The organism is Streptomyces sp. NPDC003697 (assembly GCF_053587115.1).
Genome location: NZ_JBSFNN010000039.1, coordinates 1 through 56,037 on the forward strand (window position 1 = coordinate 1; position 56,037 = coordinate 56,037).

Genomic DNA, 56,037 nt, shown 5'->3' on the forward strand with positions numbered 1-56,037 from the left:
CGCGGTCCAGCAGCTCGTCGGCCGTGACCCCGTCCAGACAGATGGCGAACGTGTGGCCGAACTTCGCCTCGTAGGCGGCGTGGGCGGCGCTCAGGCCGCGGGCCGCGCCGGGCCGCTTCGTTTCCGCGGGTGCGCGCGGGCGACGGAGCCGTGGTCGGTTCCCGGGAGCTGAGGCGGTGGGGCACCGCGCACCGACGCGGTGGGACCCCGCGGACGAACGCGGTGAGCCCGCGTGGACGAACCCGGTCAGTCCCCGAGGAAGAACCGGTGCTGGTCCGCGAGCTGTTCGTACTCCTCCAGGCGGGCCTGGGTCCGCTCCGGGTCGGCGTCCGTCATCGCCTGCAGCAGCGCCGCGCACATCACGCCGGACGCGGCGTAGGAGTCGAAGACCAGCCGTGAGCCGGTCCCGGTCGCGAAGGTGACGTCGGCCTCGTCGGCCACCGGGCCCAGCGCCAGATCAGTGATCAGTGCCACCTTCAGCCCGGCGCCCCGGGCGACCCGGACGGCTGTGAGGGTCTCCTGGGCGTGCCGGGGCATCGAGAACGCCAGCACCCAGGTGCCGCCCGCCTCGCGGGACTGCAGCAGCGCGTCGTAGGCCACGCTGCCCCCACGCGTCACCAGGCGTACGTCGGGGTGGATGCGCCGTGCCGCGTACGCGAAGTACTCGGCGAGCGACGCCGAGATCCGCAGCCCGAGAACGGTCAGCGGCGTCGACCGTGATAGCTGCCGGCCGGTGGAGATGACCCGGTCGGGGTCGGCGACGTCGCGGCGCAGGTTCTCCAGGTTGGCGATCTCGGCGTCGATCGCGGCCTGCAACTCGTTGCTCCGGTCCTCGTCGGCCGCGCCCGGCCCGACGGCGAGGGTGCGCAGCGCGATCGACTGGAGCCTCTCGCGCAGCGCCGGGTATCCGCTGAAGCCGACCGCGGCGGCGAAGCGCGTCACCGACGGCTGACTCACCCCGACCCGCTCCGCGAGGTCGGTGATCGACAGGAAGGCCGCCTCGGCGATGTTCTCGATCAGGTACTGGGCGATACGGCGCTGCCCGGGGGAGAGGTGGGGACCGTCGAAGAGGGCGCGCAGCTGGGACGTCGGAGCGGCCTCCGTCTCGGGCACCGATTTCCCCGAGGTGATCGCGGATGCCTGTGCGCGAGCCTGCTGCGGCGATGGCACCGAAGCGCCTCTTTTGTCTCCCACAGGAGTTCAACATAGCCCACGCACCATCGTGACCAGGGCCTGCGTCGGGCGCCCGGACCGCGGACCCGGGCGCGCCGGGCCTTCTCCGCACGACGGGAGGGATATGCGCGCGCCCCACGGGAACCCGCCCCGGGTAAGACCGCACACCACAGACGAGGAGCAGGTCCGTCATGACGGTCCCCGAGGAGAACCGGCCGAAGACCGACACCACCGACGAGGTGCTGGAGAAGCGGGAGGAGAACCAGTCGCAGGACTCGGGTGCCACCGGCCGCACCCTGCGTGAGGCCTTGGAGGAGGCGCAGGTGCGCCCCGAGGACTACGAGGAGGGATGACCGGACAGGCGGCCGGCACGCCCCGGCCTCCCACCCCCACGGTCCCGGCAGACGACCCCCGATCCTTCGGCAGGTGAAGCCCGAATGAGCGCACTCAGCGCGCTGGAACAGGCCCTGGAGAACCGGTGGGAAGCGCTGTGGGCGCGGATCGCCGGCAAGGGACCGGTCGAGCTCCTCGACGCGTTGCGGCAGGAGTGCGACGCCCACGCGGTCGTGTGCAGCCAGGACCGCGTCATCGTGCCCAACGCCTACGACGTCGAGCTGGCCGACCGCGTCCACGACGAGCTGATGCACCACGGCGGTCGGGTGGGCCAGGTGCTCACCGACAGCCTGGCCCGGCACGCCGAGCGGAACGGCTACGAGTGGGCCGGCCCGCTCACGGTGCACATCACCCGCGCGCACGACGTGCCCAACGGGCGCTACCGCATAGCGAGCCACGTCATGCGGCACGTCAGTGCCGAGGCGTTCCGGTCCGAGCCCGGGGCGCCGTCGGCGTGACGGCGTCCCGGGCGCGGACCGGAACGGTATGGACGGCGTGACGGCCGAGCCGGCGGACCGTGGCCGGAGGGCGCCGGCGGGCCGTGGGCCCAAAGGTTCGTGACGGCCGTCGGGCCGTGGCCCGGAGTGGGGTCACCGCCGGCGGGCCGTGGGCCCAAGCGGGCTGCCCAATGCGAAGGTGACGCGGTGTCAGCGCCGGTAGAGCGTGATCGAATGCCCGACGTCGTCCACGGGACGGCTGCCGGCGAGCAGCGCGGCCAGCCGCCCCCGCGCCTTGGCGGCCGCAGAGTCGGACACCACCAGCAGGCCGCGCACCCGCTCCGGGGGCACCCGGCGCGGGTCGGACGCGCGGATGCCGTAGAACGCGGGCACACCGCTGCCCTTGTAGACAAGCCAGACCCGCTCGCCCGGGTAGCGTGTGCGCAACCGCTCGGCGAGCCGCCCCAGATCCTGGCCCCAGTCGACGTTGGAGTCGTGCAGCCACAGATGCGTCCGCGACGGCCCGCCGAACGCCTCGTTGGCGTACGGCAGGTAGTAGGGGAACGTCCGCAGCGAACTGACGGCGGCGAACGCCACCAGCACGAGCGCCGCCGCTCCCGTCCACCGCCCGCGCACCGCGGTCACCGCGCCCGCGGCCACCGCCAGGAACATGGGCACGAACACGGCGTAGCGGGTGCCGAGGTCCCGCGACGAGTGCGTCGCCGCGGCCAGCAGCACCGCCGGGGGAAGCAGCACGTACGGCGCCGCCGGCCGCAGCCGCCGCACGGCCGCCGTCGCGACGGCGCCCGCCGTGCCGAGGGCGAGCAGGCCGAGCGGGGTCTTTACCAGCAGCGCGGCCGGCAGGTAGTACCAGCGCGACCCGGTGTACACGTCCCCGAAGAGGTAGCCCTGCCACGGCAGGCTCTCCAGGCCGAACTGGATCCGCATCCCGTCCCGGTAGGCCTCCGGCACCGGCAGCACATCGACCAGCAGGCCGCGTGTCCCGTGCACGGCCGGCACCGGCGTCGCCGGCGCCCACCGCAGTGCCGGGTCGACCACCAGGTAGGCGGCCCACACGACGGCGAACGCGACCGCCACCGAGACGGCGGCCCACCCGGCACCCACCGCGAGCGCCCTGGCCCGGGCGCCGCGCCCGGACGGGCGCCGGAACGACCACACGGAGCCGGCCGCGAGCAACGCCAGCACGGGCAGCCCCGGCAGCGTGCTCATCTTGGTCGCCAGCGCCGCCCCGAGCGCGGCGCCGGCGAGCGGAAGGTACAGCCGGGGCCGCCGGCGCGCCCGCCACAGCAGCCACGCGGACGTGACCACGAACCCGGCCGCCGGCACGTCGAGGGTGGCCAGTGACCCGTGCGCCACGACATCGGGGGAGCAGGCGTACAGCGTCAGCGCCACCAGAGCGCCCGCCCGGCCCACGAGGTCACGGGCGAACGCGAACACCACCAGCCCGAACAGCAGCGTCAGCACGATCACCGGGAGCCGCGCCCAGAGCATCAGCCGCCACGGGTCGTTGCCGGACTCGTACAGCAGATGCCGCCCGAGCCGGCCCTGGTCGCCGGTGAAGGACCGGTCGACGTGCGGATCGGCGACCACGACCCCGAGGAGGACGGCCAGCTTCCCCAGCGGCGGATGCTCCGGGTTGCAGGCCAGGCTGCGCTCGCGCAGGCAGACGGCCGCCGTGCCCACGTAGACCGGCTCGTCGATGGTCGGGGTCTGCTCGGTCGCCGCGGTGACCGCCGCGACGGCCAGCTGGGCGAGCAGCACGGCCACGGCGAGCGGCACCAGCCACCGCCGGTGGCGTCGCAGCCGGGCGTACGCGCGTGCCGCCGCGCCCCCGGCTCCGTCCGGCACGCGGGATGCGCCTGTGCCGCCGGGCTCGGCGGCCGTGACCGTCAGCTGTTCTGGCGCCATCATCCGCCCCGCGGCGCCGCCGGGGGGACGGGCCGGTCCGGCAGCCGTGTCACGGGGCACCGTCCGCACCGGCTCCCGCCGCCAGGGGCGTCACCGCTTCACCGGTCGTACCGGCGGACCGTCCGCCGTACACACCGGTACGTCCCGCGGCCGCCCGCGGTTCACCCCGGCCCGGCCTGACCGCGCCCGGGCGGCGCGGAGTTCCGCGATGCGCACGGCTGCGGCACCGCGCTCGCCGGGACGACCAGGTCCGCCCGGTCACGCGTGGCCGCCACCAGGTCCGCGTTGCGCTGGTCGTTGCCCAGGACCCAGGCGACCGCGGCGTCATGGTCCTTGCCGAACCGCTCGTGGCGGTCCACCAGCCGGCGGACCCGTTCCGCCTCGTCCACCTCGCAGAACCACACCTCGTCCAGCTGCGGCGGCACACGGGACCAGGCGCCGGTGTCCAGCAGCAGGTAGTTCCCCTCCGTCACGACCAGCCGGACCGATGCCGGGACCGGTATCGCGCCGGCGATCGGCTGCTCCAGGACGCGTTCGAACCCGGGCGCGTACACCGCCTCGCCGTCCGGCCGCTCGGCCTCTTCCTTCAGCCGTCGCAGCAGGGCCGCGTACCCGGCGGCGTCGAAGGTGTCGGGCGCGCCCTTGCGGTCCCGGCGGCCGAGCCGGTCCAGTTCGGCGTCGGCGAGGTGGAAGCCGTCCATCGGGACCTGGGCTGCCCACGGGCCGTCCGCCGTGTCGAGCGCCCGCACCAGGTGCTCGGCGAGCGTCGACTTGCCCGAGCCGGGGCTGCCCGCGATGCCGAGCACCGCGCGGCGCCCGCCCCGGGTCAGAGAACGGGCACGGACGAGGAGGTCGTCGAAGGTCACCGGCACACGCGCCAGTGTGCCACCGGTCCGCCGTCAGGACGACGCGCACCGGCGCCGCGAGACGGGCACGGCAGCCACGCCCCGGCGAGGCGGCCCGTACCCCGCCGCCGGCTGCCCGCCGCGGCGCACCGACGCCGCGCACCGGCGGTGGGGTGGGCACGAGAGCGGCAGCCTCCGGCTGCCGGCGGACGCCTCCACAGCACCCCCTCCGCAGTCAGCCCTCGAAGGACTTGCGGAGCTGACCACTAAGGTCGTGGCATGGGGAGCAAGGGCCGCGATCGTGCCGGAGATGTCTGTGGCGTCGTGGCCACGCATCTGCCCGCCTACCGGATCGAGTCCGTGATCCACCTGGGGGAGGGTGAGGACAACACCGCCTATGAGGTCAATGGCGAGCTGATCCTACGATTCACCAAGGAACCCGATGCGCAAGTCCGGGCAGCGAAGGTGAACGACGAGGCCAGGTTGCTTGCCGCTGTCGCGAGCATCTCACCGGTGCCCATCCCCGAGCCGGCCTTCACGGTCGCCGAGCAGGGCTGCCTGGCCTACTTCAAACTTCCCGGTCTGCCGCTGATCGACCTGCCTTTGCCACGACGATCGATCCACGGCGCCTCGATCGCCGCCGTGCTCGGCGAACTGCTCACCGCACTGCACGGCGTTCCGCCCGACCGCATGGCGGAGTTGGTGGACACCGATGACCTCCCGAAGGAACTATGGCTGCGTGAGGCCGCGGAGACCTACGCCGCTTTGGCCCCAAGGGTGCCCAAAGCGCACCGCCCGGCCGTGGAGGCGTTCCTCGACACGCCACCGCCGGCCGACGGACACACACTGGTGTTCTCCCACAACGACCTGGGAATCGAGCACGTTCTCATCGACCCGGTCACCTGCGCAGTAACCGGCGTCATCGACTGGAGCGATGCCGCGATCGTCGATCCGGCCCATGACTTCGGCCTCCTCTACCGCGACCTGGGTCCCGACGCCGCCCGCCTGGCCCTGCACAACTACCCAGCCGACCCCCGTGAGATCGGTGCCCGAGCCGCCTTCTACGCCAGGTGCAGCGTCTTGGAGGACATGGCCTACGGAATCGAAACGGGGCACCACAAGTACCTCGGCAAGAGCCTTGCCGCCCTGAAATGGCTGTTCCCGACGCAGTCAGAGTGAGCAACCGCCATGTGACGTCGCGCGATCGCCCTGATGGGCATCTGCTCCGCCCGGTGCAGCGCAGGTCATTCACCGGCACTGGGTGATGGTGGACGTGTGATGCGACGGGTGTCATGATCACGATGTGGTCGGTCGTGGCCTCGGTGCGCAGGGGAGAAACCGTGAAGCTGTACCTCGCTGTGCCTCTTGTCCTGTTGGCGCTGCTCATCGCCGCCTCCGGTGTTGCGGCGGTTACCCGTGGTTGGGTGCTTCCCATGAACCGGCGCCATGTTCGCGCCCCGCGGATCTATGGCTGGGGACAGCTGGTGGTGGCCTTCGCGCTCTGCTGGCAGCTGGTCTTCGGGCTGATGGACAGCGATTCCGGCGCTCGGCCGTCGGGAACGCTGGTCGGCGCCGCGATTCTCCTTGCCGGCCTCATCGTCATGATGGTCGGTCAGCTCACCCGTGGCAACGGGAAGGGCGCCGGCACATCGTGACTTCCCTTCGAGGAACCCGTGAGGCCGAAGGCACTCCTGCAGGAGATGGACGGTCCTGCGGGCCAGCGTGACCGGTAGGGCGGTGTCCCCGCTGGCAGCGCCCGTCCGCTGGTTGAGCACCGACAGTCGTTCTATGGTCGGTGATGAGGCTGTGTCGGCTGATCAAGCTGTGACGGCTGTCGGCACGCATCTCCATGAAGGTGCTGGTCTCGCAATCATCCCCGTCAACGGCTGACTCGGGCAGGGCCGAGGCACCCACGGGAGGGGCGCGGTGCGCCACCTCCCGCGGATGGCTGAAAAGCGTGTTGGCCCAGGGCAGGGGGTGTCGATGAACGTCCCGGTTACAGGCCGCAGGAGCCGCGGTCGAGGTGGAAGTAGCGGGCGTTGGCCCAGCGGCACAGCCGGATGCCGACGGCGACGCCGACGATGGTGACCAAGGCGGGGAGGTATCCGCCGGCGACCTGGACGATCGGGATGGCCGGGCACCCGCCGGAGATCGCCCAGCCCGTGCCGAACAGCACAGCGCCCGGGATCACGCCGGCGTGGATGCGCCCTGGGGTGCGGCGGATCCGCAGCAGAGCGAACGCGCACACGATGATCACGACGGCGCCGGCGAAGGAGAGCAGCATACGCAGGTCCTGGAAGGTGAACATGCGGTTCAGCTCGGTGTAGTCGCCGAAGCCGATGTTGGAGACGGTGAAGCCGAGCGCCAGCCCGGTGATGACGTTGGCCAGCAGAATCGCGCCCCGAGTACGCATCAGATCACCTTCCACAGCAAGAACGACACCCCGACGGCGGTACCGAAGAACACCGCGGTCGCAACGAGACTGACCGGGCGCAGGCGACCGCAGCCGTTGAGTCCGTGACCGGAACTGCATCCGCCGGCCAGCCGAGTGCCGAAGCCGACAAGCACCCCTCCGACGAACAGCAGGACGAGCATCGTGATCGGATCGGCGGTGACCAGGCTCCGAAAGCCCGGCCCCATGTCGAAGCGGAGGTGGAACCGGCCGGAGGTCAGCGCGGCGATCAGTCCGCCGACGAATATCGACACCAGCAGCGCAGCCTGGGTGACCAACGGGGCTGGACCCGGGCCGGCGACCGGGGTGTCCTCACTCACCGTCGGCTCGGCATCCGCTGCGAGCGGCTGTGACATCCCGTACGCCCCCGGCGGCGCTGCGGGCGCGCCAGGTCCGGTGCCGAAGTGCTCCGCCGTAGCCACGGCAAGGGCTTGCGCCAGAGCACGCTCGTCGGTGAACTCCTCGTCCATCCTCTCCAGGCGCCGCTCCCTGCGCCAGTGCAGCACGCGGTCCCACGCGGACGACACCCCGAAGGACCGGTCCGTGGTGAGGGCGTAGTTGATGGTGATCAAGGCGAGCCCAACAGCGCCGCCCCACCAGGGCCAGTAGCCGCTCATGCGGGGCCTCCCATCCATTCGGTGAATCGAGCCCACAAGCCGCGCTTCGGGCGGTTCCCTTGCCGTGCACGCCGGGACGGGCGGTCCTGCGGCTGGGGAAACTGCGGGGACGGTGACGGCCGGTGGACCGAGGCGGAGATCGGCGCAGACGCGGGCCCGAGCCGGCTCCCGGGTTCTGGCGCCGCGGCCGCAGGTCCTGACGGCTGGGGTGGCCGAGCCGGTTCGGGCTGCGACCAGGACGCACTCTCAGACGACCACGCTTGGCGCTGGGGCGGCGGGGTCTGCCCGGGCCCCTGCCTCGGGTCGACGGCGGCGGACCGGCCCGTGTCGGTGGACGCGTCCTCGAGGTGTCGCGCGCGGGCTCCGTTGGGCAGGAGACTGATCGGCACACGCTCCCCGGTGAGCGACATCTCGTAGCGCGCGCAACCGAGCCAGTGATCCTCGCTGTCGCAGTAGTAGTCGCGCCACCCTTGCAAGCTTGATCTGAGCAAGGGGAAAAGGGGGCAGCCTACGGCGTGCGAGCAACTCACGTTGCTCCCTTCTGTCCGGGCACACACCACCCAGTGGACTGAGCGGTTGCCCGTTCTCGGTTTCATGCCCTCACCGCACCAGGCCGACGATCCCGAAACGACGCGGTGACGGCCTGTCAATGCGGAACGCCTCCTCCATTTTTTCGGCCGGGCGTGATCGAACCACTGTGCCGGTGCCCCGAGCAACCTCAGGGAGATCTGTGACCGTGACCGTTCGACTGGCTGGGTGAGATATGTCATGCGGCACCCAGGTCCTCCTGTCCCTGATAGCTGGATAAGGGCGCCAAAAGGCGCGGCATGTCCGGAGGTTGACGCGCTCACGGCCGGACCTGTTGCCGGCAGACGCCAGCATCGCGTGGAGACCGTGCCCATCCGAAGGTCCATTGTGGTGAAAATGTGAAATTCGACTGTGACGAAACTGTTGGTATTACTGGGCCGTACATCAGAGCCGGCGTCAACGGAGGAAACCATGTGCCAACGTGCTGTCTGCGGGTCATGCCGGAAGGCGACCTACGAGGGCTGCGGAAGACACGTGGAGCAAGTGCTCGCCGGCGTGCCAACACGCCGGCGATGCACGTGCGAGCCGACGCCGCGCACGAGTGCACGCACACCGGAGCCGACAGCTCCGACGAGGCCGGAACCGGTCCGGCCGCACACCAAGGACGGCTGGCGCACCCGGCTCATCGCTTGGATGAAAAGCCCAGCATGACGTCACACTTGATCCATGGTGACCTTCCGCGTCCGTCTGGTCGGGGATCAGACCGAGGTTGCGGAATGGGCGTTAGGAGGGCCCGGCGCGGGGTTACTCCGTGGGTATGGCGAATCTGCATCCAGGAAAAGACGCCGGCCGCGATGGCGAGGTGCCTGCACCGGAGGAGGCCGGTCCGGGCCCGGAGGTCGAACGGCGGGCACCGGATGCCCCGACCAAGTTGCCCAAGCGGTCGTGGAGCGAAGTCCTCAAGGGCACGCTGAAGGAGTTCAAGGACGACGAACTGTCCGACCGCGCGGCGGCCTTGACGTACTACGGGGTGCTGTCGCTGTTCCCGGCACTGCTGGCGCTGGTCTCCCTGCTCGGCATCGCCGGGAAGTCGGCCACCGACACGGTGCTGAACAACCTCAGACAGTTCGCCCCCGGCTCCGCCCGCACCATCATCACTGGGGCCGTGGAGCAGTTGCAGGGGAACGCCGGTGTCGGGTCGGTCATGGCCCTCGTCGGTCTGGCCCTGGCGATCTGGTCGGCGTCCGGCTACGTGGCGGCGTTCATCCGCGCCTCCAACGCCGTCTACGACATGCCCGAGGGCCGTCCGGTGTGGAAGGTACTGCCGGTGCGGGTCGGGGTCACGGTCGTGCTGATGGTGCTGGCCGTGATCAGCGCGCTGATCGTGGTTTTCACCGGCTCCCTGGCCCGCCGGGCCGGGCAGGCTCTGGGGGTGGGGGACACGGCGCTGACGGCGTGGTCGATTGCCAAGTGGCCGGTCCTCGTCGTCCTGGTCACCGTGATGATCGCGATCCTGTACTGGGCGAGCCCCAACGCGAAGGTGAAGGGGTTCAGGTGGGTCACCCCGGGCAGTTTTCTGGCCCTGGTGATGTGGATGATCGCCTCCGCCGGCTTCGCGTTCTACGTCGCCAACTTCGCTTCGTACAACAAGACCTACGGCACGATGGCCGGCGTGATCGTCTTCCTCGTCTGGTTGTGGATCTCCAACCTGGTGATCCTGCTGGGCCTGGAGTTCGACGCGGAGACGGTGCGGCAGCGGGCCATCGCCGGCGGGCATCCGCCCGAGGCCGAGCCGTACACCCAGCCCCGCGACACACGAAAGTGGGACGAGGAGGACCGGCGCCGCCTGGACGAGACCTGACCGCGCGGCCAGGGCTTGATCGCCGGGGTCTGTCGACGAGCGTGGCTGAGTCGGCATGGGTGACGGGTGGCAGGGCATGCGAGGTGGTGAACGGAGTGGGCTGACCGCGCTTCCGGTGCCGCTCGTCGACGTCAAGAGCCTCTTAGGGGTGAGAAGGTGAAGGGCTTCCGCAGCTTCATCCTGCGCGGCAACGTGGTCGACCTGGCAGTCGGCATCGTCATCGGGGCAGCCTTTACCGCCGTGGTGAACGGCTTCGTCGGCGCCTTCCTGACCCCACTCGTCGGGCTGGCCACCGGCGCCGCCGGCGACATGAGCCGCAAGACCTTCACCGTAGGCGCCACCAAGTTCCCCTACGGGGCCTTCCTCAACGCGGCGATCAGTTTCCTCCTCCTCGCCAGCGCCCTGTACTTCCTGGTCGTGCTCCCGATCAACAAGCTCCACGAACGGCTCGCCCCGCACCACGACGTCCAGGCCCCCAAACGGGACTGCCCCGAATGCCTCAGCCCCGTACCCGCCCAGGCCCGACGCTGCGCCTCCTGCACCGTCTCCCTGCCCGCCGTACCCGCTCAGGCCGGGGAGACGACCCAGCGCGCCGGGTGACCCGACCTCCAAGGCCCGGCCTGGGCTACGGGGTATCAGCCGAGCCGGGCCATGGGCCGTGCCCGGCACCGACCCCCACGCCGGCGGGGCGCCCACGCGGTCGGGTGACTCGAAACCCGGGATCGGGGAACCGGAAGAGATGCCCTGCCCCACAAGGGGAGGGCCGGGTCTCCGGACGCCCGACTCCCGCACCGGAGGAAGGACCATGATGGCGCACGAAGACGACGGTGGGCAGGTCGTGCCGAACACCCCGGGCATGCGCTCCGACGGCGACGGGGTCACACGCCGCCGTCCGCTGCGGGAGCGGCACGTCGAGGAGACGGTCGAGGTCGCGGTGCCGGTCCGCACGGCCTACAACCAGTGGACGCAGTTCAAGACGTTCCCGCGCTTCTCGACCGTGGTGCGCGACGTCGAGCAGATCAGGCCTACCGTCACCGCGTGGACCATCGGCTACGGCCCCCTGCGTCACCGTTTCGCGGTCGAGATCGTGGAACAGGACCCTGACGCCTACCTGGCCTGGCGTGGCCTGGAGCAGCACCCCACCCACCAGGGCGAGGTCGAGTTCAGGCCGACGGAGTCCGGTGGCACCACGATCACGGTCCGGATGCTCCTCCAACCGCAGGGGGCCGCGAAGGTCCTCACCCGCTCGTCCAGGGTCGTCGGGCTGACCGTGCGACTGGTGCGCAGCGAACTGGTGAGCTTCAAGCACTTCATCGAAGGGCTCGGTCAGGAGGGCGGTGCCTGGCGCGGCACCATCCGCAACGGCCGGGTTCAGCACGACACCCCGGAACCGCCCAGGAGCCGTGTCGCCCAGTGGCCCGTCGGCTGACCCGCGTACCGCACACGGCAAGAGAAAGGCCAAGCGATGCAAAACCCGCCCGGTGAGGAGCCGGAGACCTCCCTCTCCGTGACACCGCCGAAGAAGTGGGCGGCCGGAGTTCCCGCCGTCGCGCACGCGCTGGAGTACTCCCTGGAGCAGACCTCCCCGCGCAAGACCGGGGTCGACCTGCTGACCATGAACCAGGTGGGCGGGGTCGACTGCCCCGGCTGCGCGTGGGCGGACCCCGCTCCGGGCCGGCGCCATCGCAATGAGTACTGCGAGAACGGCGCCAAGCACATCAACGACGACGCCACGACGCGCCGGATCACCGCCGACTTCTTCCGCGAGCACAGCGTGTCCGATCTGGCCGCCCGCTCCGACATGTGGCTCAACCAGCAGGGCCGGCTCACCGAGCCGATGATCAAACGGCCGGGCTCGGACCACTACGAGCCCATCGGCTGGAACGACGCCCTGGGCGTCCTGGCGCAGGAACTGAAGGGGCTGGACTCGCCCGACGAGGCGGTCTTCTACACCTCCGGCCGGGCCAGCAACGAGGCCGCCTTCGTCTTCCAGCTCTTCGCCCGCGCCTACGGCACCAATAACCTGCCCGACTGCAGCAACATGTGCCACGAGTCCAGCGGCTTCGCCCTGAACGAGACGCTGGGCGTCGGCAAGGGCACCGTGAGTCTCGACGACCTCCACCACGCGGACCTGATCTTCCTGGTGGGGCAGAACCCGGGCAGCAATCACCCGCGGCAGCTTTCGGCCCTGGAGGAGGCCAAACGCAACGGCGGCCGCATCGTGGCGGTGAACCCGTTGCCGGAGGCGGGCCTGCGACGCTTCAAGAACCCGCAGAAGCCGCGTGGAGTAGTGGGGCGGGGCACCCAGATCGCCGACCGCTTCCTGCACATCAAGCCGGGCGGAGACCTCGCCCTGTTCCAGGCACTGAACCGGCTGTTGCTGGAGGCGGAGGACGCGCGTCCCGGCACCGTCCTGGACCACGACTTCATCAAGGCCCACACCTCCGGTTTCGAGGAGTTCGCCCGGCACGCCCGCACCGTCGACTGGGACGACGTGCGTGCGGCGACGGGACTGACCCGCGAGGAGATCGAGGAGGTCCGCGACGAGGTCCTGCGGAGCGAACGCGTCATCGTGTGCTGGGCGATGGGCATCACCCAGCACAAGCACGGCGTACCCACCATCCGGGAGATCGTCAACTTCCTGATGCTGCGCGGCAATCTGGGGCGCGCCGGCACCGGCGCCTGCCCGGTGCGCGGCCACAGCAACGTCCAGGGCGACCGCACCATGGGCATCTGGGAGCAGATGCCGGACACCTTCCTGGACGCCCTTCAGGAGGAGTTCGGCTTCGATCCGCCGCGCGCGCACGGCTTGGACTCGGTGAACTCGATCAAGGCGATGCTGGAGGGCCGCGTCAAGGTCTTCCTCGCCCTGGCCGGGAACTTCGTGCGCGCAGCGCCCGACAGCGAGGTCACCGAGAAGGCGATGCGTTCGTGCCGGCTGACCGCCCACATCTCCACCAAGCTCAACCGCTCGCACACCGTCTGCGGTGACACCGCTCTGATCCTGCCGACGCTGGGGCGCACCGAGCGTGATGTCCAGGCCGACGGCGAGCAGTTCGTCACCGTCGAGAACTCCATGAGCCAGGTGCACACCTCCCAGGGACGACTCGAACCGGCCTCGCGGGTGCTGCTGAGCGAGGTCGCCATCCTGTGCCGGCTCGCCCGGCTGAGCCTCGGCGGCGAGGGGGACATCCCCTGGCTCAAGTTCGAGGGCGACTACAACACCATCCGCGACAGCATCTCCCGGATCGTGCCGGGCTTCCACGACTTCAACGCCCGGGTGACCCGGCCGGGCGGCTTCCAGCTACCCAACCCGGTCAACGAGGGCGTGTTCAGGACCGAGACCGGCAAGGCCCGGTTCACCTGCAACGAGCGGGTGGTCCCCCGGGCCCCCGAGGGTCACCTGCTGCTGCAGACCCTGCGCTCGCACGACCAGTGGAACACCGTCCCGTACACCAACAACGACCGCTACCGCGGCATCCACGGCAGCCGCCACGTGATCCTCGTCAACCCGGCCGACCTGTCCGAACTCGGCCTCGCTCAGGGCGATCGCGTGGACCTGGTGAGCGTCTGGGAGGACGGCACCGAGCGCCGGGCCGAGAACTTCCAGGTCGTGTCCTACCCCGCGGCCAAGGGTTCGGCCGCCGCCTACTACCCGGAGACGAACGTCCTGGTGCCGCTCGACAGCGTCGCGGACGTAAGCAACCAGCCCACGTCCAAGGGCATCGTCGTCCGCCTCGAACCCATGGGCGACCGATCCCGGCCGGCACCCGTCTGACCGAAACCGACGACGCCGCGGGCCCCGCTGACAGCAGCGGGGCCCCGCCGTCCGTCTGGTCTTCTGAGTCAGGAGGGCCGGCGATCGCAGCTCGCTCTGATCGACGACACATCGACAGCGTGGCTGCCTTCGCGACCGGCGAGCCGACGACCCCCGGCCGGGCTCAACCGTCCCACTTCTCGACGCGCCACGCGCCGCGCACCTGGTCCAGGCCCGCGACGTCGTCCGCGCCTGCACCGCCGCCAAGCACTCCGGGCGCGAGCAGGAAGCAGCACCTCCTGGGCTGCTTCCCCGTCCCGGCCCGCGCCCCGGCCACCAGCGGCCCGGCCGCCGCCTCGTCGTCGGGGATCGCGGACAGCCCGCATCCATGTGCCGGACGGCGTCGGAAAGTACGCTCCGTGTGGCACTCGACACCCTCTCAACGCCGCGCCGCGGGGAAAGGTGCCCTGTATGACGAAGCTCGGTCTGCCCGAAGACATCCAAGCCTGCCTCTTCGACCTCGACGGTGTCGTCACGAAGACGGCCGTCGTGCACGCGGCCGCCTGGAAGGAGGCCTTCGACGCGTTCCTGCGTGAGCGGGACGGCGCGGACTTCCGGCCCTTCGACCAGGTCGACGACTACGACGAGTACGTCGACGGGCGGCCCCGCGCCGACGGCGTCCGTGCCTTCCTCGCTTCCCGCGGCATCGAACTGTCCGAGGGCACCCCCGACGACCCGCCGGACGCCCGGACCGTCCGCGGCCTCGGCAACCGCAAGAACGAACTGGTACTGCACAAGCTCCGCACCGAGGGCGTGGAGGCCTACCAGGGCACGCTGCGCTACCTCCACGCGGTCCGGGCCGCCGGCCTGCGCACCGCGATCGTCTCCTCCAGCGCCAACACGCGTGAGGTGCTGCGCTCGATCGACGCGGAGCGCCTGTTCGACGTCCGCGTCGACGGCGTGGTCGCCGCCGAGCGGAAGCTTCCGGGCAAGCCGCACCCCGACACGTTCCTCGCCGCCGCCCGCGACCTCGGCGTCGACGCCGCGCACGCCGCCGTGTTCGAGGACGCGCTGGCCGGCATGGACGCGGGACGCGCGGGCGGCTTCGGCTACGTCGTCGGCGTCGACCGCGTCGGCCAGGCCGACGCGCTGTACGCGCACGGCGCGAGCGTCGTCGTCAAGGACCTGGCCGAGCTGGGGGGTGACACGTGATCACGCAGCGCTCGTACGCCGTCGAGCCCTGGACGGTGCGCGAGACCGAGCTCAACCTGGACGTCCTGGCCCAGAGCGAGTCCGTGTTCGCGCTGTCCAACGGGCACGTCGGCTGGCGCGGCAACCTCGACGAGGGTGAACCGCACGGCCTGCCCGGCAGCTACCTCAACGGCGTGCACGAGGTGCACCCCCTGCCGTACGCGGAGGCCGGCTACGGCTACCCGGAGTCGGGCCAGACGGTCATCGACGTCACCAACGGCAAGATCCTGCGCCTGCTCGTCGACGACGAGCCGTTCGACCTGCGCTACGGCCGCCTCGTCTCCCACGAGCGCGTCCTCGATCTGCGCCGGGGAGTGCTGGAGCGGACCTGCGAGTGGGTCTCGCCGGCCGGTTCGGCGATCCGCCTGCGCTCCACCCGGCTGGTCTCCCTGACCCAGCGGTCGATCGCCGCCGTGGCCTTCGAGGTGGAGGCCCTCGACAGCCGGACGCGTGTGGTGATCCAGTCGGAGCTCGTCGCCAACGAGCAGCTGCCGGACCCCGACGGCGACCCGCGCGCCGCGAGGGCGCTGCAGGCCCCGCTGGAGCCGGAGGAGCACTTCTCCGCGGACAGCCGGCTGCGTCTGGTCCACCGCACCCGCAACAGCGGCCTGCGCGTCGCGGTGGCCGCCGACCACGTCGTCTCCGGCCCCGAGCGGACGGCGGTCGCCGACGAGAGCCACCCCGACATGGCCCGGCTCACCGTCACCTCCGTCCTCGACCCGGGACAGCGGCTGCGGGTGGAGAAACTCGTCTCGCACGGCTGGTCGGGTGTGCGCTCCCTGCCGGCGATAAGGGACCAGGCCGACGCGGCGCTGGCGGCGGCCGCGCTCAGCGGCTTCAGCGGCCTGGCGCACGAACAGGAGGAGTACCTGCGCGACTTCTGGGCGCGCGCCGACGTCGAGGTGGACGGCGACGAGGAGATCCAGCAGGCCGTCCGCTTCGCCCTGTTCCACGTCCTGCAGGCCGGGGCCCGCGCCGAGCAGCGGGCGATCCCCGCCAAGGGGCTGACCGGCTCCGGCTACGACGGTCACGCCTTCTGGGACACAGAGATGTTCGTGCTGCCCGTGCTGACGTACACCGCGCCGGGCGCCGTCGCCGAGGCGCTGCGCTGGCGGCGGAACACCCTGCCCGCCGCCCGGGAGCGGGCCGCCCAGCTCGGACTGCGGGGCGCCGCGTTCCCCTGGCGGACCATCGAGGGCCAGGAGGGGTCGGCGTACTGGCCCGCGGGGACGGCCGCGTTCCACGTCAACGCCGACATCGCGCACGCCGTGGTGCGGTACGTCTCGGCGACCGGCGACAGCGACTTCGAACGCGACACCGGCGTGGAACTGCTGGTGGAGACCGCCCGTCTGTGGCGGTCGCTGGGCCACCACGACCACCACGGCGCCTTCCACATCGACGGCGTCACCGGTCCCGACGAGTACAGCGCGATCGCCGACGACAACACCTACACCAACCTCATGGCGCGGGCGAACCTGCTGGCCGCCGCCGACGTCGTCGAACGCCACCCGAAGGAGGCGGAGCAGCTCGGCGTCGACGACGAGGAGAGCGCCGCGTGGCGGGACGCCGCCGAGGCCATGCACGTGCCGTACAACGCCACCCTCGGCGTGCACGAGCAGAGCGCGGGCTTCACCCGCTACCAGTCCTGGGACTTCGCGGCCACCCGTCCCGACCAGTACCCGCTGCTGCTGCACTTCCCCTACTTCGACCTGTACCGCAAGCAGGTAGTCAAGCAGGCGGACCTGGTCCTCGCCATGTACGCCTGCGGCAGCCACTTCGACGACGAACAGGTCGCCCGCAACTTCGCGTACTACGAGCCGCTGACGGTCCGGGACTCGTCCCTGTCGGCGTGCGTCCAGGCTGTGATCGCCGCCCAGGCGGGCCATCTGCGCCTGGCCTACGACTACGCGGCCGAGGCGGCCCTGATGGATCTGGAGGACCTGGAGCACAACACCCGCGACGGCCTGCACATCGCGTCGCTGGCGGGGACCTGGGTGGCCCTCGTCGCGGGTTTCGGCGGCACCCGCCGGGCCGGCGACACGCTGGCGTTCGCGCCGCGGCTGCCGGAGAAGTTCCGGCGTCTGGTGTTCAGCCTGCAGTTCCGCGGCCGTCGGCTGTGCGTGGAGATCGGCCGGCACAGTGCGACGTACTCGCTGCTGTCCGGTGAGGCGCTGACGCTGCATCACCACGGCGACCCGATCACGGTGCGGCCGGGCAACCCCGCGACCTGCCCGGTGCCGCCCCTGACGGCCCGTCCCACGCCCGAGCAGCCTCCGCACCGGCGTCCGAACGCCCGCGGGCGCGACGGCGACGACGGCGAGGGGTGACGCGGGGGGCGGTCGTCGCGCCGGCGCCGTGGCGGCCGTCCACCCCCGCGTGTCCTCGCCACCTGGCCGGACCGGGCCGGCCCGCCGTAGCCCGGTGCCCCCGTGCACGGCGCGGGCCGTGGCCCCGTTGTCAGGCCGCGCCGCCGGTGAGCAGGTCGCGCAGCGCCCGCCCCTCCTCGGGGCTGAGCCCCGTGACGAACTGCCGCAGGGCGGCGATCGCGTCGGGGCCCCGGTCCAGAGCGGCGTGCATCGCCTCCGCGGTCAGCTCCGCCGCGCTCTTGGCGGGCCGGTAGGCGCCGCGCCGCCCGCCGGCGTCGCGCAGCACCAGACCCTTGTCGTGCAGCCGCTTGAGAATGGTGTGCACGGTGTTGTACGCCAGGTCGCCGCCGAGAGCCGTCTGGATCTCCGCCGGGGTCAGGGGCCGTTGGGCCGACCAGAGCGCCCCGAGGACCGCGCCTTCCAGCTCCCCCGCGTTGCGCCGTCCCGTCCCGCCGTGAGGCCCCCTGCCAGCCATGCCCTCAACCTTACAGCGCGTAGGGGTGACAGGCCCCCGGGGGTATCGCTGCCGGACAAAGCGTACCGGCCGGGTTAGTTTGTCGTTGTTCGTCCTATAGGTCCCGACCGACGTCGTGCCGCCGTTTTTGGCGTTCGCCGTCCTGCCCGCGCCGTCCCCGTGCCGCTCCGTACGCCGCTCCAGGCTCCGGGGCGGCGGGTGGCGCGGGCCCGTGAGATGGAGGGGTGAGGGAGCCCGGATGCCCGACACCGCGCACGCCGTACGGGCCGGAATGCGGCGCTCCTGGCCGCCGGGCCCCTCCCGCGGCGGTCCCCGCTTCGGCGGCCAGGGCCTCCTGGCGGCCGTGGCCGCCGCCTTCACCGTGGCCCAGCTCCTCCTCGTCCGGCCCGGCATGGGCCTCGGCTGGGACGAGACCGTCTACGTCAGCCAGGTCAGCTCCCACGCACCGGCGGCCTTCTTCAGCGCCCCCCGCTCCCGCGGTGTCCCGCTGCTCGTGGCGCCGATCGCCTCCTGGTCGTCGTCCACCGTGCTGCTGCGCGTCTACCTGGCGCTGCTGTCCGGCCTCGCCCTGTACGTGGCCCTGCGGGTGTGGCGGGGGATGTTCCCGCCGCGCGTGCTCGCGCTCGCCGGCGCCCTGTTCACCACCCTCTGGGTGACGCTGTTCTACGGCCCGCAGGCGATGCCCAACTACTGGGTGGCCGTGGGCGCGCTGGTCTGCGCGGGCTGCTTCCTGCGCGCCCGCGCGGACCGTGCCGACCGGGCGGCGCCGTGGGGCCTGGCAGCCGGCGCCGCGCTGATGGCGTGGATGCGGCCCACGGACGCGGTGTGGGTGGCGCTCCCGCTGCTGCCCCTCGCCCTGCGGGGCCGCCACTGGCGGCCCCTGGCCGCGCTGCTCGCCGGTCTGGCCGCGGGAGCCGCCGAGTGGGTGATCGAGGCCTACGCCGCGTACGGCGGCCTGCTGCGGCGGCTGTCCGACGGCTCCGCGATCCAGGGCGGCCTCGGCTGGTACTTCGCCGTCGACGACCAGCTGCGCAGTCTCAGCGGCCGGACCCTGTGCCGTCCGTGCACCGGCGCGATGCCGCATCCGGTGGTCACCGCCTGGTGGTACGTCCTGCCGCTGCTCGCCCTGCTGGGGCTCGCGCTCGCCGTGCGCGCCCGGCGGGGCACGCCCACCCTGGTGGCGCTGGGCTGCGCCGCCACGGCCGCGTTCCCCTACCTCTTCCTGATCGGGTACGCGGCGCCGCGCTTCCTGCTGCCCTCCTACGCCCTGCTGGCGATCCCCGTCGCCGACGTCCTCGTCCGGCTCCTGACGGTCCGGGGCCGCGTCCGGCGGCCGGCGGTGGCCGCCCTGGTCGTGCTGGGGCTCGCCGGGCATCTCGCCGTCCAGTTCGCGGTCCTCACCCACACGGTGCAGCGCACGACCGCCGACCGCCGCGGCTGGGACCGCACCGCCGCCGCGCTGCACCGCCTCGGCGTCCGCCCGCCCTGCCTGCTCACCGGGCAGAACGCCGTCCCGATCGCCTTCTACACCGGCTGCGCCTCCGTCGCGACCGGCGGCCCGAACGCCAACACCACCCGGGCCGCCGTCGAACGGACCGCGCGGCGGATGCCGGTCGCCGTGCTCACCACCGCCGACGGCCGGCCGCCCGAGTACGCCCGCGCCTGGCCCTCCCGGCGCGTCGGCCCGCTGCGGCTGTACGTCGCGCCCGCCGCCGGCGCCGGGCCGGCGGCCGCCCGCACGACCCCGGTCAGGTCCGCACTCCCGCCTCCCGGCGCCACCGCACCAACTGCCTGACCGGGTCCCCGGTGTACGACCACGGCGTCCTCGTGGCCCGGCGGCCCAGCATCCGCAGCAGCGGCCCGGCGACGTCCAGGGCGCCCGCGAGACAGGCCGCGTGCGCCAGGTAGTTGACGTCGCGCAGTTCCTCCGGTGCCACGACGGCGTCCCTGCGCGGCACGATCCACCGCTCCCAGGTGCGCCTCACGTCGCTGACCGCCCCGTCGTGGTCCCACTGCTGCCCGCAGCCCACGGCGGAGCGCTGCCCCCGCGCGCCCTCCAGGACGTACCGGAACTCCTCCACCCGCGCGTACTGCACCACCACCGGCAGGGGGCAGCCGGGCGGCGCCGCCCCGGCCGCGTCGCGGGCGAAGTCGTACATCAGGCCGTGGGTGCCGTGCCAGCGTGAGGAGTAGTAGTGCAGCACCTGCAGATGGCCCTCGACGCTGTGCGGGTCGCGCCGGTGCAACTCGTCCCACCAGCGGGCCAGTTCCCGGCGCCGCACGCCCGTCGGATACAGCCGGGCCACGGAGATCAGCGAGATCCACGGCGTGGGGTCCTCCGGCCAGGCCTCCGTGGCCCGCAGGCAGGCCCGCACCGCCGTGTCCAGCCGGGACTGCTCGATCGGCACCCCCCGGCCCGCGGCGATGGCCAGGTGGAAGGTGCGGGCCGTCTCGGTCGCCGCCCGCAGCACCAGCGCGTCCGCGCTGTGCGGCTCGGCGGCCAGCCAGGACTCCACGGTCGAACTGCCCGTGCACGCCTGCGCCAGCAGCCGGATCCGGTGGCCCCGCACCGGCCAGTCGGCGCCGGTGTCCCGCAGCAGGTCCCGCAGGCCCTGCCAGCGGCCGATGACGATGTCCTGGCGGGCGCGGGTGAGCGCCTCGTCCCCGTAGTCGGGGTCGAAGTCGGTGGTGCGGCTCTGGCGTGCCATCGGCCTCGTCCTCAGAAGTCGGTGGGAAGGCCCTCGTACGCGCGGGACCGCTCGCCCGCGCGGGCGCCGGGGATGTAGTCGGCCCGGATCGTGCGGCTGGCGTCCAGCTTCGCCGGCCGGTAGTAGTCGCTGCCCCGCCGCCAGTACCACAGCATCGGCACCAGACCGGCGGCCAGGCCCCCGATGCCGATCGCGATCGCGGCGGGCTCCAGCTCGCCCAGCGACTCGACGAAGACCCAGAACATGAACAGCGCCCCCACCAGCGGCCACAGACCGCCGAACACGAAGTGGGCCACCGACCTCAGCAGCATCCTGCGGTAGGCGACCACCACCGCCAGGCCCGTCAGACCGTAGTAGACGGAGATCTGCAGGCCGATCGCCGAGATGGCGTCCGCCAGGATCTCGCCCACCGTGCCCAGCGCGTTGGACGCGATGAACATGGCCAGCGCCACCGCGCCGACCACGGCCACGGCCACCCAGGGGGTGTTCCAGGTGCGGTGCACCCGGCCCAGCGCGGACGGCATCGTACGGTCGCGGCCCATGGCGAACAGCGAGCGGGTGACCTGGATCAGCGTGGTCTCCAGGGTGGCGATCGTGGACAGCATCACCGAGACGACGAGCAGCCTGCCGCCCCAGCCCGGCCAGAGCTCCTCGCCGAGCACCGCGAGGACGTTGGCCTCGTTCTCGTGGATCTGTCGCGAGGACAGCACGACGTTCACCGCGATGGTGAACACCTCGAACAGCAGGAAGACGACGCCCAGGCCGATCAGTCCCGCGAGTCCCGTCGTCCGGCGGCTGTCGCGGGTCTCCTCGCTGAGGTTGCTGGTGACGTCCCAGCCCCAGTAGTAGAAGGCGGCGATGAGGGCGCCGGAGGCGAACCCGGACACCCCGTCGAAATGGCCGAAGCCCAGCCACGACCAGTCGAAGGCCCGGGCGTCGCCGGTGTGCAGGACGGCGAGGACGGCGAACAGGGCGAGCACGGCGAACTCCACCCCCGACATGACGAGTTGCGCCCGCACGGTCAGCCGGGCTCCGCCCAGCACCACCAGCAGCATCAGCACGAACCATCCCGCGCCGACCACCGTCGACAGGGCCGTGTTCTCGGCGAGTCCGGCGTCGAACAGGGCCAGTGTCATCGACCCGGCGGGCAGCGAACCGGCCACCATGAAGATGGTCGCCGACACGACGAGGGCCCAGCCGCTGAGGAAGCCGAGGAACGGGTGGAGCGTGCGGCCCACCCACGAGTAGCTGGCACCCGCGTTCACGTCGATCCGGCTGAGGTAGCCGAACGCCAGCGCGATGCCCAGCATCGGTATCAGGCAGTACAGCAGGGCCGCCGGACTGGCCAGGCCCACCGACCCGACCAGGACCGCCGTGGTCGCCGCCAGCGAGTACGCCGGGGCACTGCCCGCCACGGCCATCACCACGGTGTCGAAGGTTCCGAGGGCGCCTGCCTGCAGCCCTCTGCCCCTGCTGTTGCTCATCGATGCGCTGCTTTCCGTCGTGCACGACGCGGGGCGGCCTGGCCCGGACGCGTGGGGAGCCGGCACGGATCCGCCCGAGGGAGGCCTCGGAAGGGGCCGGAGAGAACGGGGGGTGGTGCGGGCATCGCCCACCGCTGCGGCAGCCGGATGATCACACCGTGTGTGGAGGTGATGATAGCGGCGCACCTGCGGCCTTCAAGCCGGGCGGAGCGCCCGCCGGCGGCAGTTGGAGCGGTGCCGGCCGTTTCATCCCGTTGATCACCGTCGGCGACCTGGTTGGTTAGGACCGCCGTACCGGGAAACGCGGATCACGACACCTCTGAGACGAGCCGATGCCAGGGAGGCACTCGTGAGCACCGATCCGATGGCCGACGATGCGTACCAGCCGACCGGGGACAACGAGGAGCAGGAGGACGCCGCGCCGCTGGACCTGTCGGACGCGCTGGAGGAACCGACGTACGACGAGATCCTCGACCAGGGCTACTCCCCGCCCGAGAAGCCCGTCGGTGTCGGCAAGCACGGCGTCACGGCCGCCGAGCAGCACGACGGCGAGACCCTCGACCAGCGGCTCGCCCAGGAGACGCCCGACGTGGGCGAGGAGGTCGGTGACGGGGTCGGCGACCTGCCCGGCGGCGAGGGCGAGCCGGTGGACCCGGAGGCGGGCGCCCGCCGCGCCGGCCGTCTGGTGGCCCCCGACCAGGGCGCGCACACCGACACCACCAAGGAGGAAGTGGCCCACGACGTGGGTATCGACGCGGGCGCGGCCGGAGCGGAGGAGGCCGCCGTGCACGTCGTCGAGGACGACAGCGAGCTGCCCGACGAACCGCTCGCCTGGGACGCCCGGCGCCCGTGACCCGGGCCCGCACGGCCCGCGGAGGCGTCCGGCGCCGGGCACGCCGCCGGCGGCGGGGAACCGGAGCGCCGCTTCCGGTTCCCCGCCGGCGGAGCGGCGACGGAACCCTCGGGTCAGGGCAGCAGCTTCTCGATCGCGATCGGCCCCTCCGTGGCCAGCTTGCGCTGGGCCCACTCGAGGTTCTTCGGGGTGATGTCCCTGCCCCCGGCCAGCACGATGTCCTCGGCCGAGACATCGGTGCCGGTACGGACGTGGAGCACATTGTCCGGGGTGACGAACTCCCCGGACGAACGGGATGACTCGGGCTGTGACGGCGACATGTCTCCTCCTCGAGTCCGCGTCTCCTCCCAGCCGGCCGCCGCACCGGCGCCCGTGCCGCGCGAGACGGGACTCCCTCCCACGATCGCGTGCCCGGCCGCGCCCCGCATCCGGAGGGCGGCGGCACCGGCTGCGGCTCTACGCTGGAAGCAGTCCGTGCGTCTGCGGACAGGGAGGCTGCTGCGATGGCCGACACCTTCAGCCGGCAGGGCGCGCCCGCGGCGCCGCGCTACGTGCCGATCTCCGAACACGGACTGATCGGCGACCTGCGCACCGTCGCGCTCGTCGGCACCAACGGCACCATCGATTGGTACTGCTGCCCCCGTTTCGACGCCCCCAGCGTCTTCGCGTCCATCCTCGACGCGGACCGGGGCGGCTGCTTCGAGCTCGCCGCCGCCGACGGCGCCCGGACCAAGCAGTTCTACTTCCCCGACACCAACGTGCTGATCACCAGGTTCTTCACCGAGGACGGCGTAGGCGAGGTGCAGGACTTCATGCCGGTGACCGCGGACGCGGCCGAGGCCGACCGACACCGGCTCATCCGGCGCGTCGTGTGCGTCCGCGGCACACTGCCCTTCAGGGCCCGGGTGGCCCCCCGCTTCGACTACGGCAGGGACTCGCACACCGTCCGTGCGACGGACGGCCTGACCCTGTTCGAGTCCGCCGGGCTGTCGCTCGCGCTGAACGCCACCGTGCCCCTGACCGTGGACGGCCCCGACGCCCGGGCGGACTTCAAGCTGGCCGAGGGCGAGTCGGCCGTGTTCGCCCTGGACCAGGTCGGCGGCGTCGTAAGTCCACGCCGGTGCGCCCACGTAGAGGCCGAGGAGCAGTTCGCCGCCACGGTCGCCTACTGGCGGCGCTGGCTCGCCGCCTCCCGCTACCGGGGCCGCTGGCGGGAGATGGTCCACCGCTCCGCCCTGACCCTGAAGCTGCTGACCTACGCGCCCACCGGCGCCATCGTCGCCGCGCCCACCACGAGCCTGCCCGAACGGCTCGGTGGCGAGCGCAACTGGGACTACCGCTACGTCTGGGTCCGCGACGCCGCGTTCGCCGTGTACGCACTGCTGCGGCTCGGCTTCAGCGGCGAGGCCGAGGCCTTCATGCACTTCCTCACCAGGCACATCAGCCCCGGCGACGGCTCGGGCAAGGGCCCGCTGCAGGTCATCTACGGCATCGACGGCCGTACCGACCTGCCCGAAGGCGAACTCCGCCATCTCGAGGGGCACCACGGATCGGCCCCGGTCCGGGTCGGCAACGCGGCCGCCGACCAGCTCCAGCTCGACATCTACGGCGCCCTCGTCGACTCGGTCTACCTCTACGACAAGTGGGCCCAGCCCATCTCCAGCGGTCAGTGGGACGACGTGTGCGCGCTGGTGGACTGGGTCTGCGACCACTGGGACCAACCCGACGAGGGCGTGTGGGAGACCCGCGGCGGCCGCCGCGCCTTCCTCTACTCCCGCCTCATGTGCTGGGTGGCCATCGAACGCGCCATCCGACTGGCCAACCGCCGCGGCCTGCCCGCCGACCTGCTGCGCTGGCGGCAGTGCCGGGACGCCGTCTACCGCCGCATCATGGACCGCGGCTGGTCCGCGAAGCGGCAGGCCTTCGTCCAGTACGAGGGCGGCGACGTGCTGGACGCCGCCGTGCTGATGATGCCACTGGCGAAGTTCATCGCGCCGAGCGACCCCAAGTGGCTGTCCACCCTGGACGCCCTGTCCGAGGAACTGGTCTCCGACTCCCTCGTCTACCGCTACGACCCCGAGGCCACCCCGGACGGCCTGCGCGGCGACGAGGGGACGTTCTCCATCTGCTCCTTCTGGTACGTCGAGGCGCTCACCCGCGCCGGCCGCCTGGAGGAGGCCCGGCTGGCGTTCGAGAAGATGCTGACCTACGCCAACCACCTCGGCCTGTACGCCGAGGAGATCGGCCGCACCGGGGAGCAGCAGGGCAACTTCCCCCAGGCCTTCACCCACCTGTCGCTGATCAGCGCCGCCTACAACCTCGACCGCGTCCTCGGCTGACCCGGGCCGGCGCCCGCACCGTTCGCGCAGGTGGCGCGGTGTGTTGGCCACGCCACGCAGGGGTACCCGGAGCCGACCCAGGACGAAGGTCGAAGACCACGGTCGAAGACCCAGGAGGAGGAGGTCCGCATGACGAGCGGTACCGAGACCGGCCACGTCACCGGCACGCCCGACAAGGACTACAACCTCATCTGGTACGTCGAGGCGTGCCTGAGCAACGCACTGCGGCTCGAGCAGTACATCCAGGACGCCGAGCGCGACGGGGACAACGAGCTCGTGGAGCTGTTCCGCAAGGCGCAGTCGGACAGCCGCAAGGGCGCCGAAGTGGGCAAGCAGCTGCTGCGCTCGCGGCTGAACGGCGGCTGACGGCGCGCCGGGAAGCCGGCCCGGGCCCGAGAGGGCACCACACCCGGGCCGGCTTCCTCGTGGGCGCGCACACCGCGGCGGACGGCGCGGGGATCAGCCGATGTGGTAGGAGTCCCCGTACACCTTCCAGTCCAGCGGCGGGTCGAGGTCCAGGTTGCCCTTGCGCAGGAACACCCGCTGGGCGGTGTCCACCCTGCTGGTGTCGCTGTGGGCCTCCTCCTGCCTCATCGCCCACACCCGCGCGTCGAGGAACGCGTTCAGGTACGTCACCTCGTCGCCGCCCTGGGCCGGCGGCTTCGCGCTGCGCAGGGCGCGCCGGCGGATGTTCGTGAAGCTCGTCGGGTCGTCGCCGTCGCCGTGCATGACGATGGCGTCGTAGTACGCGAACTGGCCGAGCGCCCGCAGCCCGTCCGTCCTGCCCTGCCGTACGGCGGGGCCGAAGTACACGCGGTCGCGCTCGTCGTTCTGCGCCTGCTGGAAGACCCTGTCGCGGGCGGCCGTGCGCCAGTCCCGCGGGTAGTCCGGGTCCAGTCCGTCGTGGGAGTCGGTGCCGTCGACCCGGCGCAGGGCCGGCAGGTACCGGGCGAGCACGTTGCCGGGTGCGCGGTCGGTGTAGAGCTCGACGAGGTCCAGCATGTCGCCGGTGCCCGAGCAGAAGCCGATGATGCCGGCGGTGTAACCGCGGCCGTCGCGGATGTCCTCGATGTACCCGTACTGGGCCTTCCAGTCGAGCGAGGAGTTCTCCGCGCTCGACACGAGCTGCATGGCGATCTCCTTCTTCGCCGGGTCGTCGAGACCCGCGGCGGCCGCGGGCGCCGCCGCGGCGTGCGGCGCGGGCAGGAGGGGGACCGCCGCCACGCAGGCGCCGATCAGCGCGAGGACCGCACGGCGGGAGGCCGGGGCGGTGGAGGTGGGGGATGCGGCGGACGGGGACGCGGAGTCGCGGTGCGAAGGGTGCACGGGGTCTCCAAGGGGAGTGGGGGGTGGCAGGCGGTCCGGCCGGCACTCCGGACCGGATCTGGTAGGAAGGTTTCCTATCAGAGCGACGGGCGGAGAGGGACCCCGCCGACGGTGAATTCGTAGAGACGTACGAAGCACGCAAGGGTGCGCGGCCGGGCAGGGGGCGGGCGGTCGGGGCTGCCCACGTGCCGGGGGCGCGGTCAGGGCAGGGGCTGTTCGGCCCAGATCACCTTGCCCGTGGGCGTGTAGCGCGTGCCCCAGCGCTCGGCGAGCTGCGCGACCAGGAACAGTCCGCGCCCGCCCTCGTCCGTGCCGGCCGCGTGCCGCAGGTGCGGCGAGGTGCTGCTGCCGTCGAACACCTCGCAGATCAGCGCGCGGTCACGCAGCATCCGCACCCCGATGGGCTCGCTGCCGTACCGGATCGCGTTGGTCACCAGCTCGCTGAGGATGAGTTCCGTGGTGAACGCCAGCTCGTCCAGGCGCCACTCCGCAAGCTGCCGGGTCACCGACGCGCGCACCTCACCGACCGCCACAGGGTCCGCCGGCACCCGCCACTCGGCGACCCGGTCCGCCCCGAGAGCCCGGGTGCGTGCCACGATCAGGGCGATGTCGTCGCTCGGCCGCTCCGTCAGCCGGGTGTCGACCACCGCGCGGCACGTCTCCTCCGGTGACTCGCCCGCCGCCGCCAGGGCCGCCCGCAGGTCCTCCAGCCCGGCGTCGATGTCGCGCCGCCGGTCCTCGATGAGCCCGTCCGTGTACAGCACCAGCCGGCTGCCCTCGTCCAGGACGAGGTCGGCCGCCTCGAACGGGGGCCCCCCGACGCCGAGCGGGGGACCGGCGGGCACGTCCGGGAAGGTCACGCCGCCGTCGGGGCGGACCAGGGCGGGCGGCGGATGGCCGGCGCGGGCGACGGAGCAGTGCCGGGACACCGGGTCGTACACGGCGTACACGCAGGTCGCCCCCGCCACCGGAACACTCCCGCCGTCCGGTGTCTCGTGCTGGTCGATCCGGCCGACGAGTTCGTCGAGCAGCCCGAGCAGCTCCTCGGGGGGAAGGTCCAGGGCCGCGAAGTTGTGGACCGCCGTCCTCAGGCGTCCCATGGTGGCCGCGGCGTGCAGCCCGTGGCCGACCACGTCTCCCACGACCAGCGCCACGCGCGTACCGGACAGCGGCAGCACGTCGAACCAGTCACCGCCCACACCCGCCTGCGCGGGCAGGTAGCGGTAGGCGATGTCCAGGGCGCTCTGCTCCGGCAGGCTGCGCGGCAGCAGGCTGCGCTGGAGGGTCACGGCCATGCTGTGCTCGCGGGTGTAGCGACGCGCGTTGTCGATCGACACCGCGGCCCGGGCGACCAGCTCCTCCGCCAGGGCCACCTCCTCGGCGTCGAACGGCTCGGCCTTCTGCGCGCGCCAGAAGGTGACCAGGCCCAGTATCCGGGCGCCGGCCCGCACCGGCACGGTGATCAGCGAGTGGATGCCGTAGTCCACGATCCTCCGCGCGCGGGCGGGGTCCTGGGCGTGCCAGCCGGGGGCCTCGTCCAGACGCGGTTCGAGGACCCGCCGGCCGGTGCGCAGGGCGCGCCCCTGTGGGGAGGAGGCCACGAAGTGGAGCTGCGCGCCGACCGGGTACATCGGGGCGTCGTCGCGGATCCCGGCCGCCGCCGAGCGGCGCAGGGCCGAACCGGCCTCGGGATCCTCGCCCCTCAGCACGGGGTCGTACAGGTCGACGGTGACGAAGTCGGCGAACCGGGGCACAGCCGTCTGGGCCAGCTCCTCGGCGGTCCGGGTCACGTCCAGGGTCGTGCCGACGCCGACCCCCGCGTCGTAGAGCAGGGTGAGGCGTTCCCGCGCCACCTCTGCCCGGCCGGACAGCGCACGCAGCTCGGTGGAGTCGCGCAGGGTGGCGACGCTGCCGGAGGGCCGGCCCTCGATGTCCGTGGGCCGCTGGTTGATCGCGAGCAGCCGGTCGCCGACCAGGTGCACCTCGTCCGTGGCCATCCGTCCGGAGGCCAGCAGATCCGCGGGCTCGGGATCGAGACCCAGGTCGAGCACCTTGCGCCGTTCGGCGTCCTCGGGCAGGTCGAGCAGTCGGTGCGCCTCGTCGTTGGCTAGCAGCAGATCGCCCTGGTCGCCGACGATGACCACGCCCTCGCGGACGGAGTGCAGGACGGCGTCGTGGTGCTCGTACATCCTGGTCATCTCGCCCGGACCGAGCCCGTGGGTCTGGCGCAGCAGACGCCTGCTCACCAGCGCCGTCCCCGCCGTCGCCAGGGCGAGGGCCACGCCCGCGGCGGACAGCACGAGCGGAAGCTGCCGGTCCGTGACACCGCCGACGTTCCTGGTGGTGATACCGGCCGACACCAGGCCCACGACGGTGCCGTCCGGCGCCTTCACCGGCACCACCGCCTGCACCAGCCGCCCCATGGTCCCTTCGATCTCCTCGACCACCGTACGGCCGGCCAGCGCGGGCTTCAGGGTGCCGACGAACTTCTTGCCGATACGGCCGGGGTCGGGGTGCGTGTAGCGGACGCCTTCGGTGTTGAGCACGACGACGAAGTCGACGTGGCTCGCCCGGCGCACGGCCTCGGCCCGTGGCTGGAGCACCGCGGTGGGGTCCGGTGAGCTCAGGGCCTCCCGGGTGCCGGGCGCGTTGGCGAAGGCCTCGGCGACGGCGAGGGAGCGGTTGCGGGCCTCCACCGTGCTGTCGTGCTGCACCTGCAGCACCAGCGCCACCACCGCCGCCAGGACCAGCAGGAGCACGATGGCGACCTGCAGCACGAACACCTGGCCGGCCACGCTGCGCCCGCCGAGCGATGTCCGCAACCCCGCCGGGCGGCTCCCCGCGGAGCGCGTCCGCGCCGCCTGTTCGCGGGCTCGCCGGGCGGGGCCGGGCACGTCCTCGACGTGCCGGCCGCTGGGACGACGGGCCGACCGGGTGCCGGTTCGACGCGGGAGCCGGACCATGAGCCATGTCTACACGGCCGGGGCGTATGAGGCGAGGGCCGTCACGGCGTGCGCCGGGACGTGGTGGGGCCCCGGGAGCACGGGGCGGTGAGGGGACGGGTCCCGGCCGCTGACGCCACCGAGGAGGAGCGGGGGACACGGGCCACACGTGTGGTTCCCGAGGTCGGCAGCAGGTGATAGACACAGCGGGTCACTGTTCCTGTCCGCCAGCAGGAAGGTTGCCCCATGTCCGAAACCAGGCCCGACGCCACACCCTCCGACGCCACGCCCGGAGAGAGCCGGCCCGCGACGCGACGCCAGGCACTCGCCCGCTCCGGTGCCGTGGGGGTGGCCATCGCGTTCACCGGAGCGCTCTCGGAGCTCTTCGCGGGCACGGCGAGCGCGTTCGGCCGCTCCGGCCACGGACCCCTCGTCCCCGACCCGAACGGCCTGCTCGACCTGCCGAAAGGTTTTCGCTACCGGGTGCTCTCCCGCGAGGGCGACCCGCTCCGCTCCGGGGAGGGGCGGGTCCCCAGCAACCACGACGGCATGGCCGCCTTCGCGGGCGGAGGCGGCCGTGTGCACCTCGTGCGCAACCACGAGAACCGGGCCACGGCGGCGGTCCCCGTCCCGGTCGTGGAGGGCCTCACCTACGACCCCGCGGGCAAGGGCGGCTGTACGGCGCTGACGCTGGACGGCCACGGCGGCGTCCTGTCCGAGCGGGTCGCCATCGCCGGTACGGCCGTCAACTGCGCCGGTGGGCGGACTCCCTGGGGCACCTGGCTCACCTGCGAGGAGACCGAGGACAGGGCCGGCACCAGCGGCTACACCAAGGACCACGGCTTCATCTTCGAGGTGGACCCGGTGGACCCCCGCCGCACCGGGGCCGTACCGCTGACCGCCATGGGCCGCTTCCAGCACGAGGCGGTCGCGATCGACCCCGGGCGGGGCGTCGTGTACGAGACCGAGGACGCCTTCCAGAAGCCCTTCGGCCTCTTCTACCGGTTCCTGCCCCGCAGACCGCGCGGCGGCATCGGCTCGCTGCGGGCGGGCGGCCTGCTGCAGGCGATGCGCGTCCCCGGCGTACCGGACCTCTCCGCCGTCCAGGAGACGGGCGCCTCCTTCGACGGCATCGAGTGGGTGGACGTACCGGACCCGCTCGCCGTCCAGACCCCCGTCCGCCTGCAGGACTTCGGGCCCAGGGGCATCACGCACGCCCAGAAGCTGGAGGGCTGCTACTGGGGCGGGACGTGCGTGTACTTCGTGTCCTCCTTCGCCCGCAGCGCGGAGGGCTCCGCCGCCGACCACTTCGGGCAGATCTGGCGCTACGACCCCGCCAGGCGCCGCCTCACGCTCGTCGTCGTCTTCGGCCCGGACACGGACGTGCAACTGCCCGGCGAGTCGCCCGACAACATCTGCCTGGCGCCCAGCGGCGGTCTCATGGTCTGCGAGGACGGCAACGGCGCGCAGCACGTCTTCGGCGTCACCCGCCGCGGCGAGGTGTACGCCATGGCGCGGAACCGCCAGAACATCGGCACGCCCGAGGCCCCGGAGTGGGGCGAGTTCGCCGGCGTCACCTTCGCCCCGGACGGCGGGACGATGTACGTCAACTGCTACACGCCCGGCACGACCTTCGCGGTCACCGGACCGTTCCGCCGGTAGCCGGTAGCCGGTAGCCGGTAGCCGGTAGCCGGTAGCCGGTAGCCGGTGGCCGGTGGCCGGTGGCCGGTGGCCGGTGGCCGGTGGCCGGTGGCCGGTGGCCCGGCAGCACCTCGCGGGGTGCGGGGTGCCCGCGTTCGCGGCCCGCACCCGCCGGCACGCCGGTCCCGCGCGTCGGGCACCCGCCGGCCCGGCAGGGCGGGCGGGCGGCGTCCGGTTCGCTCCTCGCCCGCACGTCGTCGGTTCCGGAAGGGCAGGCGCCACCGCGGCCGCGCGGTGTTGACGCGTGCGTCCCGGTGGCCCCACGCTGAGCACCGGCCACTGCCGGCCGGCGGCGGCCGCTCCACGCAGGGACCGACGGTCGGGAGGCCGGGATGTTCAGACGCGCGGCACGCATGTTCGTTTCGTTTGTCATGCTCATGGCTGGCGTGGCGGTGGGGGTCGGCGCCACCTCCGGCACGGCGCACGCCGACGAGTGCTACACCTGGAGCCGTACGCTCTCCGAGGGCTCCTCCGGCAGCGACGTGACCCAGCTGCAGATCCGGGTCGCGGGCTGGGTCACCTCGGGCGAGCGGCTCTCCTACGACGGCCAGTACGGCGCGCGGACCACCGCCGCCGTCAAGAAGTTCCAGGCCGCGTACGGACTGACCGCGGACGGCGTCGCCGGGCAGCAGACCTTCAACAAGATCTACTCGCTTCAGGACGCGGACTGCACCCCGGTCCACTTCGGCTACGCCGAGCTGAACAGGTGCAACTCCGACTGGTCCGGCGGCGCCGTCCCGGCGGCCACCGCGAAGGCGAACGCCCTGAAGACCATGTGGAAACTGGAGGCGATGCGGCACGCGCTCGGTGACGTGCCGCTCACGATCTCCAGCGGCTTCCGTTCCTACGCCTGCAACAACGCGGCCGGCGGATCGTCCACCAGCCGTCACCTCTACGGCGACGCCGCCGACCTGACGGGCTCGCCGAGCTTCTGCCGGCTCGCGCAGGAGGCCAGGACCCACGGTTTCTCGGAGATCCTCGGTCCCGGCTACCCCGGGCACGACGACCACACCCACGTGGCCCTCGACCCGTCGCCGTACTGGTCGGCCCCCACCTGCGGGATCTGACACCGGCACGCTGAGCAGTCGCCCGGCCCCGCCTCCCGGGGCCGGTACGGTCCGGCCCGCTCGGCATCGGAACGCCCGCCCGCCGGTGGGGCGGTTCGTCCGCGCCGCGCGACGGCTGGGCGACCGGTTCAGCCGGACCGGCTTCCGGTGGCGTCCTCCCCGGTGCGGGCCGCGCCCGCCGGGACGGCCTCCCGCGGGTGCAGGTGGTAGATGTGGAAGGCACGGCCGATGACCGGCTGTGCGACGTTGCGCACCCGCACGCCGCCCGTGGTCATACCGTTCTCCGTGCCGGCGTGGGCGTGCCCGTGGACGGCCAGGTCGGCGCCCGCCGTGTCGATCGCCTCGGCCAGCAGGTAGCTGCCGAGGAACGGGTAGATCTCCAAGGGCTCGCCCGCCAGCGTCTCCGGCACGGGGGAGTAGTGGGTCAGCGCGATGCGCGCGTCGCAGCCCTGCTCGCCCAGGTCCTCGAGGGCGGTGCGCAGCCCGTCCGCACACCGCCGCGAGTACCGCACGAACTCCTGCATGACCGGCTCGCCGAACTCGCCGGCGCAGCGGCCGGCGAAGCCGCCGCCGAAGCCCTTGGTGCCGGCGACGCCGACCCGGGCGTCACCGCAGGTGACGACCGTCCCGCGTCCTTCCAGGACCTGGGCGCCGACGTCCTCGAGGACGGCCGTGACCTCGTCGGGGCGTCCGGCGTGGTGGTCGTGGTTGCCGAGCACGGCCACGACCGGGACCCCGAGGTCCTTGATCTCCCGTGCCACCACCCGCGCCTCCTCCACCGTGCCGAGCCGGGTGAGATCGCCGGCCAGCAGCAGGAGGTCGGCGCAGTCGGGCAGGGTCTCGAAGGCGGGGCGCAGCACTCCCTGGCTCTCGGTGCCCAGGTGGATGTCGCCCACGGCCGCGATCCGGATCATGTGAGTTCCTCCGCGTGGTCGGGGGACGAGGTCTCGGCGACCACGATGTCGCAGTGGACGGGGTGCCCGGCCAGTTCCTCCTGCACGGTCCGGCAGATCTCGTCGCGGCAGTGCGCGGACGGCACCGTGCCGGTCAACAGCACCGCCTCGCCCCGGACTTCGAGCCGCACGCCCAGTTCACCGAGGGGGCCGGCCGCGATCCGGTCACTGAGGTGTGCGGCGCGGTACTCCAGGTTCTGGGCGCCCGCAGCGCCACGGTCGCGCCCTGCGTCGTGGTCGCTCACGACGTCTCCTTCCGCGGGGGGATGACGTTCAGCTGTTCGAGGAGGAAGAAGAAGGCCGCGGGCATGGGCTCCTCCCCGCAGTCGCGGCGGACGCGATCCCAGTCCACCTTCTCGCGCAGGGCGCGGGCGATGGGCAGCACCGCGCCGAAGTCGCAGTGGTGTTCGGAGAAGGCCGCGATGAGGCTGCACAGGAGGTCGGTCGGCGCCAGCACGGGCATTCTCACCGAGTCGACCGGCAGTTCCTCGGCCCGGCCCAGCATGCCCGTGGAGACGGGCTGGTGGGCCAGCTCGAAGATGATGTCGATGTCCTGGTCGAAGCACTTGGCCTTGATCAGCCAGTCCTCCGGCGGGGTGTACACGGTCAGGCCGCCCTCGCGCAGCGTGTCGGCCACCGCCTCGGCGTCCTCGGGCCGTACGCAGAAGTCCGCGTCGTGCTGCAGGTTCTCGCTGCCGCCGTGCGCGTACGCGGCGACGCTGCCCGCCAGCGCGAACGCGTGCCCCTTCTTCTTCAGCAGGGCGCCCACCTGCTTGGCCGCCTCCAGGATCGCCTGGTTGCGATCGTGGGGCAGTGCGCCCACCGGCACAGCGGGCCGCGGTTCGTGGGAAGGCGGCTGTCCGCCGCCGCCCCCCGCCGCCAGACGAAGGTCCGGGGAACCCGCGTGCCGGGCGGGAGCCGCGTCGCCTTCGCTCTGGGTCATGAGTACTCCGTTCACCGAGCCGGACAGTCCGCCACCGTGCCGGGCCCGGCGGCGCGCCGGGCCCCCACGTGCATCCGTCGGGTACCCGGCGCACCCGCGTCGACACGGCGCGGAAGCCCTCGCGCGGGGGCCGGAGGACGGTGCCGGACGCGCCTCGCGGCGGCGCCACGGGACCGGCGACGGCTCGCCGTGACGGCGGTTCGTTCGGGTGGCGCGGGTGACGCGGTCCGGGCAGGCGGGAGTCGGCGAGCGGACGCCCGGGCGACGGCGGCAGGGGACGGTGAGCCTCCTGACCCGCGCGGACCGGACGCCGCCGTCCGGTCCGCGCGGGTCAGGAGCCTCGCAGGGTCCTCGCGGCGAGTTCGAAGGCGGGCAGCATCTGTTCGTGCTCCTCGCTGTCCAGCCCGCCGAGGTGCAGGACCACCGGGCCCCTGCGGGTGACGACGGCGAGGGCGCTCTCCTTCTTCGGCTCGTCGAGGAACTCGTTCGTGACGAGGTAGCCGACCTGGGCGCCGTCGAGGCCGCCGGCCGTGAATGCCCTGTACCGGGCCTTGCCCGCCCCGTCCTCGGCGGCCACGAACTTCCCCAGCACCGTCCGCGCGTCGTCCCGGCCCGGCCCGGCGGTCCACACGCGCAGGAAGCCGATGTTCCCCGCGGGCTTGGCGTCGATCTCGCAGACCGCGGTCACGGGGCCCTGGCGGAGCAGGGCGTCCGCGAGCTCCCGCGCGCCGGCGCCGGGGCTTTTGGAGTCCTGTGCGGAAGGCGTCTTTGCGGTTCCGGACCGCACGGCCTTCGCCTTCCAGCCCTCGGCGACGTCGAAGGTGACGGGCAGTGCGCACGCCGAGCCGGCCGAACCGATGATTCCGCCGCTCTTCGCGACGGCGCCGGCCGTCGTGACCGCCGAGGCCGTCGGCGGCGGTGTGTCCGTCTCCGGGCCGGAGGAGCAGCCCGTGAGCACGATCCCCAGTACCCCGCCCAGTACCCACGCGTGCGCGGCGCCCCGCCGCACGCCGCCCGCCCCTGTCAGCATCCTGGCCCCCTTGATCCGGTGGAGCACTGTAACCGAGCCCCACGCCCCCGTCGCCGGCCGTCCGGCTTCACCGGGTGCCGGGTGCCGGGTGCCGGGTGCCTGGGTGCCGACGGCGGCGCGGCGGCACCCAGGCACCTCACACCACGACCTCGCCCAGCGCCTCCCGGGCCGCCGGCAGCGCCGCCGTACGGTCGTCGGGGACCAGGCCGATGCGTGTGCGGCGGTCGAGGAGGTCGTCCTCGTCGAGCGCGCCCTCGTGGCGGACGGCCCACAGCAGCTCGCCACGGGTCACCGGATGCCCGTCCAGGACGGGTTCGCGCAGCCGCGGGTCGCGGGCGCCCAGGGCGTGGACGGCCACGGCCTCGGTGCCGTGCCGCCGGATCAGATGGCGCGGCGCCTCCAGTGCGGCGAGGACCGGCGGCGGTGCGGCGCCGACGAGGGGGAGGGCGGTGGTGCGTGAGGGCCCCGCCGTGAGGCGGCGGGCGGCGATCGCCGCGTCGACGGCGTCCTCGGCCATGCGCCGGTACGTGGTGAGCTTGCCGCCCACGACGGTGACCACGCCCTCCGGCGAGGTGAGCACCGCGTGCCTGCGCGAGATGTCGGAGGTCCGCGGCGCCGCGCCGGAGTACGCCGGGCCCGAGGTATCGAGGAGCGGACGCAGCCCGGCGAAGGCGCCGACCACGTCCCGCCGGTGGACGGGGACGTCCAGCGCGGAGTTCAGGACGTCCAGCAGGAAGCCGACGTCGGTCTCCGGTACCTCGGGGACGTCCGGGACGCCGCCCTCCACCGGCTCGTCGGTGAGCCCCACGTAGACCCGGCCGTCGCCCTGCGGCAGGACGAGGACGAAGCGGTTCGTCTCGCCGGGGACCGGGATGTGCAGCCCGGCGGGCAGGTCGCCGAGGTGCCCGGACCGCAGGACCAGATGGGTGCCCCGCGAGGGCCGGATGCGGATGCCGTCCACCAGGCCGTCCGCCCACACGCCGGTGGCGTTGATCACCGCTCGGGCCCGGATCTCGCCCTCCTCGCCGGTGCGTTCGTCCCGTATCCGGGCCCCGGCGGCGGTGAGTTCGAGCGCCCGGACCCGGGTCAGGACGCGTGCGCCGCGGGCCGCGGCGGTCCGGGCGACCGCGACGACCAGGCGCGCGTCGTCCACGAGGCGGCCGTCCCACGACAGCAGCCCGCCGCGCAGTCCGGCGCCGCGCAGCGCGGGCGCGAGGTGACGGGCCTCCACGGCGGACAGCCTCCGGGGCGCGGGCAGGGTGGCGCGGGCCGTGCGGGCCGCGAGGCGCAGGGCGTCGCCGGCCCGGAACCCGGCCCGGGCCAGCGCGGCCTGACCGGGCGAGACCAGCGGTGTCAGGGGCAGTACGAACGGCTGGGCGCGCACCAGGTGGGGGGCGGTGCGCTCCATCAGCACACCGCGTTCCACCGCGCTCTCGCGGGCCACGTCGAACTGGCCCGAGGCCAGGTAGCGCAGTCCGCCGTGGACGAGTTTGGAGCTCCAGCGGGAGGTGCCGAAGGCGAGGTCGTGGGCGTCGACGGCGGCGACCGCCAGCCCGCGGGCCGCGGCGTCCAGAGCGGCTCCGGCGCCGGTCGCGCCGAGTCCGACGACCAGGACGTCCACGGGCGGGCCGCCGGCGGTGGCGGCCAGTTCGCGCGCCCGCCGGACGGCGGTCAGGGAGGACCCCGGTGCGACCGGGCCGGTGCGGGAGGTCATGGCGTCAGGGTCCTCTCCAGGGTGGTGCGCAGCTCCGTGAGGAACGCGCCGGTGCTCAGTTCGGGGTCTTCCTCGTCGGTCATCGTCCGCAGCGACAGGGTGTAGGACTGCACCAGCAGGAGCAGCGCGCGGGCCTGCCGTCCGGCATGGTCCGGGCGCACCGATCCGTCGGCGTGCCCCTCGTGCAGAGCGTCGGCGAGCAGCCCGAGCAGGGCCTCCTGGCTGGCCCCGCGCCGGTCCAGCACGTAGGGGAGGAGCAGCTCGGGGTCGACGTCGACGATCTTCTGGAAGAGCGGATGCGCGCGGAAGGCCGCCACCCCCGCCACGAGCCCGTCGACGAGCAGGGCGCGCGTGGACGTCCCCGGGCGGCGCTCGGGCATCGCCCCCGTGGCGATCGCGATCCACTCCCGGGTCATCAGGTCGCCGACCAGGGTGCGCACGTCCGGCCAGCGCCGGTAGAGCGTCATCCGGGACACGCCCGCGCGGCGGGCCACGTCCGTCAGCGTCGTACGGCGGACGCCGACGGCCAGGACGCAGTCGCGGACGGCGTCGAGCACCGGATCGCTGTCCGAGCTGTTGTGACGAATAGGCGTCATGTGTCACAGTGTAACGCCCCGTGGGCCGCTCAGCGGGACCCGCGCGACAGAACCCGACCTTCGACACGACCGGTGAGGAACAACCCCATGGACATGCTGTGGAGTGGCTGGGGCGACCCGGCCAGGGCCACGCCGCTGCCCGGCACGGTGGTCGGGCTGTTGCGCGATCTGCTGGGGGTCAGGCCCCGCGCCACCGCACCGGTCACCCTGGACGACATCGCCGTCCCCGCCTCGCCGCTCGGCCCGGCCGCGCTCCGCGCCCTGGCCGGCGCCGTCGGCGACGAGGCCCACGTCCGCATCGACGCGGAGGCCCGCATCCGGCACACCCGGGGCAAGTCCACCCCCGACCTGCTGCGCATCCGCGAGGGCGACGTCGCCGACGTCCCGGCGGCGGTGGTGCTGCCCGCCGGCCACGACGAGGTGCTCGCCGTGCTGCGCGCCTGCGCCGAACACCACCTGGCCCTCGTGCCGTTCGGCGGTGGCACCTCCGTCGTCGGCGGCCTCGCGCCCGAGCGGCGCCGCCCGTTCGTCGCCCTGGACCTGCGCCGCATGGACGCGCTGCTCGCCCTCGACCCCGTCTCCCGCACCGCCACGCTGCAGCCCGGGCTGCGCGCCCCGCGGGCCGAGGCGCTGCTGGCCGGGCACGGCTTCACCCTGGGCCACTTCCCGCAGTCCTACGAGTGGGCCACCATCGGCGGCTTCGCCGCGGCCCGCTCCAGCGGTCAGGCCTCCGCCGGCTACGGCCGCTTCGACGACATGGTGCTCGGCCTCACCCTCGCCACCCCCGAGGGCACCCTGGACGTCGGCCGTGCCCCCCGATCGGCGGCCGGACCCGACCTGCGCCAGCTCGTCCTCGGCTCCGAGGGGGCGTTCGGCGTCATCACGTCCGTGACCGTGCGGGTGCGGCCCGCCCCGCGGGCCCGCGTTCACGAAGGCTGGCGCTTCGCCTCGTTCGAGGAGGGGGCCACCGCCCTGCGCCGCCTCGCCCAGGACGGGCCCCGGCCGACCGTGCTGCGCCTGTCCGACGAGACCGAGACGCTGATCGGCCTCGCCCAGCCCGACGCCATCGGCGCCCCGGACGGGCAGTCGGGCGCGGGCTGCCTGGCGATCGCCGGCTACGAGGGCACCGAGGAGGACACCGCACACCGCCGGGAACGGGCCGCCGCCGTGCTGCGCGCCTGCGGGGGCACGTACGCGGGGGAGGAGCCGGGCGAGCGCTGGGCCCACGGCCGGTACTCGGCGCCCTACCTGCGCGACGCCCTCCTGGACGCGGGCGCCTTCGCCGAGACCCTGGAGACCGCGGCCTTCTGGTCCCGTGTCCCCGGGCTGTACGCCGCCGTCCGCGAGGCGCTCACCACCACGCTCACCGAGGCAGGCACCCCGCCCCTGGTGATGTGCCACATCTCGCACGTCTACGAGAACGGCGCCTCCCTGTACTTCACCGTCGTCAGCGCCCAGGGCGACGACCCCGTGGCACACTGGGCGCCCGCCAAGCGCGCCGCCGGCGAGGCGATCCTCGCCGCGGGCGGCACGATCAGCCACCACCACGGCGTGGGCACCGACCACCGCGACGGGTACGTCCGGGAGGCCGGACCGCTCGGCGTCGAGGCGCTGCGGGCCGTCAAACGGCGGCTCGACCCCGAGGGCCTGCTGAACCCCGGCGTGCTCCTGCCCCTCGACTGACCCCACGCCACCCCACCGCAGCGACCAAATCGTTCCCGCCCCCGGAGGCGCACCGATGCGACAGTTCACCGCCATCGTCAACCCCACCGCGGGCGGATCCACCGGGGCCGCCGCGCTGCTGCGGGTGGCACGGCTGCTGAGGGAGGCGGGGGCCGAGCTGGAGACCGAGTACAGCACCAGCCTCCCCCACGCCCAGGAGCTCGCCCGCCGGGCCGGGGAACGGCAGCGGGTGGTCCTGGCCGTGGGGGGCGACGGCATCACCGGCGGGATCGGCGGAGCCCTCAGCGGCACGGACACCGTCCTCGGCGTCGTCCCGGCCGGCCGCGGCAACGACTTCGCGCGGGCGCTCGGTCTGCCCGCCGACCCGGCCGCACTGGCCGCGATCCTGCTGCACGGCTCCCCGCGCGCCGTCGACACCATCGAGGTGGAGTCGGCCGCCCACTCCCGCACCGTCGTGCTCGGCAGCGTGTACGCGGGCGTCGACGCGCTCGCCAACCGGCACGCCAACCACGCGAGACTGCTGCGGGGCCCCGCCTCCTACTACGCCGGCGGTCTGCGGGCCGTCGCGACCTGGCGACCGGTGGACTACCGCGTCACCGTCGACGGCGAGGAGCACGCCCACCGCGGCTACACCGTGGTGGCCGCCAACTCCGCCTACTACGGGTCGGGCCGCATGATCGCGCCCGGTGCCCGCGTCGACGACGGGCTGCTCGACCTGGTGATGATCCGGGAGGCACCGCGCAGGCTGTTCTTCACCCTGATGAACGAGCTGAAGTCCGGCACCCACGTCGGCCGCCCCGAGGTGCGGATCCTGCGGGGCCGGCGCATCCGCATCGAGGCGGACCGTGAGGTGCCCTGCGGCGCGGACGGCGAGGTCGACGCGGTGCTGCCCGTCACGGCGACGGTGCTGCCCGGGGCCCTGCACGTGCTCTGCTGACGCGCGCACACGGGCCGGGCACGGGCGAGGAGCGGGCGGGCGGTCCTCGGTGACGGACTGCCGGACAGCGCACTGCCGGACAGCGGGCCGTCGGACGGCGGGCTGTCGGACGGCGGGCTGTCAGGCGGTGGACGGTGGCCGGCGGACGGTGGACCGTCGGCGTCCCGGCGCCGGTCCGGACACCGGAGCGTGACGGCGGTTCGAACGTCGGGACCGGGGACGCCGGTCCCGGTCCGGCGTCCGTACCGCCGGATCCGTACCGCCGTCGGGCGCGTCCACGACCGGTTCCGTGCCCGGCGAGAGCCGCGGGCCCCGGGCGGCGGGTCCGGCGCCCGCCGGATACGTCCCTGGCCGGGCGGTGGGGCGTCGAGGCCTTCTCGAACACCCGCCGGGCGGCATCCGCCACCCGGGGGCCGCCGCCCCTCCCGGCCCGTCCGGCCCGGCCGCCCGGGCGCCGGGGCCGCCGGGGCCCGCGCTGCGCGCACGGGCCGCCTACGGCCCGTCAGGCGCGCCAGGCACAGCCCCAGGCCGACATGCCCTGGATGCGGGCCAGGCGTCTGGCCACGGCGATCTGCTCCCGGCGGGTGGCCAGATCCGCCCGGCGGGCGTACTTCCGGCCGCCGGCCGCGACCCAGCTGGACTGGGTGAACTGCAGCCCGCCGTAGTAGCCGTTGCCGGTGTTCGCCTTCCAGTTGCCACTCGATTCGCACGCCGCGATGGCGTCCCAGTTCGGACTGTGGCGACCGGAGGGCTGGGCGGCGGCCTCCGGTCCCGTGGCGACCGCCGCGGCGGCCGTGACGAAGAGCAGAGCCGTGCGCACTCCGCGACGGCGGGGACGACGGCGCATGGGGGTGTCGATGATCTGCTGCTGAATCATGCGCAGACCATTACATATGATGAACGGAAAGTAGCGGAGCGACACGCTCCGGTTGAACGGCACCCTCGCTGCCGCGCCGCTGCCCGAGGACCGGTTCGCGACGGTGGGCACCGGCAGCGCCGGCCGCGCCGCGGAGGACCGGCCGAACTCCCGCCGGTGGCGCCGACCAGCGCGGATCCTGCGCCACCCCACCGGACCGGCGGATCGGAACGGCACGACCGCGGCGGCGCCTGCCGAGAACCCCGGGGAATCGATCCGTATGGAGGAAGAGACCCGGCGGAGGCGGGTGAAACGCCGCGCCGGTCCTTCCGGGCAGCCGGTCCACCGGCGACCATCCCGCCTCATGGACATCCTGCTCGTCGCCAGCGCGTTCAACAGCCTGACCCAGCGTGTGTACGCCGAACTCTCCGACGGCGGACACCGGGTGGACGTCGTGCTCGCCGCGCACGGCGACGACGCGGTCCGGGCCGCCGTGCGCGACACCCGCCCGGAACTGATCATCGCGCCGATGCTGAGGACGGCTCTGCCCGAGGACGTGTGGCGGGAGCACACCTGCCTCGTCGTCCATCCCGGCCCGCCCGGGGACCGCGGCCCGTCCTCCCTCGACTGGGCGATCGCGGAGGACGCGCCCCGCTGGGGTGTGACGGTCCTGCAGGCCGAGGCCGCGATGGACGCGGGCGACATCTGGGCGGCGGCACCCTTCGAGACGGCACCCACCGGCAAGAGCGACCTGTACCGCAACGAGGTGTCCGACGCCGCCATGGCCGCCGTGTCCCTGGCCGTACGGCGCTACGGCGACGCTTCTCACAAGCCCCAGCCGCAGAGCGACCCGTCCGTCCGTGTGGTCCGGCGGGACGCGATGCGCGCCCCGCAGCGGCGGATCGACTGGGAGCGCGACAGCACCGACACGGTGCTGCGCAAGCTGCGCGGCGCCGACTCACAGCCCGGCGTCCTCGACGAACTCCTCGGCCGGGAGGTGTTCCTGCACGGCGGCCACCCGGAGGACCGGCTGCGCGGCAGGCCCGGCGAACTGCTCGCGACCCGGGCCGCAGCGGTGTGCCGGGCGACCCGCGACGGCGCCGTGTGGATCCCGGAACTCAGGCCCCGCAGGAAGTCCGGCGACCCAGCGCCCTTCAAACGGCCCGCCGCCGCCGTCCTCGCCTCGTTCCCGGACCCCCCGCGGCTGCCCGAGGCCGCCGTCCCCCTCGAACTGCCGCCCGGCAGGCGCACCTGGGCCGACATCCGCTACCGGCAGCGCGGCGACGTCGGCTTCGTGACGTTCTCCTTCCCCGGCGGGGCGATGAGCACCGACCAGTGCCGCCGGCTGCTCGCCGCCTACCGCCACGCCCTCACCCGGCCCACCCCGGTCCTGGTGCTCGGCGGGATCCGCGACTTCTTCTCCAACGGCATCCACCTGAACGTCATCGAGGCGGCCCCCGACCCGGCCGCGGAGTCGTGGACCAACCTCAACGCCATGAACGACCTGGTGGAGGCGGTGCTGCGCACCACCGACCGGCTCGTCGTCAGCGCGCTCGGCGGCAACGCCGCGGCGGGCGGCGTCATGCTCGCGCTCGCCGCGGACGAGGTGTGGTGCCGCACGGGCGCCGTCCTCAACCCGCACTACCGGCGCATGGGCCTGTACGGCTCGGAGTTCTGGACCTACAGCCTGCCCCGGCGGACCGGTCACGAGACCGCCGGGAGGCTGACGACCGAGGCCCTGCCGGTGAGCGCCGCCGCCGCGGCCGCCCTCGGCCTGGTGGACCGTCCGGTGCCCGTGCCCGCGCGGGAGTTCGCCGCCGAGACCGACCGCATGGCGGCCGCACTCGCCGCCTCCCCGGACCTGCGGCGGCGCATCGCCGCCAAGGCGGCGGCCCGCGAGCGGGACGAGGCGCTGCGGCCGCTCGCCGACCACCGCCGCGCCGAACTCGACCGCATGCGCGCCATCTTCTTCGACCCCGGGGCCCCGTACCACGCACTGCGTTCCGCGTTCGTCCGCAAGGTGCCGAGCGGCTCCCCCCGGCCACTGGCCCCGGCCGGCGCCCCGCTGGGCGGGGGCACCCGGTGATGCCGGCCCCGGCGCGCCTGCTGGTCGCGGGCGTCGGCAACATCTTCCTCGGGGACGACGCCTTCGGCCCCGAGGTGATCCGCGCCCTCGGCGCGCGCCCCCTGCCGCCGGAGGTGCGGGTGCGGGACTTCGGCATCCGCGGCCTGGACCTCGCCTACACCCTCCTGGACGGGTTCAAGGTCGTGGTCCTCGTCGACGCGGCGCCGCGCGGCCACCGCCCCGGCACCCTCTCCCTCGTCGAGCCCGACCTCCCCGGCGAGGCGGCCGCCGCGGTACCGCCGGGGGCCCACGGCATGGACCCGGCCAAGGTGCTGGCGCTGGCCGCCCGCCTGGGCGACGGCCCCCTGCCCCGGGTCCTCGTGCTCGCCTGCGAACCCGAACTGCTGCCGCGGGACGACGAGGACATCCTGCCCGGCCTCAGCGCACCGGTCCGGCAGGCCGTCGGCCGGGCCGTCGGCGCCCTGCACACGGTGGCCGCCGCCCTGCTCGCCGATCCCGTCGCCACCCCTTCGTTGGGCCGCCCGGAGGAATCCGCGCCGTCGCACACGGCCGGTCTGCCACCGTCGGCCGCCGGCCGTGCGGAACATCGGTAGCGGCGCGGCGGCCGATCCGCACCGCCCGTCCGAGCCGATGCCGCGAACCGAACCCGCGAGCCGACCCCGAGGAGCAGCGCCATGTGCCGGTCCGTCGATGTCAAGCAGGCCGTCCTGGCGAAGAACGACGACCTGGCCGCCGCGCTGCGCGCCGACCTGGCGCGGCAGGGCGTGACGGTCTTCAACCTCCTGTCCAGCCCCGGCAGCGGCAAGACCGAGCTCCTCGGACGGGTGCTGGCCCGCGCGGTCGGGCACGGCGTCCCGGTGGCCGCCCTGACCGCCGACCTGGCCACCGAGAACGACGCCCGCCGGCTGGCCCGTTCGGGCGCACCGGTGCGGCAGGTGCTGACCGACGGGCTGTGCCACCTGGAGGCCCGGCAGGTGCGCGCCCGGCTGGAGGGCTGGCTGCCGGCGGACACGGCGCTGTTGTTCGTGGAGAACGTCGGCAACCTCGTCTGCCCGGCCTCCTACGACCTCGGCGAGACGCTGCGGATCGTGCTGATGGCGGTGACCGAGGGCGAGGACAAACCGCTGAAGTACCCCACCGCCTTCGGCTCCGCGCACCTGGTCGTGCTCACCAAGACCGATCTGGCCGAGGCCGCCGGGTTCGACGAGGCGGCCTTTCGGGAGCACGTGCGGCAGGTCAACCCCGGGGTCGAGATCGTACGGACCTGCGCGCGCACCGGCGACGGCGTCGACACCCTGCTGGAGCGCGCGCTCGCCGCCCGTGACGGAGCCCCGCCGCACCGCCCGCCGCTCACACCGCGCCCGCACAGCCACGACGACGAGCGCGAGCACGACGCCGGTCACCCCCACGGCCAGGGCGCCGGTCACCCCGAGCCCGACCACGGCATCGGGCACGCGCCCGACCACGGCACCGGGCATGAGCACCCGCACGACCACGGTCACGCCGGTGGGGCCGAACACGGCCACGGCGCCGGGCTCGGGCCCGCGCTCGTGCCGGGCCACGCGCACGAGCGCGACCACACCGCCGGGCGAAGGCACGAGCACGGCCAGGACGACGAGCACGGTCACGAGCACGGCCAGGACGACGAGCACGGTCACGAGCACGGCCAGGACGACGAGCACGGTCACGAGCACGGCCAGGACGACGAGCACGGTCACGAGCACGGCCAGGACGACGAGCACGAGCACGGCCACGACCACAGCGCCGCCCCCGGCGAGCGGGCCCGCGGTGGCCGTCCCGCTCCCCGCCCCCCGGCCCCCAGCCCCACCTCGTGACCGCACCCGCCGCCGGCCGGATGCGCCGCCGGATCAGTGTGCGCGGCACGGTCCAGGGCGTGGGCTTCCGGCCGTACGTGCACCGCCTGGCCGCCGACCTCGCGCTGGCCGGCTTCGTGAGCAACACCGCCGACGGAGTGCTCATCGAGGTCGAGGGCCCGTCCCGTGACGTCGGGCACTTCTGCGACCGGCTGGCCGGACAGCCGCCGCCGCTGGCCGCCGTGACCGGCATCGGCTGGCGGGACGTGCCCGCCACCGGCACCGCCGGCCCGTTCACCATCCGGCCCTCCGAGCAGTCCCCGGGCCGCACGCAGCTCCCGCCCGACACCGCCACCTGCGCCGACTGCCTGCGGGAACTGGCCGACCCGGCCGACCCCCGGCACCGGCACCCGTTCATCACCTGCACCCACTGCGGGCCCCGCTTCACCATCGCCACGGGCATGCCGTACGACCGCGCCACCACCACCATGGCCGGTTTCCCGATGTGCGCCGCCTGCGCCCGGGAGTACGGTGATCCGGCCGACCGGCGCTTCCACGCCCAGCCCGTGGCCTGCCCCGACTGCGGCCCCCGGCTGCGCCTGGTGCCCGCGCCGGGCGGCGACGTCCGTCCCGCCCGGGACGCCGAGGCCCTGACCACCGCCCGGGCGCTGCTCGCGGCCGGGCGCATCGTCGCCGTCAAGGGGATCGGCGGCTACCACCTGGCGTGCGACGCCACCGACGCCCGCGCCGTCGCCGCCCTGCGCGCCCGCAAGGAGCGGGGCGGCAAGGCCTTCGCGGTGATGTGCGCCGATCTCGCCACCGTGCGGCGGCTCACGGACCTCTCCGAGGGCGAGCGGTGCGCGCTGACGAGCCCGCGGCGTCCCGTCGTACTGCTGCGCCGGGCGGCCCGGCCCGGGCTGCGGGTGGCCGACGAGGTCTGCCCGGGCAGCCCGCACCTCGGTGTCATGCTGCCGTACACCCCCGTGCACACGCTGCTGTTCGGACTGCCAGGTGACCCTCCCGGCCCGCGCGTGCTCGTGATGACCAGCGGCAACCGCTCCGGTCAGCCCATCGTCACGGACGACGACGAGGCACTGACCCGGCTCGCGGGGCTGGCCGACGCCTGGCTCGCCCACGACCGGCCCATCGCCGCCCCGTGCGACGACTCGCTGCTCCGGGTCCGTCCCGACGGCACCGCGCAGGTCCTCAGGCGCTCCCGCGGATACGTGCCCCGCCCGCTGCGCCTGCCGGTCGCGGTCCGCCCCACGCTCGCCGTGGGCGGCGACCTGAAGAACGCCCCGTGCCTCGGCGAGGGCGACCAGGCCTGGTTCGGGCCGCACATCGGGGACATGGGCGACCTGGCCGTGCTGGAGGCCGCCGGCCGGGCGGAGCGGCAGCTCACGCTCGTGACCGGGGTCGCCCCCGCGCACCTCGCGGCCGACCGGCACCCGGGCTACCACTCCGCGAGGTGGGCCCGCCGGCGCGCCGCCGAACTGGGGGCGCCCGCACCCGTCCTCGTCCAGCACCATCACGCGCACATCGCCTCGGCGATGGCTGAGCACGGCCTGGACGGCACCGAACCGGTCATCGGCGTCGCCTTCGACGGCACCGGGTACGGCGACGACGGCACCGTCTGGGGCGGCGAGGTGCTGCTCGCCGACTACGCCGGCCACCGGCGCCTGGCCCACCTCAGCCCCGCACCGCTGCCCGGCGGCGACGCCGGCGTGGCCAACCCGTGCCGCACGGCCCTGGCCCGGCTGTGGGCGGCCGGCCTGCCCTGGGACCCCGGCCTGCCCAGCGTCGCCGCCTGCGCCCCCGAGGAACTGGCCGTGCTGCGCAGGCAGTTGACGCGAGGGGTGGCATGCGCGCCGACCTCCAGCATGGGCCGGCTCTTCGACGCCGTGTCGTCACTCGCCGGCGTGTGCCACCGCGCGGGACACGAGGCGCAGGCCGCGCTGGAACTGGAGGCCGCGGCCGCCTCGGCCCGGGACGCGGACAAGGCGGCGTACACCTTCGGCCTGACCGGCGGCCCGGGTCCGCTCGGCTGCGACCCGGCCCCGATGCTGCGGGAGCTCCTCGCCGACCTGCGCCGCGGCACCCCCGCACCGGTGCTCGCCGCGCGCTTCCACCGCGGCGTCGCCCGGGCCGTCGTGGAGATGTGCCGGCACGCCCGCCGCGCCACCGGCCTGACCACCGTCGTGCTCAGCGGCGGTGTCTTCGCCAACGGCCTGCTGGAGCAGGAGTGCGCTGCGCTGCTCGCGGCGGACGGCTGCACCGTGCTGTGCCACGGCGAAGTCCCCCCGAACGACGGCGGGCTGGCCCTCGGCCAGCTCGTGGTCGCCGCACACCGGCGACCGGACGGGCGAGGCCCGGGACCCGCCCGGTGAACGCCCGGACCCGGAAGGCCGGCCGGGCCGCCGGACCACCGCCGGCCCAGACAGCGACGAGACGGAGTGACCCATGTGCTTGGCAGTGCCCGGCAAAGTCGTGGCCATCGACGACCGCGCCGATCCGCTCACCGGGCTGATCGACTTCGGCGGTGTGCGCAAGCAGGCGTGTCTGGAATACCTGCCCGATGTAGAAGTCGGCGAGTACGTCATCGTCCACGTCGGGTTCGCCCTGCAGCGTCTGGACGAGGAGTCGGCCCGGGCGTCCCTGGAGCTGTTCGAGCAACTGGGACTGCTGGAGGAGGAGTTCGGCGACGCCTGGGAGCAGGCGTCGCAGCAGGCCGCGACCGCCGCCCCGCACGCCCCCCGGGCGGCGGAGTGCGCGGAGCGCGGCGGGAGCGGGAGTGAGGCCCGATGAAGTACACCGACGAGTTCCACGACCCCCGGCTGGCCCGGCGGCTGCTGGACGAGATCCGCGCCACGGTCACCCGGCCCTGGGCGCTGATGGAGGTCTGCGGCGGCCAGACGCACTCGATCATCCGGCACGGCATCGACCAGTTGCTGCCCGAGGAGGTGGAACTGATCCACGGCCCCGGATGCCCGGTCTGCGTCACCCCGCTGGAGGTCATCGACAAGGCGCTGGAGATCGCCGCCCGCCCCGACGTCGTCTTCTGCTCGTTCGGGGACATGCTGCGGGTGCCGGGCACCGGCCGGGACCTGTTCCGGGTCAAGGGCGAGGGCGGTGACGTACGGGTGGTGTACTCCCCGCTCGACGCCCTGCGGCTGGCCCGCGCGCACCCCGACCGCCAGGTCGTCTTCTTCGCCATCGGCTTCGAGACGACCGCACCCGCCAACGCCATGGCCGTGCACCAGGCCCGCCGCCTGGGCCTCGGCAACTTCAGCATGCTGGTGTCCCACGTGCGGGTGCCACCGGCCATCGAGGCCATCATGACGGCCCCGTCCTGCCGGGTGCAGGGCTTCCTCGCCGCCGGGCACGTGTGCAGCGTGATGGGCACCGCCGAGTACCCCGAGCTGGCCGACCGGCACCGCGTGCCCATCGTGGTCACCGGCTTTGAACCGCTGGACATCCTCGAGGGCATCCGCTGCGCCGTGCACCAGCTCGAACGCGGCCGGCACACCGTGGAGAACGCCTACCCCCGGGCCGTCCGCGAGGCGGGCAACCCCGCCGCGCTGCGCATGATCGAGGAGGTCTTCGAGGTCGCCGACCGGTCCTGGCGCGGCATCGGACGCATCCCCGCCAGCGGCTGGCGCCTGTCGGACGCCTACCGCGCCTACGACGCCGAGCACCGCTTCGACGTCACCGGCATCCGCACCGAGGAGCCCGCCGTGTGCCGTGCCGGCGAGGTCCTGCAAGGGCTGATCAAGCCGACCGACTGCTCCGCCTTCGGCACCGCCTGCACCCCGCGCACCCCGCTCGGCGCCACCATGGTCTCCAACGAGGGCGCCTGCGCCGCCTACTACCTGTACCGGCGGATGAACGACCCGGCCCCGCGGGGCTCCCGCGTTCCGCAGGGCTCCCGCGTTCCGCAGGAGGAGAGGAACCCCGTTGGCTGAGCTCGCTGATCCACGGGCCGGCGCCCCCGTCGACCCCGCGAACTGGACCTGCCCGGCCCCCCTGCGCGACCAGGGTGTCGTGGTGATGGGCCACGGCGGGGGCGGCGCCCTGTCGGCCGAACTGATGGAGCACGTCTTCGCCCCGGCCTACGGCAACCCCACCCTGGCCGGGCTCGCCGACTCCGCCGTCCTCCGCCTCGGCGGCGCCCCGCTGGCGTTCTCCACCGACTCCTACGTCGTGCGGCCGCTGTTCTTCCCCGGCGGCAGCCTCGGCGACCTCGCCGTCAACGGCACCGTCAACGACCTCGCGATGAGCGGCGCCCGGCCCGCCTGCCTCTCCGCGGCCTTCGTGCTGGAGGAGGGCGTCGAGCTGGAGGTCGTCGGCCGGATCGCGCGGGCCATGGGGGCGGCGGCCCAGGAGGCCGGCGTCACCGTGGTGACGGGCGACACCAAGGTGGTCGAGGCCGGGCACGGCGACGGCGTCTACGTCACCACCGCCGGCATCGGGCTCGTCCCCGACGGCGTGGACATCCGTCCGCAGCGCGCCCGGCCGGGGGACGCCGTCATCGTCAGCGGCCCGATCGGCCTGCACGGCGTGGCGATCATGAGCGTGCGCGAGGGGCTGGAGTTCGGTGTCGAGGTCGCCTCCGACACCGCCCCGCTGGCGGACCTCGTGGCGGCGATGCTGGCCGTCACCCCCAACGTCCACGTGCTGCGCGACCCCACCCGCGGCGGACTCGCCGCGTCCCTGAACGAGATCGCCCGCGCCTCGGGCACCGGGGTCCGGCTGAGCGAGCGTGCCCTCCCGGTCCCGGAGGCGGTGGCCAACGCCTGCGGTTTCCTCGGCATCGACCCGCTCTACGTCGCCAACGAGGGCCGCCTGGTCGCCTTCGTGCCCCGTGCGCGGGCCGACGCCGTGCTGGAGGCGATGCGCGCCCACCCGCGGGGCACCGGCGCCGCACTCGTCGGCGAGTGCGTCGCCGAGCACCCCGGCATGGTCGTCGTCTCCACCGGCCTGGGCGGCACGCGGGTGGTGGACCTGCCGCTCGGGGAGCAGCTGCCCCGCATCTGCTGAGCACCCGCACCGCCCGCACACGACGGAACCCCGCCGGCGCGACAGGCGCCGGCGGGGTCCGGGTGTGAGTGCACTGCGTGGCGGGCGGCGGCGCGGCGGTTCGCCGGGCGGCACCGGGGAGTGCCCGCACCGCTCACGGCGGGGCCGCGGCCGGCACCGGCTCGATGGCGGTGATCTCCAGCTCCCGGCCGCTGCGCAGCTCCGCGCAGGCGCGGTCGCAGCGCGGGCACCAGAACAGCGGGGGCATGCCCACCGCGAACTCCTCGGCGCAGCCGTCGCAGTACGCCCGTGCGGGGACGTGCTCGATCTCCAGCCGGGCCCCGGCGAGTGCGGTGCCGTCGCGGGCCACCTCGAAGGCGAAGTGGAGGGCGTCGGGCACGACACCCGCCAGCTCTCCGACCCGCACGGTCACCGCCGTGACGGCACCCGCACCGTCCCGCCGGGCGAACTCACCGGCCTGCTCCACGATCGCGGTCGCGATGGACAGTTCGTGCACGGCCGGCTCACGGGTACCGTCGGCTCGCGCGGAGGCCGCCGGTCATGCGCCAGATCCTCAGCTCCCGCACGATGCCGGGGATCTCCCAGGCGATCAGTGCCACCACCAGGCCGCCCGCCACGGCGGCCTGGATCTTCACCAGCTGCCATGCGGTCATCCCGGCTCTCCTGCCCGCGTCCGCGGCGGCTGCCGCGGGCGGACACCCTGTCGTCCGTACCTTCATTCCGGTCGCCTCCTGCCGTCGGTCACAGTCATCCCGGCGAGATGTTCGGCATGCTCTCCAGGAGCGTGTCATGCCGCTTCCAGTGGATCCCGGTGGAGCGTCGCGCGTCGGAGGTGCCGTCCTCCTGGTGCCCGGTCTGGTACTCGTAGGGTCCCTTGTTGCCCTGGTGCAGACCGCGCACGTGCGTCGGGGTGTCGGGCCGCGCCTGACGCCGGCCGACTCTGATGGTGCCCATGGGGCTCTCCTTCCTCGCCTCCGCCCGCCGCCCGCGCGGCCGGCGCGGCGGAGTACGTGCTCATGACCGTTCGGTGAGGTCCTCGAAGAACCGCTGGAGGGCCGGCCACACCCGGCCGCCGCCGGACAGACCGCGCCACTCCCGCCGGACGAGGGCGACCATCCGGAAGCAGTCGTCGACCGGCGCGATCCAGTGGTGGTCGAGGCCGTGGACGGTGTTCACCAGCAGCGCCTCCACCTCGGGTTCCACGGTGCCCAGCGCCGGGCATCCGGCGACCGCCCTGCGCCAGCCGGCCGCGTCGACCTCCCACCGCATGGCCCCCGCCGGGCTCGGCCCCTGTGCGGTGACCGTGCCGTCGGTGTGCGGGACGAAGAAGACCAGCCCGACCGGCACGCCCAGGGCGGCGGTGTCCACCCCCGGCAGCCGGACGCGGCGCCGGGGGACGAGCCGGTGCCGGCCGCCGCCCGCGCCGTCGGCGGCGAACAGCACCGAGCAGGGGCCGCAGGCGCACCGCAGCTCCTGCTGCTCGGTGTCGAACAGGTGCCGGTGCTCTTCGGGGACGGGGGCGGCGCACAGGTCGCACGCCTCCTCCCACGCGGCCGCCTGCTCGGCCGGGGAGCGCACGAGCCGGGCCAGCGCACCCGCCGCGCCCTTCGCGCTCACCGTGCCCTTGGTGCCTGCGGCGCCCTGTGCGCTCACCGTGCCCCCTGCGTCCGCGGCGCGGCCCGCACCGCCAGCGTGTCCAGCGGCACGAACGCCACAGCAGCGGACCGCGGGGTCTCGGGCAGCGGCTCCACCGCCGTCAGTTCCGGAGCGACGGCGAGCACGGCCGCGCGGACCGCCTCCGTGACGCCGGGCGCCGTCCCGCCACCGCAGCCGGCACCGCACCCGCCGCCCTCGGCCAGCCGGACGCGCGCCACCCGGCCCTCCACGGCGACGAGTTCCACGTCGCCGCCGCGCTCCCGCACCGCGGGCCGCAGCCGTTCCACCGCGCGCGCCGCCCGCTGTTCGACGGACTCCGGATGGATGTCGTGCAGGACCAGCAGGTGACCCACCAGCTCGTCGTCGGCGAGGCGCCCGCCGAGGCTCTCGTCCGCCCGGTCCATGACCCGGGCCAGCGCCTCGCCGTACACCTCCGTCAGCAGCCGGACCGTCTCGACGGCCTGGCGGGCCGCCGGGCCCGGCGCGTGCTCCATGCCCGCCAGCAGCTCCTCCAGCCGGGCCAGCCGCGCCTCGACCGCCGGGTCCGTGAGACGCGCGGCCCCGGCGGCCGGGGACGGCCCGGCGTCAGCCACGGTCGGCTCCGTACGTCGGCGAGTGCAGCGTCGTCAGCGTCCTGCCCTTGCCGACGTACATGTGCACCCCGCACGGCAGGCAGGGGTCGAAGCTGCGCACCGTGCGCATGATGTCGACACCCTTGAAGTCGTCCGGGCCGTTCTCCTCGAAGACGGGCTGCCCCTGGACGGCGTCCTCGTACGGTCCCGGGGTGCCGTAGACGTCCCGGGGGCTGGCGTTCCACGGGGTGGGCGGGTACGGGTGGTAGTTGGCGATCTTCTTGTCCCGGATCACCAGGTGGTGGGACAGGACGCCGCGCACCGCCTCGTGGAAGCCGCAGCCGATCGCCTCGTCGGGGACCTCGAAGTTCTCGAACACCTTCGTCTCCCCGGCCCGGACCAGCTGCATGGCCTCCTCCACGAACTGCAGCGCCATGGCGGCCGCGTAGGCGATGAAGTACGGCCGGGCCCGGTCCCGCTCGATGGTGTTGCTCCACTGCGGGATGCGCCACTCCAGCGTCGTCTCCGGCAGTTTCTCGCCCTTGGGCAGGGAGATGCGCACGCTGTTGCCGGTGGCCTTGACGTACGGGGTGTCGACCAGCCCGCTCAGCGCGGTCGACCACAGGCGGGCGAGCGGGCCGCCGCCGGTGTCCAGGGCGAGGTGCTGGCCCGTCTCCGGGTGGTACCACCGCGGGCTCATCACCCAGCTGTACTTCTCGTCGAAGTTGCGCTTCTGCGGCACCGGGACGGTCGTCTGGTTCCACGGGTGGCGCATGTCGACGGGGTTGCCGAGCGGGTCGTGCGTGACGAACGGCTGGTCGTTGACCCAGTCCTCGTAGTAGGAGCTGCCGAGCAGGATCCGCAGACCGAGGTTGATGTCGACGAGGTTGTTGGTGACCAGCTGCCCGTCGACGACGATGCCGGGGGTGACGTACATCGCCCTGCCCCACTCGTTCATCGTGTCGTAGCGGTAGTCGACGACGTCCGGGTTCTGCCAGGCACCCCAGCAGCCGAGCAGGACGCGCCGGCGGCCGACCTCCTCGTAGCCGGGCAGGGCCTCGTAGAAGAAGTCGAAGACGTCGTCGTTCATGGCGACGGCCTTCTTGACGAAGTCGACGACCCGCATCAGCCGGGCGAGGTAGTCGGTGAACGTGTTCGGCTGCGGCATGGTGCCGACCCCGCCCGGGTACAGCGTCGACGGGTGGACGTGCCGTCCCTCCATCAGGCAGAACATCTCCCGGGTGACGCGGCTCATCCTCAGCGCCTCTTGGTACACCTCGCCCTCGAAGGGGTTGAAGGCCTTCATGATGTCGCCGATGGTCCGGTAGCCGTGGATCTCGCCCCGCGGCGCGTCGGTGCGCTCGGCGCGTGCCAGCACACCGGGGTTGGTGGCCTTGACCATCGCCTCGCAGAAGTCCACGAACACCAGGTTGTCCTGGAAGATCGTGTGGTCGAACATGTACTCGGCCGCCTCGCCGAGGTTGACGATGTGCTCGGCCAGCCGCGGCGGCTTGACGCCGTAGGCCATCTGCTGGGCGTAGTCGGAGCACGTGGTGTGGTTGTCGCCGCAGATGCCGCAGATGCGCGAGGTGATGAAACCCGCGTCACGCGGGTCCTTGCCCTTCATGAACACCGAGTAGCCGCGGAACAGCGACGAGGTGCTGTGGCACTCCACGACCTCCCGGTTGGCGAAGTCGATCTTCGTGTAGATGCCCAGGTTCCCGATGATGCGGGTGATCGGATCCCAGGACATGTCCACGAGCTGGGCGGGCTTGCGCCCGGTGGGCCGGGACTCGGTTGTGGTCATCGGCGGTACTGTCCCTCGCTGTCCGTGTTCCGTGGTGGGGTGTGGAGGAGCGGTCCTCGCGGCATCAGGCGCGCCAGTGCGGGTCGTAACCGCTCGTCAGCCTGTCCTTGTTGTGGTGCCACTTGGGTTCGTGGTTCACCAGGGCGTTCGTCAGTCCGCGCAGGCGGCGGACGACGGCCCCGTAGGGCCTGATGACCAGCGACGACAGGGTCCCGCCCGGGGGCTCGTCCATGAACGGCATGAACGCGTCGGGGAAGCTGGGCATCGTGCAGCCGATGCAGATGCCGCCCACGTTCGGGCAGCCCCCGAGGCCGGCCATCCAGCCACGCTTGGGCACGTTGCAGTTGACGACGGGACCCCAGCAGCCGGTCTTCACCAGGCACTTGGGGGAGTTGTAGTCCCTGGCGAAGCCGGCCTGCTCGTAGTAGGAGCCCCGGTCGCAGCCCTCGTGCACGGTCTTCCCGAACAGCCACTGCGGGCGCAGCATGTGGTCCAGCGGGGGCGGCGGAGCGGAACCGGCCGCGTGGTAGAGCACCCAGATCAGGGTCTCCATGAAGTTCTCCGGCTGGATGGGGCAGCCGGGCACGTTCACAATCGGCAGGCCGCCCTGGGAGGTGAAGTCCCAGCCCAGGTAGTCCGCGAGACCCATGGAACCGGTCGGGTTGCCGGCCATGGCGTGGATGCCGCCGTAGGTCGCGCAGGTACCCGCGGCCACCACCGCCCAGGCCCTGGGGGCCAGTTGGTCGATCCACCAGTTCAGGGTCTGCGGCTGGCCGGTGTCGGGGTCGTTGCCGAAGGACGTCCAGTAGCCGTCGCCCTCGATGATGTTCTGGTTGGGGACCGACCCCTCGATGACGAGGATGAACGGCGCCAGCTCGCCCTGTGCCGCCGCCCGGTAGGGCGCGAGGAAGTCCTCACCGCCCAGGCTCGGCGACAGGACCTTGTTGACCAGGTTCACCTTCGGCAGGCCGGGGATCAGGCCGAGGACGACGTCCTCGATGCCGGGCTGGCCGGCGGCCGTGAGGGAGACGGTGTCCCCGTCGCAGCTCATGCCCTCGGAGATCCAGAGAATGGTGATCTCGTCGAAGCCCTGGCGCGCCTCGGCGCGGCTGGGCTGCCGGCTGACTTCGGTGGTGCTGCTGTGAGTGGTCATGTGATCGGCCTCCGCTGCCGGGGGTCTCGGAGTCGGGCGTGTGCCGCGGTCAGGGTGCGGCGGGAGCCGGGGCCGGCGGCCCGCCGGCGGCGTCCCCCGGCCGGAACGGCTCCACTTCCTCGGGCCGGAAGTAGTGGAAGCGGCCGTACCAGCCGTTGAGCTCGGCCGCGGGATCGTCGTCGAGGGTGACGGCGAGGTGCGTGCCGCCGTCGACGTCGCGGAAGACGGCGGTGACCCGCGCGGTCCGCCCGGCCAGGAACATGTCCTGCGCGTCGGCGCCCCGGCCCCGCGGGCACAGCCGCACCCGGCTGCCGCCGCACACCGGCACACCGTCGACGACGACCGGGTCGGTCGCCGGGGACAGCCCGTCGTCGGCGCCCTCCTGCCACCAGGCGAGCCGCTCGCCGGTGGCGGCGGGGGCGGCGGTGGCGGGGGCGGCGGGCGCCAGGGAGCGGATCGCGCCGTGCAGGCGGCCGAAGACCTCCGGGGGCATCGTCTCGACCCGGTCCAGGATGCCGGCGGCGCGCGCGTCGGTCGCGCGTGCCTCGCGCTTCTCCTCGTCGGTCAGCAGCAGGGTGCGCAGGGTCAGGATCTCGTCGATCTCCGCGGCGTCGTGCAGATCGCCCGGGCTCTCCGGCGCCACTTGCGGCCGGTCGGGGAGGATGATCGGCGCCGAGAGCACGACGGCCGCGGTGC

Annotated in this window: 50 protein-coding genes and 1 pseudogene (1 of these 51 only partly in view); 25 read left to right on the plus strand and 26 right to left on the minus strand. The window is 73.5% G+C overall.

What is annotated here, in order from left to right; genetic code table 11:
- Positions 1-246: 246 nt before the first annotated feature.
- Positions 247-1,170, minus strand: coding sequence for a MurR/RpiR family transcriptional regulator (locus tag ACWDNY_RS17350; RefSeq protein WP_451646603.1), 924 nt, complete (start codon positions 1,168-1,170; stop codon positions 247-249).
- A gap of 194 nt (positions 1,171-1,364) precedes the next feature.
- Here ACWDNY_RS17350 and ACWDNY_RS17355 point away from each other — a divergent pair, with 194 nt between their 5' ends.
- Positions 1,365-1,526 (plus strand): hypothetical protein, encoded by a 162-nt coding sequence (locus ACWDNY_RS17355; RefSeq protein WP_451646604.1) that lies wholly within the window; start codon positions 1,365-1,367, stop codon positions 1,524-1,526.
- A gap of 84 nt (positions 1,527-1,610) precedes the next feature.
- Complete coding sequence (locus ACWDNY_RS17360) at positions 1,611-2,024, plus strand: DUF3662 domain-containing protein (protein ID WP_451646605.1); 414 nt, start codon at positions 1,611-1,613, stop codon at positions 2,022-2,024.
- Between the two features lie 189 nt (positions 2,025-2,213).
- On the opposite strand, the gene ACWDNY_RS17365 is transcribed toward ACWDNY_RS17360, so the two are convergent.
- Both ACWDNY_RS17365 and ACWDNY_RS17370 read right to left on the minus strand, forming a co-directional pair.
- On the minus strand, positions 2,214-3,935 hold the full coding sequence (locus tag ACWDNY_RS17365; RefSeq protein ID WP_451646606.1) for an ArnT family glycosyltransferase: 1,722 nt from the start codon (positions 3,933-3,935) through the stop codon (positions 2,214-2,216).
- A gap of 158 nt (positions 3,936-4,093) precedes the next feature.
- Positions 4,094-4,804: a nucleoside/nucleotide kinase family protein gene (locus tag ACWDNY_RS17370; protein ID WP_451646607.1), complete on the minus strand. Its 711-nt coding sequence runs from the start codon at positions 4,802-4,804 to the stop codon at positions 4,094-4,096.
- 252 nt (positions 4,805-5,056) lie between these two features.
- On the opposite strand from ACWDNY_RS17370, the gene ACWDNY_RS17375 reads away from it, so the two are divergent.
- Together ACWDNY_RS17375 and ACWDNY_RS17380 are read left to right on the plus strand one after the other, a co-directional pair.
- Complete coding sequence (locus ACWDNY_RS17375; protein ID WP_451646608.1) at positions 5,057-5,956, plus strand: phosphotransferase family protein; 900 nt, start codon at positions 5,057-5,059, stop codon at positions 5,954-5,956.
- A 113-nt stretch (positions 5,957-6,069) separates the two neighbouring features.
- Positions 6,070-6,432: a hypothetical protein gene (locus tag ACWDNY_RS17380; protein ID WP_451646609.1), complete on the plus strand. Its 363-nt coding sequence runs from the start codon at positions 6,070-6,072 to the stop codon at positions 6,430-6,432.
- A gap of 341 nt (positions 6,433-6,773) precedes the next feature.
- Here ACWDNY_RS17380 and ACWDNY_RS17385 read toward each other — a convergent pair whose 3' ends face one another.
- Positions 6,774-7,190 carry a YeeE/YedE thiosulfate transporter family protein gene (locus ACWDNY_RS17385; RefSeq protein ID WP_451646610.1) on the minus strand — a complete coding sequence of 139 codons (417 nt, stop codon included), beginning with the start codon at positions 7,188-7,190 and terminating at the stop codon, positions 6,774-6,776.
- Positions 7,190-7,846: a YeeE/YedE family protein gene (locus tag ACWDNY_RS17390; protein WP_451646611.1), complete on the minus strand. Its 657-nt coding sequence runs from the start codon at positions 7,844-7,846 to the stop codon at positions 7,190-7,192. Before ACWDNY_RS17390 ends, ACWDNY_RS17385 begins: the two co-directional genes overlap by 1 nt.
- 1,345 nt (positions 7,847-9,191) lie before the next feature.
- Here ACWDNY_RS17390 and ACWDNY_RS17395 point away from each other — a divergent pair.
- The 6 genes from ACWDNY_RS17395 (at position 9,192) to ACWDNY_RS17420 (ending at position 17,570) form a co-directional block, all read left to right on the plus strand.
- Positions 9,192-10,235: a YihY/virulence factor BrkB family protein gene (locus tag ACWDNY_RS17395; RefSeq protein WP_451646612.1), complete on the plus strand. Its 1,044-nt coding sequence runs from the start codon at positions 9,192-9,194 to the stop codon at positions 10,233-10,235.
- Positions 10,236-10,391: 156 nt separating this feature from the next.
- Positions 10,392-10,835: a large conductance mechanosensitive channel protein MscL gene (gene mscL / locus ACWDNY_RS17400; RefSeq protein WP_451646613.1), complete on the plus strand. Its 444-nt coding sequence runs from the start codon at positions 10,392-10,394 to the stop codon at positions 10,833-10,835.
- Positions 10,836-11,043: 208 nt separating this feature from the next.
- Positions 11,044-11,664, plus strand: coding sequence for an SRPBCC family protein (locus ACWDNY_RS17405; RefSeq protein WP_451646655.1), 621 nt, complete (start codon positions 11,044-11,046; stop codon positions 11,662-11,664).
- A gap of 36 nt (positions 11,665-11,700) precedes the next feature.
- Positions 11,701-14,013 carry an FdhF/YdeP family oxidoreductase gene (locus tag ACWDNY_RS17410; protein WP_451646614.1) on the plus strand — a complete coding sequence of 771 codons (2,313 nt, stop codon included), beginning with the start codon at positions 11,701-11,703 and terminating at the stop codon, positions 14,011-14,013.
- Between the two features lie 450 nt (positions 14,014-14,463).
- On the plus strand, positions 14,464-15,204 hold the full coding sequence (locus tag ACWDNY_RS17415) for an HAD family hydrolase (protein WP_451646615.1): 741 nt from the start codon (positions 14,464-14,466) through the stop codon (positions 15,202-15,204).
- Entirely contained in the window at positions 15,201-17,570 is a 2,370-nt protein-coding gene (locus ACWDNY_RS17420) for a glycoside hydrolase family 65 protein (protein WP_451646616.1), read from the plus strand. The genes ACWDNY_RS17415 and ACWDNY_RS17420 overlap by 4 nt, the downstream gene beginning before the upstream one ends.
- 130 nt (positions 17,571-17,700) lie before the next feature.
- Here ACWDNY_RS17420 and ACWDNY_RS17425 read toward each other — a convergent pair whose 3' ends face one another.
- Positions 17,701-18,084, minus strand: coding sequence for a BlaI/MecI/CopY family transcriptional regulator (locus ACWDNY_RS17425; RefSeq protein WP_451646617.1), 384 nt, complete (start codon positions 18,082-18,084; stop codon positions 17,701-17,703).
- A gap of 238 nt (positions 18,085-18,322) precedes the next feature.
- On the opposite strand from ACWDNY_RS17425, the gene ACWDNY_RS17430 reads away from it, so the two are divergent.
- Entirely contained in the window at positions 18,323-19,879 is a 1,557-nt protein-coding gene (locus tag ACWDNY_RS17430; protein WP_451646618.1) for a hypothetical protein, read from the plus strand.
- On the opposite strand, the gene ACWDNY_RS17435 is transcribed toward ACWDNY_RS17430, so the two are convergent.
- Positions 19,833-20,792 carry a hypothetical protein gene (locus ACWDNY_RS17435; protein WP_451646619.1) on the minus strand — a complete coding sequence of 320 codons (960 nt, stop codon included), beginning with the start codon at positions 20,790-20,792 and terminating at the stop codon, positions 19,833-19,835. The genes ACWDNY_RS17430 and ACWDNY_RS17435 overlap by 47 nt on opposite strands.
- 11 nt (positions 20,793-20,803) lie before the next feature.
- A complete protein-coding gene (locus ACWDNY_RS17440; protein WP_451646620.1) occupies positions 20,804-22,276 on the minus strand; it encodes an APC family permease in 1,473 nt (490 codons plus the stop codon).
- A gap of 349 nt (positions 22,277-22,625) precedes the next feature.
- Between ACWDNY_RS17440 and ACWDNY_RS17445 the strand changes: the two genes are divergently transcribed.
- Positions 22,626-23,129 (plus strand): DUF5709 domain-containing protein, encoded by a 504-nt coding sequence (locus ACWDNY_RS17445; protein ID WP_451646621.1) that lies wholly within the window; start codon positions 22,626-22,628, stop codon positions 23,127-23,129.
- Between the two features lie 113 nt (positions 23,130-23,242).
- Here ACWDNY_RS17445 and ACWDNY_RS17450 read toward each other — a convergent pair whose 3' ends face one another.
- The gene (locus tag ACWDNY_RS17450) at positions 23,243-23,449 is read right to left on the minus strand and encodes a hypothetical protein (protein WP_451646622.1); all 207 of its coding nucleotides are present in this window, start codon (positions 23,447-23,449) and stop codon (positions 23,243-23,245) included.
- Between the two features lie 183 nt (positions 23,450-23,632).
- On the opposite strand from ACWDNY_RS17450, the gene ACWDNY_RS17455 reads away from it, so the two are divergent.
- Both ACWDNY_RS17455 and ACWDNY_RS17460 read left to right on the plus strand, forming a co-directional pair.
- Positions 23,633-25,468 (plus strand): glycoside hydrolase family 15 protein, encoded by a 1,836-nt coding sequence (locus tag ACWDNY_RS17455; RefSeq protein ID WP_451646623.1) that lies wholly within the window; start codon positions 23,633-23,635, stop codon positions 25,466-25,468.
- Positions 25,469-25,597: 129 nt separating this feature from the next.
- Complete coding sequence (locus ACWDNY_RS17460; RefSeq protein WP_451646624.1) at positions 25,598-25,834, plus strand: hypothetical protein; 237 nt, start codon at positions 25,598-25,600, stop codon at positions 25,832-25,834.
- Positions 25,835-25,927: 93 nt separating this feature from the next.
- Here ACWDNY_RS17460 and ACWDNY_RS17465 read toward each other — a convergent pair whose 3' ends face one another.
- Together ACWDNY_RS17465 and ACWDNY_RS17470 are read right to left on the minus strand one after the other, a co-directional pair.
- Positions 25,928-26,794, minus strand: a complete 867-nt coding sequence (locus ACWDNY_RS17465) for a chitosanase (protein ID WP_451646625.1) — start codon at positions 26,792-26,794, stop codon at positions 25,928-25,930.
- Positions 26,795-26,994: 200 nt separating this feature from the next.
- Positions 26,995-29,757 (minus strand): SpoIIE family protein phosphatase, encoded by a 2,763-nt coding sequence (locus ACWDNY_RS17470; protein ID WP_451646626.1) that lies wholly within the window; start codon positions 29,755-29,757, stop codon positions 26,995-26,997.
- A gap of 225 nt (positions 29,758-29,982) precedes the next feature.
- On the opposite strand from ACWDNY_RS17470, the gene ACWDNY_RS17475 reads away from it, so the two are divergent.
- The gene (locus ACWDNY_RS17475; protein WP_451646627.1) at positions 29,983-31,398 is read left to right on the plus strand and encodes an alkaline phosphatase PhoX; all 1,416 of its coding nucleotides are present in this window, start codon (positions 29,983-29,985) and stop codon (positions 31,396-31,398) included.
- A gap of 371 nt (positions 31,399-31,769) precedes the next feature.
- Positions 31,770-32,504 carry a D-Ala-D-Ala carboxypeptidase family metallohydrolase gene (locus ACWDNY_RS17480; protein ID WP_451646628.1) on the plus strand — a complete coding sequence of 245 codons (735 nt, stop codon included), beginning with the start codon at positions 31,770-31,772 and terminating at the stop codon, positions 32,502-32,504.
- A 128-nt stretch (positions 32,505-32,632) separates the two neighbouring features.
- Here ACWDNY_RS17480 and ACWDNY_RS17485 read toward each other — a convergent pair whose 3' ends face one another.
- From ACWDNY_RS17485 to ACWDNY_RS17510, 6 genes are all read right to left on the minus strand, one after another.
- Positions 32,633-33,418, minus strand: a complete 786-nt coding sequence (locus ACWDNY_RS17485; protein WP_451646629.1) for a metallophosphoesterase family protein — start codon at positions 33,416-33,418, stop codon at positions 32,633-32,635.
- On the minus strand, positions 33,415-33,702 hold the full coding sequence (locus ACWDNY_RS17490; protein WP_451646630.1) for a hypothetical protein: 288 nt from the start codon (positions 33,700-33,702) through the stop codon (positions 33,415-33,417). Before ACWDNY_RS17490 ends, ACWDNY_RS17485 begins: the two co-directional genes overlap by 4 nt.
- Entirely contained in the window at positions 33,699-34,400 is a 702-nt protein-coding gene (locus ACWDNY_RS17495) for a nucleotidyltransferase family protein (RefSeq protein ID WP_451646631.1), read from the minus strand. The genes ACWDNY_RS17490 and ACWDNY_RS17495 overlap by 4 nt, the downstream gene beginning before the upstream one ends.
- A 331-nt stretch (positions 34,401-34,731) precedes the next feature.
- Positions 34,732-35,430, minus strand: a complete 699-nt coding sequence (locus tag ACWDNY_RS17500) for a lipoprotein (protein ID WP_451646632.1) — start codon at positions 35,428-35,430, stop codon at positions 34,732-34,734.
- A gap of 136 nt (positions 35,431-35,566) precedes the next feature.
- Positions 35,567-37,144 carry a glycerol-3-phosphate dehydrogenase/oxidase gene (locus tag ACWDNY_RS17505; RefSeq protein WP_451646633.1) on the minus strand — a complete coding sequence of 526 codons (1,578 nt, stop codon included), beginning with the start codon at positions 37,142-37,144 and terminating at the stop codon, positions 35,567-35,569.
- Positions 37,141-37,740, minus strand: coding sequence for a TetR/AcrR family transcriptional regulator (locus tag ACWDNY_RS17510; protein ID WP_451646634.1), 600 nt, complete (start codon positions 37,738-37,740; stop codon positions 37,141-37,143). The genes ACWDNY_RS17505 and ACWDNY_RS17510 overlap by 4 nt, the downstream gene beginning before the upstream one ends.
- 87 nt (positions 37,741-37,827) lie before the next feature.
- Here ACWDNY_RS17510 and ACWDNY_RS17515 point away from each other — a divergent pair, with 87 nt between their 5' ends.
- Entirely contained in the window at positions 37,828-39,423 is a 1,596-nt protein-coding gene (locus ACWDNY_RS17515; protein WP_451646635.1) for an FAD-binding oxidoreductase, read from the plus strand.
- Positions 39,424-39,478: 55 nt separating this feature from the next.
- Positions 39,479-40,360, plus strand: coding sequence for a YegS/Rv2252/BmrU family lipid kinase (locus tag ACWDNY_RS17520; RefSeq protein WP_451646636.1), 882 nt, complete (start codon positions 39,479-39,481; stop codon positions 40,358-40,360).
- A gap of 502 nt (positions 40,361-40,862) precedes the next feature.
- On the opposite strand, the gene ACWDNY_RS17525 is transcribed toward ACWDNY_RS17520, so the two are convergent.
- Positions 40,863-41,237: a transglycosylase family protein gene (locus tag ACWDNY_RS17525; RefSeq protein ID WP_451646637.1), complete on the minus strand. Its 375-nt coding sequence runs from the start codon at positions 41,235-41,237 to the stop codon at positions 40,863-40,865.
- A 343-nt stretch (positions 41,238-41,580) separates the two neighbouring features.
- Between ACWDNY_RS17525 and ACWDNY_RS17530 the strand changes: the two genes are divergently transcribed.
- The 7 genes and pseudogenes from ACWDNY_RS17530 to hypE all read left to right on the plus strand — a co-directional run bounded on the left by ACWDNY_RS17530 (position 41,581) and on the right by hypE (position 50,153).
- Positions 41,581-43,302: a hydrogenase maturation protein gene (locus tag ACWDNY_RS17530; protein WP_451646638.1), complete on the plus strand. Its 1,722-nt coding sequence runs from the start codon at positions 41,581-41,583 to the stop codon at positions 43,300-43,302.
- A complete protein-coding gene (locus tag ACWDNY_RS17535; RefSeq protein ID WP_451646639.1) occupies positions 43,302-43,895 on the plus strand; it encodes a hydrogenase maturation protease in 594 nt (197 codons plus the stop codon). The genes ACWDNY_RS17530 and ACWDNY_RS17535 overlap by 1 nt, the downstream gene beginning before the upstream one ends.
- Positions 43,896-43,976: 81 nt before the next feature.
- Positions 43,977-44,711, plus strand: a pseudogene (gene hypB, locus ACWDNY_RS17540) (hydrogenase nickel incorporation protein HypB); the annotation flags it as partial.
- Between the two features lie 446 nt (positions 44,712-45,157).
- Entirely contained in the window at positions 45,158-47,503 is a 2,346-nt protein-coding gene (gene hypF / locus ACWDNY_RS17545) for a carbamoyltransferase HypF (protein WP_451646656.1), read from the plus strand.
- 73 nt (positions 47,504-47,576) lie between these two features.
- Positions 47,577-47,921, plus strand: a complete 345-nt coding sequence (locus tag ACWDNY_RS17550; protein WP_451646640.1) for a HypC/HybG/HupF family hydrogenase formation chaperone — start codon at positions 47,577-47,579, stop codon at positions 47,919-47,921.
- A complete protein-coding gene (gene hypD / locus ACWDNY_RS17555; protein WP_451646641.1) occupies positions 47,918-49,078 on the plus strand; it encodes a hydrogenase formation protein HypD in 1,161 nt (386 codons plus the stop codon). Before ACWDNY_RS17550 ends, hypD begins: the two co-directional genes overlap by 4 nt.
- Positions 49,071-50,153: a hydrogenase expression/formation protein HypE gene (gene hypE / locus ACWDNY_RS17560; protein WP_451646642.1), complete on the plus strand. Its 1,083-nt coding sequence runs from the start codon at positions 49,071-49,073 to the stop codon at positions 50,151-50,153. The genes hypD and hypE overlap by 8 nt, the downstream gene beginning before the upstream one ends.
- A 133-nt stretch (positions 50,154-50,286) precedes the next feature.
- Here hypE and hypA read toward each other — a convergent pair whose 3' ends face one another.
- From hypA to ACWDNY_RS17600, 8 genes are all read right to left on the minus strand, one after another.
- Complete coding sequence (gene hypA, locus ACWDNY_RS17565; RefSeq protein ID WP_451646643.1) at positions 50,287-50,649, minus strand: hydrogenase maturation nickel metallochaperone HypA; 363 nt, start codon at positions 50,647-50,649, stop codon at positions 50,287-50,289.
- Positions 50,650-50,656: 7 nt separating this feature from the next.
- On the minus strand, positions 50,657-50,806 hold the full coding sequence (locus ACWDNY_RS17570; RefSeq protein ID WP_451646644.1) for a hypothetical protein: 150 nt from the start codon (positions 50,804-50,806) through the stop codon (positions 50,657-50,659).
- Positions 50,807-50,900: 94 nt separating this feature from the next.
- The gene (locus ACWDNY_RS17575) at positions 50,901-51,107 is read right to left on the minus strand and encodes a hypothetical protein (protein WP_451646645.1); all 207 of its coding nucleotides are present in this window, start codon (positions 51,105-51,107) and stop codon (positions 50,901-50,903) included.
- Positions 51,108-51,167: 60 nt separating this feature from the next.
- Entirely contained in the window at positions 51,168-51,806 is a 639-nt protein-coding gene (locus ACWDNY_RS17580; protein ID WP_451646646.1) for a DUF5947 family protein, read from the minus strand.
- A complete protein-coding gene (locus ACWDNY_RS17585) occupies positions 51,803-52,402 on the minus strand; it encodes a NifU family protein (protein WP_451646647.1) in 600 nt (199 codons plus the stop codon). Before ACWDNY_RS17585 ends, ACWDNY_RS17580 begins: the two co-directional genes overlap by 4 nt.
- On the minus strand, positions 52,395-54,188 hold the full coding sequence (locus tag ACWDNY_RS17590) for a nickel-dependent hydrogenase large subunit (RefSeq protein ID WP_451646648.1): 1,794 nt from the start codon (positions 54,186-54,188) through the stop codon (positions 52,395-52,397). Before ACWDNY_RS17590 ends, ACWDNY_RS17585 begins: the two co-directional genes overlap by 8 nt.
- Before the next feature lie 64 nt (positions 54,189-54,252).
- Positions 54,253-55,341, minus strand: a complete 1,089-nt coding sequence (locus tag ACWDNY_RS17595; RefSeq protein ID WP_451646649.1) for an NADH-quinone oxidoreductase subunit B family protein — start codon at positions 55,339-55,341, stop codon at positions 54,253-54,255.
- Positions 55,342-55,390: 49 nt separating this feature from the next.
- Positions 55,391-56,037, minus strand: partial view of a hypothetical protein gene (locus tag ACWDNY_RS17600; protein ID WP_451646650.1) — the 3' end only. Its footprint extends 922 nt past the window's final position; only the last 647 of its 1,569 coding nucleotides appear in the window; its start codon lies off the right edge, out of view — the gene reads right to left on this strand; it ends in the stop codon at positions 55,391-55,393.

Coding starts and splice junctions, on each gene's coding strand:
- ACWDNY_RS17410 (WP_451646614.1), top strand. CDS start 11,701: ATGCAAAACCCGCCCGGTGAGGAGCCGGAGACCTCCCTCTCCGTGACA.
- ACWDNY_RS17395 (WP_451646612.1), top strand. CDS start 9,192: ATGGCGAATCTGCATCCAGGAAAAGACGCCGGCCGCGATGGCGAGGTG.
- ACWDNY_RS17435 (WP_451646619.1), bottom strand. CDS start 20,792: ATGGCACGCCAGAGCCGCACCACCGACTTCGACCCCGACTACGGGGAC.
- ACWDNY_RS17590 (WP_451646648.1), bottom strand. CDS start 54,188: ATGACCACAACCGAGTCCCGGCCCACCGGGCGCAAGCCCGCCCAGCTC.
- ACWDNY_RS17365 (WP_451646606.1), bottom strand. CDS start 3,935: ATGATGGCGCCAGAACAGCTGACGGTCACGGCCGCCGAGCCCGGCGGC.
- ACWDNY_RS17460 (WP_451646624.1), top strand. CDS start 25,598: ATGACGAGCGGTACCGAGACCGGCCACGTCACCGGCACGCCCGACAAG.
- ACWDNY_RS17375 (WP_451646608.1), top strand. CDS start 5,057: ATGGGGAGCAAGGGCCGCGATCGTGCCGGAGATGTCTGTGGCGTCGTG.
- hypF (WP_451646656.1), top strand. CDS start 45,158: ATGCGCCGCCGGATCAGTGTGCGCGGCACGGTCCAGGGCGTGGGCTTC.
- ACWDNY_RS17360 (WP_451646605.1), top strand. CDS start 1,611: ATGAGCGCACTCAGCGCGCTGGAACAGGCCCTGGAGAACCGGTGGGAA.
- ACWDNY_RS17415 (WP_451646615.1), top strand. CDS start 14,464: ATGACGAAGCTCGGTCTGCCCGAAGACATCCAAGCCTGCCTCTTCGAC.
- ACWDNY_RS17525 (WP_451646637.1), bottom strand. CDS start 41,237: ATGATTCAGCAGCAGATCATCGACACCCCCATGCGCCGTCGTCCCCGC.
- ACWDNY_RS17535 (WP_451646639.1), top strand. CDS start 43,302: ATGCCGGCCCCGGCGCGCCTGCTGGTCGCGGGCGTCGGCAACATCTTC.
- ACWDNY_RS17425 (WP_451646617.1), bottom strand. CDS start 18,084: ATGGCTGGCAGGGGGCCTCACGGCGGGACGGGACGGCGCAACGCGGGG.
- ACWDNY_RS17405 (WP_451646655.1), top strand. CDS start 11,044: ATGGCGCACGAAGACGACGGTGGGCAGGTCGTGCCGAACACCCCGGGC.
- ACWDNY_RS17595 (WP_451646649.1), bottom strand. CDS start 55,341: ATGACCACTCACAGCAGCACCACCGAAGTCAGCCGGCAGCCCAGCCGC.
- ACWDNY_RS17510 (WP_451646634.1), bottom strand. CDS start 37,740: ATGACGCCTATTCGTCACAACAGCTCGGACAGCGATCCGGTGCTCGAC.
- ACWDNY_RS17470 (WP_451646626.1), bottom strand. CDS start 29,757: ATGGTCCGGCTCCCGCGTCGAACCGGCACCCGGTCGGCCCGTCGTCCC.
- ACWDNY_RS17475 (WP_451646627.1), top strand. CDS start 29,983: ATGTCCGAAACCAGGCCCGACGCCACACCCTCCGACGCCACGCCCGGA.
- ACWDNY_RS17385 (WP_451646610.1), bottom strand. CDS start 7,190: ATGCGTACTCGGGGCGCGATTCTGCTGGCCAACGTCATCACCGGGCTG.
- ACWDNY_RS17355 (WP_451646604.1), top strand. CDS start 1,365: ATGACGGTCCCCGAGGAGAACCGGCCGAAGACCGACACCACCGACGAG.
- ACWDNY_RS17495 (WP_451646631.1), bottom strand. CDS start 34,400: ATGACCCAGAGCGAAGGCGACGCGGCTCCCGCCCGGCACGCGGGTTCC.
- ACWDNY_RS17440 (WP_451646620.1), bottom strand. CDS start 22,276: ATGAGCAACAGCAGGGGCAGAGGGCTGCAGGCAGGCGCCCTCGGAACC.
- ACWDNY_RS17505 (WP_451646633.1), bottom strand. CDS start 37,144: ATGACCTCCCGCACCGGCCCGGTCGCACCGGGGTCCTCCCTGACCGCC.
- ACWDNY_RS17450 (WP_451646622.1), bottom strand. CDS start 23,449: ATGTCGCCGTCACAGCCCGAGTCATCCCGTTCGTCCGGGGAGTTCGTC.
- ACWDNY_RS17515 (WP_451646635.1), top strand. CDS start 37,828: ATGGACATGCTGTGGAGTGGCTGGGGCGACCCGGCCAGGGCCACGCCG.
- ACWDNY_RS17530 (WP_451646638.1), top strand. CDS start 41,581: ATGGACATCCTGCTCGTCGCCAGCGCGTTCAACAGCCTGACCCAGCGT.
- ACWDNY_RS17430 (WP_451646618.1), top strand. CDS start 18,323: ATGCCCGACACCGCGCACGCCGTACGGGCCGGAATGCGGCGCTCCTGG.
- ACWDNY_RS17550 (WP_451646640.1), top strand. CDS start 47,577: ATGTGCTTGGCAGTGCCCGGCAAAGTCGTGGCCATCGACGACCGCGCC.
- ACWDNY_RS17520 (WP_451646636.1), top strand. CDS start 39,479: ATGCGACAGTTCACCGCCATCGTCAACCCCACCGCGGGCGGATCCACC.
- ACWDNY_RS17570 (WP_451646644.1), bottom strand. CDS start 50,806: ATGACCGCATGGCAGCTGGTGAAGATCCAGGCCGCCGTGGCGGGCGGC.
- ACWDNY_RS17380 (WP_451646609.1), top strand. CDS start 6,070: ATGATCACGATGTGGTCGGTCGTGGCCTCGGTGCGCAGGGGAGAAACC.
- ACWDNY_RS17480 (WP_451646628.1), top strand. CDS start 31,770: ATGTTCAGACGCGCGGCACGCATGTTCGTTTCGTTTGTCATGCTCATG.
- ACWDNY_RS17500 (WP_451646632.1), bottom strand. CDS start 35,430: ATGCTGACAGGGGCGGGCGGCGTGCGGCGGGGCGCCGCGCACGCGTGG.
- ACWDNY_RS17485 (WP_451646629.1), bottom strand. CDS start 33,418: ATGATCCGGATCGCGGCCGTGGGCGACATCCACCTGGGCACCGAGAGC.
- ACWDNY_RS17390 (WP_451646611.1), bottom strand. CDS start 7,846: ATGAGCGGCTACTGGCCCTGGTGGGGCGGCGCTGTTGGGCTCGCCTTG.
- ACWDNY_RS17455 (WP_451646623.1), top strand. CDS start 23,633: ATGGCCGACACCTTCAGCCGGCAGGGCGCGCCCGCGGCGCCGCGCTAC.
- hypD (WP_451646641.1), top strand. CDS start 47,918: ATGAAGTACACCGACGAGTTCCACGACCCCCGGCTGGCCCGGCGGCTG.
- ACWDNY_RS17575 (WP_451646645.1), bottom strand. CDS start 51,107: ATGGGCACCATCAGAGTCGGCCGGCGTCAGGCGCGGCCCGACACCCCG.